This window comes from Streptomyces sp. M-16, assembly GCF_052114405.1.
In the GTDB taxonomy this organism is placed as follows: Bacteria; Actinomycetota; Actinomycetes; order Streptomycetales; family Streptomycetaceae; genus Streptomyces.
Genome location: NZ_JBFRER010000039.1, coordinates 1 through 57,671, shown reverse-complemented (window position 1 = coordinate 57,671; position 57,671 = coordinate 1). Strand labels below are relative to the sequence as shown.

Sequence of the window (57,671 nt, the reverse complement as noted above, 5' to 3'; positions counted from 1 at the left end):
CCCGGTGGAGGCCGGACCGGGCGGGGCGCCCGTACCGCCGCAGTTCGTGAATTCGAGCCTGCCGCAGTTCGCGCGTTCGCTGGCGATGCTGGGTCACATGTGGCGCCTGAGGCAGCATCTGACGCCGGAACAGGCGGGTCGCTGGACCGTCGATTTCCAGGCGAATCTGGCGGGTCTCGACAGTGCGGCGCTGGCCTCTCCGGAGAGCTGGTGGTCGGTGCTGCTGGAGCAGATGTGGGACGGGCTCCTCTGATCGGGTGATCGGATGTATGGCCGGGCCGGGCCCCCTGACGGGGGTCGCGGCCCGGCCATTCCGGCTTCTGACACCAAATGACGCATCCTTGTCAGCAATCCCCGCGAGAGAGGCGCTTCCAGGATGAGTGCACCCATGTCACCTCACGGACCCCAGGGTTTCTCGACCGTGCGAGGTCGCGGCTACCGGACCGACGAGGTCGACCGGTACCTGGCCAGGCTGTCCGGGAGCCGGGACGAGGCGTGGGAACGGGTGGCGCGGCTGACCGTCCTGGCCAAGCGGATGGAGGCGGAGGCGGAGCGGCTGGGCGTCGTCGTCGCCTCGCTGGCCCCGCAGACGTACGACGAGCTGAGCGAGCGCGCCCGGCGGATCCTGTCGCTCGCCCAGGAGGAGGCGGAGGTCCTGCGGAGCGACGCGCGGGCCGACGCGGTGGAGGCGAAGGGCGCGGCCGAGGCGCACGCCGACCGGGTGGCGGAACTGGCGCGGCACGACGCGGAGGCCGTGCGCGAGCAGACCGAGGTCCGGGCGCGGCAGGGGCTGGCGAGGGCCCAGCGGGAGGCCGACGCGATGCGGGCGGAGGCGCGGGAGGACGCGGCGGGCTGGCGGGCGGAGGCGGTGGCCGCGCTCGGGGAGATGCGGCGGCGTACGGAGGCGCTGCTCGCGGAGCGGGAGCAGGAGCACGCGGAGCGGTGGGACGCGGCCGGGCGGGAGCTGGCTGCGCGCCAGGCGGAGCTGGAGGCTCGCTACGCGGAGCAGGAGCGGCAGGCGGAGGCGCGGCTGGCGGATGCGCGGCGGGGGTTCGCGGAGGCGGAGGAGACGGCGCGGCACGGGCAGGAGGACGCGGAGGCGCGGGCCGCGGAGCTGATCGCCGAGGCGCGGGTGCGGGAGGAGCGGGTGGGGCGGGAGACGGAGCGGGTCCTGCGGGAGCACGCGGAGGCGCAGGAGGAGATGCGGGCCCACATGAACCACGTGCGCTCCAGCCTGGCGGCGCTCACGGGGCGGGCGCCGGCGGAGGGGTAGGGGGTTGCCGGTGCCCTGGCCGGGCGGTTGTCCGGGGTGGGTGCGGGTGCGGGTGCGGGTGCGGGGTCGGGGGTGGCCGTTGCCCTGGCCGGGGGCTGCGGGGTGGCCGGGGTCGGGGCCGGGGCGGGGTGGCGTCCGGGACTGCATGATTTATGGCGCCCTGTCCGCAGCTGCGTTGGTGCCAGGTACCTCGCGCCGACACATCACGTTTTACGTCCCGGCCGACACCCCACCCCGTCCCCGCCCCCGGCCGGGTGGGATCCCCCGTGAAGCCCGGCCCCCGTGGCCGTCGGCGTCAGAGGTGCTTCGTCAGGAACGTGGCGATCAGGGGCGCGATCGTCGGGAGGTGGGTTTCCAGGGCGAAGTGGCCCGCGCCTTCGAGGACGTGGATCTCGGCGTCCGGTACGTCGCGGCGGTACGCCTCCGCTCCGGCGGGGGTGAAGAAGGGGTCGCCCGCGCCCCAGACGACCAGCAGCGGCGGGCGGGTCGTGCGCAGCCAGGTCTGCCAGTCGGGGTAGTGCGCGAAGTTGCCGGAGTAGTCGAAGGCCAGGTCGGCCTGGGCGTCGGCGCGGCCCGGCAGGCCGAGGTAGTGGAGGTCCAGGGTCCAGTTGTCCGGGGAGAGGAGGGAGGGGTCCGCGACCCCGGTCTCGTACTGGAAGCGGGTGCCCTCCTCGGTGAAGAGGCGGCGGACGCGCTCCTCGTTGCCGGGGACGTCGCGGCTGAGCCCGGCGAATCCGCGGGCCGCGTCCGAGAGTCCCTCGTCGTACGCGTTGCCGTTCTGGACGATCAGGCCCGTGACCCGTTCCGGCCGACGGGCGGCCAGGCGCAGGCCCACGGGTGCGCCGAAGTCGAAGACGTAGAGCGCGTAGCGGTCCAGGCCGAGGGCGTCGGTGAAGCCCTCCACGATCTCCGCGAGCCGGTCGAAGGTGTACATGAACCCTTCCGGCGCCTCGGTCCGGCCGAAGCCCGGGTAGTCGGGGGCGATCAGCCGGTACGGCGTGTCGCCGAGCGCGTCCATCAGGCGTGCGAACTGGTGGGAGGCGGTGGGGAAGCCGTGCAGGAGCAGCAGGACGGGGGCGTCCGCGGGGCCGCTCTCGCGGTAGGCGACGGACACGCCGTCGACGTCGACGGTGCGGTGGATCGGCATCACATGCCTCCTCGTGGCTTGGTGGCATTAGTCTTGCGGAGGCTTGGCTAATGGGTCAAGAGGGATTGGTAGAGTTAGTTCATGGTTTCGTTTCCGCTTGTGGGTGAGCCCCTCGCCCTCGACCTGCTGAACGCGGGGGAACTGCTCGACGCCCCTGGGGGCCTCGCGGCCTGGATCGGGGAGCAGGCCGGGCGGCTGGAGCCGGTCGGCGACGTGGGGGAGGCCGAGGTGTCCGCCGTGCGGGCCGTCCGGGAGGCGGCCGGGCCGGTGCTGGACGCCGTCCGGCGGGGCGGGCCGCCGCCGGACGGGGCGCTGCGCGCGCTGAACGGCTTCCTGGCCGCGGCCCCCTCGCACACCGAGCTGGCCTGGACGGACGGGGCCGGGCTGACGGCCGCCCCGCGCCGGACGGCCGGCCCGGCGCGGCGGCTGGCCGCGGAGCTGGCGCAGGCGGTGGCGGAGCTGGCGACGGACCCGCGGGTGACGTCGGTCCGCCGGTGCGAGGCGGAGGGCTGCGTGCTGCTGTTCCTCCCCGCGCACCCGCGGCGCCGCTGGTGCGTGGCGTCGGTCTGCGGCAACCGGGCGCGGGTGGYCCGCTACTACGCCCGTCACAAGGAGGCCGGGGCGTGAGCGACGAGTGGGAGGCGCTCGACGAGAGCCGGCGGGCTTTCATGATCAACGCGTTCGAGACCGACATCCTGCCCGGGGTCTGGGGTGACCTGGCGGAGGAGGACAAGGAGCTGCCGGTCTCCGCGCTGGCCGCGATGCTGCTCGACCTCGTCGACCGGGGCTGGGTGGAGGTGCGCCGGGTCGCGCCGTGGACCGCGCCCGACGGCAGACCCGGCTACCGGCCGGGCGAGCGGGTCCCGCGTGCGGAGCTGCCCGCGGTGCTGGCGGACCCCGACGAGTGGGAGTACCCGGCGGACGGGGCGGAGTGGATCGGGGCGCTGACCCTGACGGAGACCCCGCAGGGGTGGCGCGTCAACCGCATCGGGCCGGAGGGGGCGGGCTATCCGGCCGGTTCGTAGCGGTACGGGTCGCTGCGCAGCCCGCGGGAGGTGACCACCACCGTGAACGGGGGCCGCGCCGTGGCCGGGAGCGGGGCCGTCAGGGCGCCCGTCGCGGGGTCCGGGGTGGTCGGGAGCGCGGTGTCGTCCACCGTGAGGCGGGGTTCGGTGAAGCCGCCGCCCTCCACCGTGAGCAGGCCGTCGGCGGCCTCGACGTGGGTGATGACCGGGTTGGCGCGGGTGGCCATCTTGTTCACCAGGTAGGCCCCCGCCGGAGCGCCGGTCAGGGCCCAGATCTCGGACGGCAGCCGCGGGAGTCCCGCGCGCACGTCGGAGAGGAAGAACAGGACGACGTAGAGCATCGTGACGGCGCTCAGGGCCACGTACTGGAGGTCCACGAGGTCGGTGCGGCCGCTGTCGTTCGCGATCAGTTCGCGCAGCGGGCGCCGGCCGGTGGCGGTGGGCCTGGGGGCCGGCTTGGCCAGGGTGCCGCTCTCCACCCGTATCCCGACGACCGTCTTCGCCGCGATCAGGGCCACGTAGGGGCCTCCGAGCAGCGGCAGGTAGACGGAGGTCAGGGAGGACAGGGGGCCGTCCGGGCCGCGGAAGTACGCGATGCCGCCGCCCGCCGTCAGCCCGTACCCGAGGATCGTGAGCAGCAGCCAGACCAGGATCACGGTCCAGGCCAGCGCGAGGGCGGTGGAGGTGGAGAGCCGGCCGTCGCGGCCGGTCACCGTGCCGGGACGGTGGTACAGGCGCAGGCCGACGGGGCCGGCCAGCGCGGCCAGTAACGCCAGCGCGCAGAGTGCGGATGCCATGTCGTCCCCCCGGGTGCGGTCCTGGGGAAGAGGGTCGCCCAATGGGTCCGGGCATGACAAGTCTGCCGGGGTGGTGGCTACTCCTGTTCCGGCAGCACCGGGAACCGTCGTGGCGCCACGAGCAGCAGCACCAGCAGGGCGGCCGCGGCCGCGGCCGTCGCGCCCAGGAAGATGTGGTCCACGGCCGCCGCCACCGCCGAGCGCAGGTGGTCCGAGGCGGCCGGGGTCAGGGAGCCCGGCTCGGCCAGCGCCCGCGACACGTCGTCGAGCCGCTGCGGGGACCCCGCGGCCGGGGAGTCGGCCAGCCGGGCGGCGACGGTCGCGTTGGCCACCGCCCCCAGCAGCGCGGCACCCACGCTCTGCCCGACGGTGCGGCAGAAGAGCACGGAGGCCGTCGTGGTGCCCCGCTCGGCCCAGCCCACCGTGGACTGCACCCCGACGATCAGCGGCAGCTGGAACAGCCCGAGGGCGGCGCCCAGCAGCAGCATGACGAGCGCGGGCTGCCACGGCCGGGCGGGATGCGGGAGCAGGGTGAAGGCGAACAGGACGACCGTCGCGAGGGACATGCCGAGGACGGCGGTGTCGCGGAAGCCGATGCGCCGGTAGACGTGCTGGCACAGGGCGGCCGACAGGGGCCAGCTCAGGGTCATCAGGGCCATCACGAAGCCGGCCCCCACCGGCCCGAGGCCGAGCACGGACTGCGCGTAGGTCGGCATGAACACCATCGGGGCGACCATCAGCAGCCCCAGGGCGCCGAGCGCCAGGTTGACGGCGGCGATGGTGCGCCGGCGCCACACCCAGCCCGGCAGGATCGGCAGGGCCGCCCGCCGCTCGATCCGGACCACCACGGCCGCCAGGACCGCGCTCGCGCCGAGCAGCCCCAGCGAGGGCGCCGACAGCCAGGGCCAGGCGACCCCGCCCTGGACCAGCGCGAAGAGCAGCAGCCCGCCGCAGGCGAAGACGCCGAGGGCCCCGGCCCAGTCGACCGGGCCCCGGCGGCCGGGGGAGCGTACGGGCTCCACGAGGTGGCGGGCGGTCAGCCACAGGGCCAGCCCGGCGAGCGGCACGTTGATCAGGAAGGTCCAGCGCCAGCCCGCGTAGGCGGCGAGCAGACCGCCGAGGGCCGGGCCGATCAGGGAGGAACTCGCCCACACGGTGGTCATCCGGGCCTGTATGCGCGGGCGGTCGCGGAGCGGGTAGAGGTCGGCGGCCAGGGTCTGCACGGTGCTCTGCAGGGCTCCGCCGCCCAGCCCCTGGACGATCCGGAAGGCGATCAGCGCGGCCATGTTCCAGGCGGACGCGCACAGTACGGAGCCGAGGAGGAAGAGGGCCGTGCCGAAGAGGAGGACGGGCTTGCGGCCGAGGGTGTCGCTCAGCCTGCCGTAGACGGGGAGGGTGACGGTGACCGCGAGGAGGTAGCCGGAGAAGAGCCAGGTGAAGACCGAGAAGCCGCCGAGGTCCCCGACGATCTGGGGGACGGCGGTGGAGACGATCGTGCTGTCGAGGGCGACCAGGGCCATGTTCAGCATCAGCGCGACCACGACGGCGGTGGGCGGGCGTCTTCGCACGCCGCCCGCCGCGGGAGCGGCCGTCGTATTGGCCGGAACTTTGCCTGCCGGCGGATCCCCGGCCGCTGCCGGCGTCCCCCGCCCGGGGGCGTCCGCCCCGCCCGTCCCCGACCCCACCCTGTCCCCCTCGTCCGCGGACGAACACCATCTCACCGGGGGTGCGGCAGGCGGTATCCCCTACCCCGGATCGCCCGAAGGGTGGACATCCCCTAGGGGTGACTCCCCACAAGGGCGCAGGGGACTTTCGTCCCGGCGGATGAGGCCGAAGGTCCTCCGGCGTCCTTAACTGGTTCCTACGGACGGGGACGTGGGGGTGGGGTTAACCCCCCGGTGGATACGGCGAAGGGCACCAGGGCGCCGGACACCCCCCGCACCGCAGACTTCACGGCGGCGACGTATTCACGCACGCAGACGGACCACAACGGGGGAGAACACCGTGACAACGGCGATGACCGAAACCAGGCACGGAGGGACCGGCGGGCAGAGCCCCGTCGCGGCCCGGGCGCGCGAGGTCGTCAAGGCCTACGGCTCCGGCGAGACCCGCGTCGTCGCCCTGAACGCCGTCGACGTGGACGTCCACCGCGGCCAGTTCACCGCGATCATGGGCCCCTCGGGCTCGGGCAAGTCCACGCTGATGCACTGCCTGGCCGGGCTGGACACGGTCACGAGCGGACGGATCGAGCTCGACGGCACCGAGATCACCGGCCTGAAGGACAAGAAGCTCACCCAGCTCYGCCGCGACAAGATCGGGTTCATCTTCCAGGCCTTCAACCTGCTCCCGACGCTGAACGCCCTGGAGAACATCACCCTCCCCATGGACATCGCGGGCCGCAAGCCCGAGCCGCAGTGGCTGGAGCGGGTCGTCGAGACCGTCGGACTCGCCGGCCGCCTCAAGCACCGCCCGACCGAGCTCTCCGGCGGCCAGCAGCAGCGCGTGGCGGTCGCCCGCGCCCTGGCCGCCCGTCCCGCGATCATCTTCGGCGACGAGCCCACCGGAAACCTGGACTCCAGGGCCGGCGCCGAGGTCCTCGGCTTCCTGCGCCGGTCGGTGGACGAGCTGGGCCAGACCATCGTGATGGTCACCCACGACCCCGTCGCCGCCTCCTACGCGGACCGCGTCATCTTCCTGGCGGACGGCAGCATCGTCGACGAGATGTACGCCCCCACCGCCGAGCAGGTCCTCGACCGCATGAAGGACTTCGACGCGCGCGGGCGGACCTCGTGACCGTCATGAAGACCGCGCGCCGCAACTTCTTCGCGCACAAGGGGCGGATGGCGCTCTCCGCCATCGCCGTACTGCTCTCCGTCGCCTTCGTCTGCGGCACGCTGGTGTTCACGGACACCATGAACACCACCTTCGACAAGCTGTTCGCGGTCACCAGTTCCAACGTCACCGTCAGCCCCAAGCCGCCGGCCGAGGGCGAGGGCGAGGAGAACCAGAACCGCGGCAAGCCGCGGGTGCTGCCCGCCTCGGCCCTGGAGAGCGTCCGTACGGCCGCGGGCGTCAAGTCCGCGGAGGGCGGCGTCCTCTCGACCGCCGTCACGGTCGTCAACTCCAAGAACGAGAACATGGGGTCGAGCACCGGCGCCCCGACCATCGCGGGCAACTGGACCGAGAACGAACTCAAGTCCATGAAGATCACCTCCGGCCGGGCCCCGCGCGGCCCCACCGAGATGATGATCGACGCCGACACCGCCGAGAAGCACCACCTGGCACTCGGGGACGAGCTGCGCACCATCGCCGTCACCGGTGACATCCGTACGAAGATCAGCGGCATCGCCTCCTTCACCGTCACCAACCCGGGCGCCGCCATCGTCTACTTCGACACCGCCACCGCGCAGGAAAAGCTCCTCGGCGCGCCCGGCGTGTTCACGCACGTCAACGTCACCGCCAAGGACGGCGTCAGCGACGAGCAGCTCAAGAAGGACGTGGCGGCCGCGGTCGGCGCGGACACGTACAAGCTGCAGACCGCCAAGGAGGCCGCGGCCGACAACAAGAAGGACATGGGCTTCCTCGACGTCATGAAGTACGTGATGCTCGGCTTCGCCGGCATCGCCTTCCTCGTCGGCATCTTCCTGATCTTCAACACCTTCTCGATGCTGGTCGCCCAGCGGACCCGCGAGATCGGCCTGATGCGTGCCATCGGCTCCGACCGCGGCCAGATCAACCGGTCCGTCCTCGTCGAGGCCTTCCTGCTCGGTGTGGTCGGCTCCCTCGCCGGAGTCGCGGCGGGCGTGGGCCTGGCCGTCGGCCTGATGAAGCTCATGGGCCAGATGGGCATGCACCTGTCCACCGACGACCTGACCGTCAAGTGGACGACCCCGGTCGTCGGCCTGCTCCTCGGCATCATCGTCACCGTGGTCGCCGCCTACATCCCGGCCCGCCGGGCCGGCAAGGTCTCCCCGATGGCCGCCCTGCGCGACGCCGGCACCCCCGGCGACCGCAAGGCCGGTACCGTCCGCGCGGTCCTCGGACTGGTCCTCACCGGGATCGGCGGCGCGGCCCTGTTCCTCGCCGGAGCCGCCGAGAAGGCCTCGGCCGGATCGCTGTGGCTGGCCCTGGGCGTGCTCTTCACCCTCATCGGTTTCATCGTGATCGGCCCGCTGCTGGCGGGCGTGGTGGTCCGGGTGCTCGCCGCCCCCGTGCTGCGGCCCTTCGGCTCCGTCGGCCGGCTCGCCGAACGCAACGCGCTGCGCAACCCGCGCCGTACGGGCGCCACGGCCGCCGCGCTGATGATCGGACTGGCGCTGGTCGCCTGCCTGTCGGTGGTCGGCTCCTCGATGGTGGCCTCGGCCACCGACGAGCTCGACCGGACGGTGGGCGCGGACTACATCGTCAGCTCCCAGACCGGACAGCCGGTCATGCCGCAGGCCGAGGAGGCCATGCGCGCCGCCAAGGGCCTGGACCACGTCACCGCCTACCGCGAGGTGGACGCCAAGGTCACCGCGCCCGACGGCAGCAGCCTGCAGACCGGCCTGAGCGTCACCGACCCGACGTACGCCCAGGACGTGCGCCGCAAGATGACCGCCGGAGCGCACAAGGACGCGTACGCGCCCGGCTCCATGTCGGTCGGCTCGATCTACGCCGACCAGCACCACGTCAAGGTCGGCGACGAGATGACGGTCGCCTTCACCGGGGGCAGGACGGCCAGGCTGAAGGTCGCCGCGATCACCTCGGACGAGGGCAACCTCGACAAGGGCGTGAAGTACATCAGCACCGCGACCGCCGAGGCCAACCTCCCGGCCGACCAGCTGGCCCGCCCCTTCATGCTGCTGGCCAAGGCCAAGCCGGGACAGGCCGACGACGCCTACCCGGCCCTCAAGGCTGCCATGGCCGGGTATCCGCAGTACAAGGTGCTCAACCAGACCGACTACAAGCAGAACCTCAAGGACCAGGTCGGGCAGCTGCTCAACATGGTCTACGGCCTCCTCGCGCTCGCGATCATCGTCGCGGTGCTGGGCGTCGTGAACACCCTGGCCCTCTCGGTGGTGGAGCGGACCCGCGAGATCGGCCTGATGCGCGCCATCGGCCTCTCCCGCCGCCAGCTGCGCCGGATGATCCGTCTGGAGTCGGTGGTCATCGCCCTCTTCGGCGCCCTGCTGGGCCTCGGTCTCGGCATGGGCTGGGGCGCCACCGCGCAGCAGCTCCTCGCCCTCCAGGGCCTGAAGGTGCTGGAGATCCCGTGGCCGACGATCATCGGGGTCTTCGCCGGCTCGGCCCTGGTGGGCCTGTTCGCCGCACTGGTCCCGGCCTTCCGGGCGGGGCGGATGAACGTACTGAACGCGATCGCGAGCGAGTAGTCGGCGCGGACCGGTCGTACGGGGGAAACACGGGGGAGGGAACGGGGGAACCACGGGGGAAACGCGCCGGCCCCGGCACGTCCGAGAGGACGGGCCGGGGCCGGCGCCGCCCGTTTCCGGCTCAGGCCACCCGCTGGAGCAGGACGACCCCGCCCGCCTCGCCCACCAGGACGAACCGCGACCCCGGATGCAGCCGGGCGGCGTAGTCGACCGGGTTCTGCCCGGCCCAGCCGGTGGAGTTGTCGAGGGTCAGGTAGGCGGGGAGCACGCCCCGGGTGTTGCCGATCCAGAAGACCCGGCAGCGCGAGGTCAGCCGGGTCAGCACACCGATGTCGGCCTCCACCCCCACCCCGTCCGGGATCCGCGCGAGCAGCTTCTCCACGGCGGCCACCCGGGCGGGCTTGCGGTAGGTCTCCCGCTCCCCGAGCCGGGCCAGCGGCAGGCTGGTCGCGCTCAGCGCGAGGGCCGCGGCGAGCACGGCGGCGGGCAGCTGGTGGGCGTAGGAGCGCAGCCACGGCCGCCGGTCGCGCCGTACGGTGTCGAGCGCGTCGACCAGGGCGAGGAAGACGACCGGCATCAGGACGGCGCTGTAGTGGAAGTCGGTGGACCAGAAGTACGGGTCGCTCGACAGGAACCGCCAGCCGAGGGTGGGCGCGGCCACCAGCAGCAGCGGGGAGCGCAGCGCCAGCAGACCGGTGGTGGGCGCCAGCAGCCAGGCGAGGGTGGCGAGCTTCGTGCCGTACCCGTGGAAGGGGCCGCCGCCCTTGCCCATCTTCTCCCAGTAGGTGTAGCCGTCCAGGGCGAAGCCGGGTATCACCACGGTGAAGAGCAGTACGGCGGTCACCACCCCGGCCAGCGCGGCGGCGAGCGCGAGCCGGGCGGCCCGCCGGTCCGTGCTCCGGGCCCGCCGGGCGATCACCAGGGCCAGCACCGCCACGGTGGCCCCGAGGTCCTCCTTGACCAGCAGCAGCGGCAGCGCCCAGAGGAGCGCGGCCCGCCACCGGCGCGCGAGCAGCGCCTCCAGCGAGAAGGCCAGCAGCGGCACCGCGAAGCAGATCTCGTGGAAGTCGAAGTCGACGGCCCGCTGGATCCCCCAGGACAGTCCGTACGCCGCTCCGACCGCGAGCCCGCGGCCCTGCCCCAGGAGGCGGACCGCGGCCCGGGTGACGGGCAGCGCGGACAGCGCGAGCAGCGCCGCCTGCACCACCAGCAGCGTGACCGGGCCCGGGAAGACCCGGTAGAGCGGGGCGATCAGGGCGATGACGGGACTGAAGTGGTCGCCGAGGACGAGGGCCCCGGGGCCCTTCAGGTCCACCACCGGGGCCTGGAGGTGGGCGTAGGCCCTGACCGCCTGCTCGAAGATCCCCAGGTCCCAGGAGGACTCCTCCATCCGCCGGTGGCGGCAGACGGAGAGCGTCGCGTACGCCAGGAACAGCACGCCGACGAGGGCGTACGGGGCCCGTCGCACGGCCGCGGCCGCCAGGCGGGCCCGCCCGGCGGCGGGCGGGCGGGCGTACGTCGGCGGGGAGGGCGCGGCGGGTCCGCCCGCGGGCTCCTCGGCGGTCTGGGGGCTCCCGGACGTGGACATAAGGACAGATTGTCATCCCGGAGTGGAGCGGGACGCTCCGGCCCCTCACCCGTGCGGAGGCCTCAATCCCCCGCGCGGGCGTCACACCCGCGTCGTAGGGTGGGAACCCCCGGCCCGTTCACGTGTCGGGTCCTTCGCGTTGCCCCTCCACGCCCCTCCCCAGGATGGAAATCCGCCTTCATGAGCCTGCACGGACTGCTCGATGCCGTCACCCGGGACCCCGCCCTCGCCGAGGCGGTCACGGCGGCCGGGGACGGCAACCGCATGCACGTGGACCTCGTCGGTCCGGCCGCCGCGCGGCCCTTCGCGATCGCCGCGCTGGCCGCCCGTACGGAGCGGACCGTCCTCGCGGTCACCGCCACCGGGCGCGAGGCCGAGGACCTGGCCGCCGCGCTGCGCTCGCTGCTGCCGGCCGACGGGGTGGTGGACTACCCCTCCTGGGAGACGCTGCCGCACGAGCGCCTCAGCCCGCGCAGCGACACCGTCGGCCGCCGCATCGCGGTGCTGCGCCGCCTCGCGCACCCGAGCAAGGACGACCCGGCCGCCGGGCCCGTCTCGGTGGTCGTGGCCCCCATCCGTTCCGTGCTCCAGCCGCAGGTCAAGGGGCTCGGGGACCTGGTGCCCGTCAGTCTGCGCCAGGGGCAGAGCACCGACCTCGGCGAGGTCACCGGGGCGCTGGCCGCGGCCGCGTACGCGCGCGTCGAGCTGGTCGAGAAGCGCGGCGAGTTCGCCGTGCGCGGCGGCATCCTCGACGTGTTCCCGCCCACCGAGGAGCATCCGCTGCGCGTGGAGTTCTGGGGCGACGAGGTCGAGGAGATCCGCTACTTCAAGGTCGCCGACCAGCGTTCCCTGGAGATCGCCGAGCACGGCCTGTGGGCCCCGCCCTGCCGGGAGCTGCTGCTCACCGACGAGGTGCGCGAACGGGCGGCGGCCCTGGCCGAGGCCCACCCGGAGCTGGGCGAACTTCTGCACAAGATCGCCGAGGGGATCGCGGTCGAGGGCATGGAGTCCCTCGCGCCGGTCCTCGTCGACGACATGGAACTGCTGATCGACGTACTGCCCGCCGGGTCCATGGCCGTGGTGTGCGACCCGGAGCGGGTGCGGACCCGGGCCGCCGACCTGGTGGCGACCTCGCAGGAGTTCCTGATGGCCTCCTGGGCGGCCACCGCCGGCGGCGGCGAGGCCCCCATCGACGTCGGCGCGGCCTCGCTGCGCGGCATCGCCGACGTCCGCGACCACGCCCGCGAGCTCGGCATGATGTGGTGGTCGGTCTCCCCCTTCGCCGCCGAGGACGCGGACCTGGCCGGCGGGGACACCCTGCGGCTGGGCATGCGCGCCCCCGAGGCCTACCGCGGCGACACCGCCCGGGCGCTCGCCGACACCAAGGGCTGGATCGCCGACGGCTGGCACACCGTCTACCTCACCGAGGGCCACGGCCCGGCGGCCCGCACCGTGGAGGTCCTGGGCGGCGAGGGCATCGCGGCCCGGCTGGAGGCAGACCTGCCGGCCCTGGAGCCGGGCGTCGTGCACGTGTCCTGCGGCTCCCTCGACAACGGCTTCGTCGACCCGGCCCTGCGGCTGGCCGTGCTGACCGAGACCGACCTGACCGGGCAGCGCACCGCCACCAAGGACCTCGGCCGGATGCCGACCCGGCGCCGCAAGTCCGTGGACCCCCTCACCCTGGAGGTCGGCGACTACATCGTCCACGAGCAGCACGGCGTCGGCCGCTACATCGAGATGGTCCAGCGCACGGTGCAGGGCGCCACCCGCGAGTACCTCCTCGTCGAGTACGCGCCCGCCAAGCGGGGCCAGCCCGGCGACCGCCTCTACATCCCCACCGACCAGCTGGAGCAGGTCACCAAGTACGTCGGCGGCGAGGCCCCGACCCTCCACCGGCTCGGCGGCGCCGACTGGACCAAGACCAAGGCGCGCGCGAAGAAGGCGGTCAAGGAGATCGCCGCCGACCTCATCAAGCTCTACAGCGCCCGCATGGCGGCCCCCGGCCACACCTTCGGCCCGGACACCCCCTGGCAGCGCGAGCTGGAGGACGCCTTCCCGTACGCGGAGACCCCCGACCAGCTCACCACCATCGCCGAGGTCAAGGAGGACATGGAGAAGTCCGTCCCCATGGACCGGCTGATCTGCGGCGACGTCGGCTACGGCAAGACGGAGATCGCCGTCCGCGCGGCCTTCAAGGCGGTGCAGGACGGCAAGCAGGTCGCCGTCCTCGTGCCCACCACCCTGCTGGTGCAGCAGCACTTCGGGACGTTCTCCGAGCGGTACGCGCAGTTCCCGGTGAACGTGAAGGCGCTGTCGCGCTTCCAGAGCGACACCGAGTCCAAGGCCACCCTGGAGGGGCTGAAGGAGGGGTCGGTCGACATCGTCATCGGCACCCACCGGCTGTTCTCGCAGGAGACGAAGTTCAAGGACCTCGGCCTGGTCATCGTCGACGAGGAGCAGCGGTTCGGCGTCGAGCACAAGGAGCAGCTGAAGAAGCTGCGCGCCAACGTGGACGTGCTGACCATGTCCGCGACCCCGATCCCGCGCACCCTGGAGATGGCGGTGACCGGCATCCGCGAGATGTCGACGATCACCACCCCGCCCGAGGAGCGCCACCCGGTCCTGACCTTCGTCGGCCCGTACGAGGAGAAGCAGATCGGCGCGGCCGTCCGCCGCGAACTGCTGCGCGAGGGGCAGTGCTTCTACATCCACAACCGGGTCGAGTCCATCGACCGGGCCGCCGCCAGGCTCCGCGAGATCGTGCCCGAGGCACGCATCGCGACCGCGCACGGGCAGATGTCGGAACAGGCCCTGGAGCAGGTGGTCGTCGACTTCTGGGAGAAGAAGTTCGACGTGCTCGTCTCGACGACGATCGTCGAGTCCGGCATCGACATCTCCAACGCCAACACCCTGATCGTGGAGCGCGGCGACAACTTCGGCCTCTCCCAGCTGCACCAGCTGCGCGGCCGCGTCGGACGCGGGCGCGAGCGCGGGTACGCGTACTTCCTGTACCCGCCGGAGAAGCCGCTGACCGAGACCGCGCACGAGCGGCTCGCGACGATCGCCCAGCACACCGAGATGGGCGCCGGCATGTACGTGGCGATGAAGGACCTGGAGATCCGCGGCGCGGGCAACCTGCTCGGCGGCGAGCAGTCCGGACACATCGCGGGCGTCGGCTTCGACCTGTACATCCGGATGGTCGGCGAGGCCGTGGCCGACTACCGGGCCGCGATCGAGGGCGGGGCGGAGGAGGAGCCGCCGCTGGAGGTCAAGATCGAGCTGCCGGTCGACGCGCACGTCCCGCACGACTACGCGCCCGGGGAGCGGCTGCGCCTGCAGGCGTACCGGTCCATCGCGTCGGCGAACTCGGAGGCCGACGTCAAGGCGGTGCGCGAGGAGCTCACCGACCGCTACGGCAAGCTGCCCGAGCCGGTGGAGAACCTGCTGCTGGTGGCGGGACTGCGGATGCTCGCGCGGGCCTGCGGGGTCGGCGACATCACCCTCCAGGGGCCCAACATCCGCTTCGGGCCGGTGGAGTTGCGCGAGTCCCAGGAGCTGCGGCTGAAGCGGCTCTACCCGGGGACGGTGCTCAAGCCCGCGACCTCGCAGGTACTGGTGCCGCGTCCGAAGACGGCCCGGGTCGGCGGGAAGCCCCTGGTCGGGCGGGAACTCCTGGCCTGGACGGGGGAGTTCCTCACCACCATCCTCGGCTCGTAGCCGGCCCGGCTGCCTATCATCGGATGATGATCCCTTCCGTCGCCCTCCGCTGCCCGGCGCAGCAGGACCGTCCGGCCCTGCTGCTGCGCCCCTGGGAGGAGGCGGACGTGCCCGCGCTCAGGGGGGCGTACCGGGACCCGCTGATGCGCCGCCGGACCCGGTACCCGGTCGACAGCGAACGCGACGGGCTGATGTTCGTGGAGGACGGCCGGCGGGACTGGGCCGAGGGCCGGCGGTTCGGCTTCGCCGTGGTGGAGGAGGACTCGGGGCTGCTGGTGGCCGGCACCGCCCTCAAGCGGGCGGGGGCGGACGGTCCGTCCGCCGAGGTGGGCTACTGGACGGCGGCGCCCGCGCGGGGCCGCGGCGTCGCCCCGCGCGCCCTGGAAGCCCTCACCGCCTGGGCGTTCGCCACCTTCGCCGGCGCCGGGCTGGAACGCCTGGACCTCCTGCACCAGGAGGACAACGAGGCCTCCTGCCGCGTCGCCGCCAAGAGCGGGTACGCCTTCGAGACGACCCTGCCCGCCGCGCCGCCCGAGTTCCCCCTCAGCGGCCACCTGCACGTGCGGCGGGCCCGCGCCTGACGGGGCGGGCGGGCCGGGCGGGCCTGACGGGTCGGACGCGGCGGGAGGGCCGGACGGCCGTCAGACGGCCTCGCCCGCCGGGCCGCCGATCTTCGACAGGTCCAGGACGTCGGAGTCCTGCGGGGAGGCCGTGTCGACCGGGACGTCGAACGCCGAGAACAGCGCCTCGCCGGGGGTGTCCCCGCTGACCGCCGACTTCAGCACGTACGGCTTGCCCTCCGTGGCGACGTAGTCGGTCTGGGTGCCCTGCCGGGACGGGGAGGTGACCGCCAGCGCCGGCTTGCCTTCGACGGTGGTGGTCTGGCCCTTGCGGGCGAGCGGGCTGCCCTTGCCGAAGTCGCCCGTCAGCTTGTCGAGGTCGCAGCTGCCCGTCATCGACGCGGCCCGCGGATCGGAGACGGGGACCTTCACCCACCGGTCGGCGAGCGCGGCCACCATCTGGTCCGTCTGCTTCTGCGGGGTGTGCCGCTCCCGGGCCGCGCCCCGCCAGTAGGCGGCGTCGCCCCGGAAGTGCACCAGTTCGCTGGACTTGATGATGTCGAGGCGGCCCATGCCCTCCAGGCGCACGGCGCCGTTGCAGTTGCCCTTCTTGTCGAGCGACAGGTCGATCTGCATCGGCTTGCCCTGGTAGTCGACCTTCGCGGTGACGTGCGCCGACTCCGCCTTGCGGGTGGCCTCGTAGGCCTCCGTCAGGATCTCCTGCCCGGAGCGTTCGGTGAGCGGGCCGCCGCTGCGGGCGGGCGCCGGGGCCCCGCCCGGGGCCGAGGGCGCAGGGGCCTGCGCCGCACGGGCCTCGCGCCCCACGGACGCGGCCCTGCCCGGAGCGCCCCCGCAGGCCGTCAGGCCCGTGCCGATCAGGGCCGTGGCGGCGAGGGCCGCCGCGCTGGTCTTCGTACGGCTGCGCATTTCGGATCCCCCCGTGGAAAGTCGAACAGGCTCAGCCGTCGAGCCTAGAGGGTGCCTGCGACACCGGGCGGGCGGCCCCGGCCCGGGACGCGCCCCGGCGGGGGCGCCGGCGGCCGGCAGGGCCGCGCAGGCGAGTGCGGCCATGGACGCGGGTACGGGTCCGGGCGGTGTGGTGCGCACGACGGGTCCCCCTGGGATCGGTCAGGAATCCAGAGGGCAACCGCGGCCACCCGGAGGGCGGCTGGAGGGGAGGGAGGGGAAGGACGGGAAGGACGGGCGGCCGGGGCGGTCGGGGAGCGGGTCGTCCAGCGGGCGCGCCGCGGCCGGTCCGCGGATGCGGCGCCCCGGACCGACCGGGCTGCGACCCTGCAACGGTTGGGGCCTTCCCCTCACGGACGGCCGGAAAGGCTGTATACGCTCAGACCAGCACCCTTCCGTACGCCTCGTCAGGAGCAGCGATGCACGGCCCCGGCCTCCCGCCGCAGCACGGCCCCCAAGGCCACCGTTCCCTCTCCGGGAGCGAGATGACGCTGCGCGTGCTGTTCACGGCGCTGCCGCTGCTCAGCTGCGGGTTCTTCGCCTGGGGGTCGGTGCTGCGGCTCGCGATCCTCACCCGCAAGGGGCGGGACTGGGCGCTGCTGGTCATCAGCGGGGTGCTGTCGATCGTCTGGCTCACCCTCATCGAGATGGACCCCACGGCCGAGGTCAACGGCTGGCAGAGCAACCTCGGCACCGGTGGCTCGATCTTCACGGGTTTCGCGATCTGCGTGTACCACCTGGTCGCGGACATCCGCCACCACGAGAACAAGCGCCCCGCCCCGGCCGTCGGGGCCGCGCCCTGGTACCCGGCGGGCCCGCAGGCCCCGTACGGCGGGCAGCAGACCACCCCCTCCTACGGCTACCCGCCCGTGCCGAACCCGGCCCCCGCGCCGGCGCCCCCGCAGGTCCCCCCGCAGACGCCGCCGCGCCTGGGGCAGGTGCGCGCCGAACTCGACGAACTCAGCGAGCTCCTGCGCCGCCAGGGACCCGGTCAGGGCCAGGGTCAGGGCCCGGCCCGCCCGCCGCGGCCCCCGCAGCCCGGCGGCCCCTACCAGGACCCGAACAGCACGGCGTTCCAGGACCCGAACCGGTGACCGACGGCGAACGCCTGATCGGCGAGCGCTACCAGCTCGCCACCATCCTCGGCCAGGGCGGCATGGGCCAGGTGTGGACGGCCTACGACCGCCGCCTGGACCGGCGCGTCGCCGTCAAACTGCTGCGCCCCGACCGGGTGGCCGGCCCCGGCACCGTCGCCGAGGAGCTGCGCCGCCGCTTCGTGCGCGAATGCCGCGTCACCGCCCAGGTGGACCACCCCGGGCTGGTCACCGTCCACGACGCCGGCAACGACGGCGACGAGCTCTACCTCGTCATGGGCTACGTCGAGGGCTCCGACCTCGCCGACCACCTCGCCGGACACGACCCGTACCCGTGGCCCTGGGCGGTCGCGGTGGCCGCGCAGCTGTGCGCCGTGCTCTCCGCCGTGCACGCGGTGCCGATCGTCCACCGCGACCTCAAGCCCCGCAACGTGATGATCCGGCCCGACGGGACCGTGCTCGTCCTGGACCTCGGCGTCGCCTCCGTGATGGACACCGACACCACCCGCCTCACCAGCACCGGTTCCCCGATCGGCAGTCCCGCCTACATGGCGCCCGAACAGGCGATGGGCGGCGCGGTCGGCCCCTACACCGACCTCTACGCCCTCGGCGTGCTGCTCTACGAACTCCTCTCCGGCAACGTCCCCTTCGCCGGATCCACCGCCCTCGGCGTCCTGCACCGCCACCTCTACGAGCCCCCGGCCCCGGTGCGTCCGCTGCGCCCCGAGATCCCGCCGGAGCTGGAGGCGCTGATGCTGCGCCTCCTCGCCAAGGACCCGCAGGACCGGCCCGGTTCCGCGCAGGAGGTCTACGAGGCCCTCGAACCCCTGCTCCCGGCCCGCGGCAGCCGCGCCCCGGCGGGCCCCCTCGACCCCACCCGCCCCTTCCTGCGCCCCCAGGCGCCCTGGCCGGACCGGGCCGCCGTCGTCCCGCCCCGGCCGGCCGACCCGCCCGCGCCGCCCCGGCCGGACATCCCCGGCGCGGTGGACGAGGCCCGCCAGCTGCTCGACCAGGGGCAGCTCACCCGGGCCGTGGACATCCTCGGCGGGATCCTCCCGGCGGCGGCCGCCGAGCACGGCGAGCACTCCCCGGTGGTCCGCTCGCTGCGCAAGCAGTACGCCGCCACCCTGATGGACGACGGCCAGTTCCGCCGCGCCCTGCCCGAACTGCGGCGCCTCGCGGACGAGTTCCCGGCCGGGGACCCGCAGGCGCTGCGCTTCCGCTACGACGCCGCGCAGTGCCTGGAGCAGCTCGGCGAGCCGGCGGCGGCCCTGGCCGAGTACCGGTCGCTGCTGCCCCTGTTCGAGAACCACTACGCCAATCCGGACCCGGGGCTCCCGCTGGAGGTCCGCCGCCGGATAGCGCACCTGCTGCTGTCGCTGGGCGACCGTCCCGCGGCCCACGACACCCTGGTCCGCCTCCTGTACGACACGGACCGCGTCCACGGGCCGGGCCACCCCCTCGCGGTGGACGTCCGCCGCACCCTGCAGTGGCTGGGCCAGGTGCGCTGACCTCCCGGCCGGGACCGGGCGCCCGGTCCCGGGACCGGGCGCCGCGGCGCCGGTGACCCCGCGTCACCGCGCCCGCTGCCGGCGCCTGAGCGCCAGGCCGAGCACCACCAGCGCCGACAGGCCGGCCGCCGCCGTGCCCGGGACGAGGCCCGGGGGGCGGAAGGAGCAGGTCAGGGTGGTGGTCCGGCCGTCCAGGGGGACGGCCAGCAGRCCGAGCCGGGATCGGGCCGGGCGGCCGTCGCAGGTCCAGCCCGCGATCGCCGGGACCGCGACCACGGCCGTGCCCCGGCTGCCCGGCGGCAGGGTGGCGCGCAGGCCCGAGGCGGTGACCCGTACGGAGGTGGCGGCCGTGGCGCGCAGGGCCGACACCGCCGCCGTCAGGCGGGGCCGGTCCAGGCAGGACAGCGCCCACTGCGCCGGGGCGGGCCGGTCGAAGATCAGCCTGGAGGCGGGCCCGCGCGAGAGACCGAGGGGCTGGAGCGCCGCCCGGTTGCGGGGGGCGCTGCCGTTCAGCCGGAACGGGCGGCCACCGGCGAGGCGGGCCGTGGCGTTGTACTCCGGGGCCCACAGGTAGGCCTCCGTCCCCGCCCGGCAGACGCCGGGCGCGACGGGGTCCTCGTACACCTTCGCGCCCAGCAGCAGCTCCTGGTTGGCGAAGGGGGATTCCCCGTAAGCCGGTTCGGGGCCCGCCGGGTGGACGGTGACCAGCGGCGGGACCTCGGCGCGGGCGATCGTGCCGTCGGGCTTCAGGCGCGCGCCGACCGCGAACACCGCGTCCGTCACCGGGTTGTCGATGCTCTGCACGTTGCGGCCCCGCGAGGTCCAGCCCGCGCCCAGCGCCTGCATCGTGCGGGTGAACACGTCCGGGGTGTGGCTGCTGTAGTACGAGCCGCCCTCGCCCCCCAGCAGCATCGGGTCGTTGCCGGACAGCGCCGGCCGGCCCGCGTCGGTCCGGTACGCGGGCCAGCCCTCGGCGCCCGCGAGGGCCTCGGCGCGCCGGGTGTGCGCCGCGTTCCAGGACGGGTAGTCGTCCAGCCCGGCGAGTTTGCCCTTGTGGCCGTACGCCGTCGTCGCCGCGGCCTGCGCCACCAGCACCACCGCCAGCAGACCGGCGGCGGGCAGCAGCAGCCGCGGCCGGCGCAGCGCCCACCAGGCCCCGGCCGTCAGCGCCAGCCCGCCGACGGACAGGGCGTACCCCCAGGTCGTGGTCAGGGCGCTGCCGCTCGCCCACAGCCCGGCCGCCGCCAGCACCGCGGCCCCCGCGGCCAGTGCCCGGCCGGAGGGCAGTCCGGCCGCCAGCCCCGTCCAGGCGGCGATCACCACGATCCCGGCCAGCACGAAGGTCTGCCGGTACGCGCTCCCGTTCGGGGTGGCGAACAGGTGCCAGGCCAGGTGGGTCGGCTCCCACTGCAGCGACAGCAGCACCGCCGTGACCAGCCCCGCCCACCACCACCGGGTCCGGGCGGGCAGGGCCCGGTGGAAGGGGAGCGCCGCGACCAGCAGCAGGGTCCCGGTGCCCACGAACACCGCGGGGGAGTTGAAGGAGTACGTCGCCGGCATCAGCCGCGCGAACAGGTCGGACCACGGCACCGGACCGAACGGGCGGGACCACCCCGGATAGGCCTGCTTCGAGCTCAGGAACAGCGGCGCCAGCACCGGCGCGGCCAGCCCGATCCCCAGCAGCACGGTCCCCGCCGCCCGCCCGGCCACCCGGGCCCGCTCCCTCACGCCCTCCCGGGTGAGCGCCACCCGTACCAACAGCACCAGGGCCGCACCCAGGGTGGCCATGTACGCGGTGTAGAAGTTCGCCGTCCAGCCCACCGCCACCACCAGCACCCCGAGCACGGGCCGCCGCCCGCGCAGTGCCCATTCGCCGGTGAGGCACAGCAGGGGGAAGGCGATCAGCCCGTCCAGCCACATCGGGTTGTAGGAGGCCTCGATCACCGACCAGCCGCACAGCGCGTACGAGGCCCCCAGCAGTCCCGCGGCCCACCACGGCCCCGGCCGCTGGGTGCGCAGCAGCCAGGCCATGGCCGCCGCCGCGGCGGCCGTCTTCAGCACGGTGACCACGTACACCGCGAGGTCGATGTCCTGGCGCGGGAAGAGCGCCACCAGCACGGCGAAGGGGCTCGTCAGATAGGTCCCCAGATCGGGCAGGAAGCTGGTCCCGTAGCCGGACTGCCAGTTGAAGAGGAGACCGCCCTGCGCCCGCCCGTGCAGCAGGTCCCACAGGTGCGCGTGGAACGGCACGAACTGGTTGCCGAGGTCGTTGACGCTGCGGTGGCGGGGCCCGTACGGGAAGACGCGCGCGGTGGCGTCCCCGCCGCACACGGCCACGACGGTGACCAGCGCCGCGAACGCCGCCCCCACCAGGCCGGCCCGCCGCGCGGAGCGGCGCGGGAGAGCGGGGACGGGACGGTCGGGGACGCGGTGCGGGGCGAGCTGCTGTGTCGACATGGTGGAGCGACCATCCCAGGAACGGTGGGCAGGGCGGTGGCCGGGGGGTGAACTCGCACCCCAACACCCCCCGAATCGTTGGTCGAAGCGGTGGCCCGTACCACCCTGACTGCATACCATCGATCACCGCACGGCCCTTGTGCACCGACGCACAATCTCCCGGCCCTGGAGGCTCCTTTGCACCGTCGCACAGCGCTCTCCGTCTCCGCCGCCCTCCTCGCGGCGGCCCCCCTGCTGGCCGCCTGTTCGGGCGGGACGCGCCCCGGCACGGCCGCCGTCGTCGGCGGGGAACGCATCACCACCTCCGCGCTCCAGGCCCAGGTCAACGACGTCCGCACGGCGCAGAACCGTTCCGGGCAGGGTGCGCAGCTCATCGAGGCGACCGCAGGACTGGAGCGCCTCAAACTCAACAAGATGATCCAGACCGCCGTCCTGGAGCGGGCCGCCGACGACGCGGGCCTGAGCGTGAACACCCGGGAGATCGAAGAGGTCCGCAAGGCGCAGCTGCAGCAGGCGGGCGGGGAGAAGGAGCTCGCGGCGGCCGCGCTGCAGCAGGCGCAGCTGGCGCCGGACCAGCTGGAGGCGGACACCCGCTTCAAGCTGCTGCGCGACAAGCTCTTCGAGCACTACGGCAGCCAGGACAAGGCCCTGGCCAAGCTCGGGCAGGCGGCGAAGGACCTGCACATCGAGGTCAACCCGCGCTACGGCCACTGGGACGCGCAGCAGATCATCCTCGGTGACCAGCAGACCCCGTGGATCACCCAGCGGACCCGCCCCGAGCAGGCGGGCCCCGCCGGAGCCTGACGCGCGCGGGCGGAGGTAGGTTCGGAGGGTGACCGACCACACCGCCGAACCCGCCCCCGCCCCCGCCGCCTCCGCCGATGCCCGCGCCGGTGCCCCCGCCGAAGCCGGTGCCGAAGCCGGTGCCGGCCCCGGCCGGATCGTCCTGCTGACCGCCAGCCACCGGGTCGCCCCCGGCCTGCTCTCCTGGTCGGCCTGGCGGACCCTGCGCGCCGCGGACCTGGTGCTGTGCGCCGATCCGGCCCACCCGCAGCTGCCGTACCTGCGCGAGGCGGGGGTGGAGGTGGCGCGGGAGGTGCCCGACGCGCACGGGCTCGTCGACGCGTGCGCGGGCGGCCGTACGGTCGTGGTGATCCCCGGCGGCGAGGGTGACCAGCGGCTCACGGACGGACTGGCCCGTCTCGCCGGGTCCGGCCGCGTCAGCATGCCCGACCTGGAACTGCTGCCGGGCTCCTACGACCTGCCCGGAGCGCGCCTGCTCGACCTGGTGCAGGTGATGGACCGGGTCCGGCGCGAATGCCCGTGGACCTCCCGGCAGACCCACGAGGGGCTGGTGAAGTACGCCATCGAGGAGGCGTACGAGCTGGTCGAGGCGATCGAGGACGGCGACCGCGCGGCGCTGCGCGAGGAGCTCGGCGACGTGCTGCTCCAGGTGTTCTTCCACGCCCGCATCGCCGAGGAGGCGGGCCGGGCGGAGGAACGGGCGGAGGAAGAGGGAGAAGAAGGGGAAGAAGGAGAAGGACGGGAGGCGGCCTTCTCCATCGACGATGTCGCGGGAGACCTGGTGGACAAGCTGGTCCGCCGCCACCCGCACGTCTTCGGGGACGCCCGGGCCGACTCCCCGGAGGACGTCAAAGCGCACTGGCAGGCCACCAAGGCGGTCGAGAAGCAGCGGGAGTCGGTCACCGACGGGATCCCGCTGGGCCAGCCGGGGCTCGCGCTCGCGGCCAAGCTCGCCGGCCGGGTCCGGGCGGGCGGCATCGACGTGGAACTGCCCCGTGGCGAGGGCGTCGGCTACGAACTGCTCGCGCTGGCGGCGCGCGCCGAGGCGGCGGGGACCGACCCCGAGACGGCGCTGCGCGCGGCGGCCCGCGCGTACCGGGACGCGATCAGGGTGGCCGAGGGCCTCGGCTGAGCCGGCGGCCCGGGTGCGTGGGCGGTAGGCCGGTAGGGGGCGGGCGGTGGGCGGGCAGGCGGTGGGCGGGCGGCGGCGCCCGGCTCAGCGGGTGTCGCGCGGGGTGCGTCCCGCCGGGTTGTGCCAGTGCGGGTCGGGGCGGCCCAGGAACCACTCGCCGAAGCCCAGCGGCCGGGTCCGCGCGGCACCGGAGGCGGGGACGGCGTCGTGGAAGAGCCGGTCGGGGCGGGCGCCCAGTTCCTCCAGGAGGCCCGCGGTCTCCTCCACGAACTGCGCGGGGCCGCTGAGGTGGACGTCCTGCTCCCGCCACAGGGCCCGGTGGCCGAGGGCGGTGGCCAGCCGGCCGGTGGCCTGGTTGCGGTGCCGCCCGGGCGCGGGGGTGATGTAGGTGACGGAGAGCCACCGGCAGGAGGCGGCGTACCCGTCGATGAGCGGGCGGTCGTAGAGGTGGGCGCCGTCCCGGGCGACCACGAAGAGGCGCACGTCCTGATCGGGAGGGTGCGCCACGAGGTCCTCCAGCATGGCCCGGACCGGCGCCCACCCGGTGCCGGCGGCGATGAGGGTGACGGGCCGGTCCTCGCGGCGCAGCCCCAGGGCGCCGCCCGGGGCGCCGAGCCGCAGCAGCTCGCCGGGCCGGACGTCGCGGACCAGCGCGGTGCTGAGCCGGCCGCCCTCGATGCGGCTCACGTGCAGGTCGACGGTGGTGTCGGGGCGGGGCGCGTTGCCGAGGGAGTACGTGCGCCAGGTCCTCGGGACGCGTTCGCTGCTCACGCTGACGTACTGGCCCGGCCGGTAGGGGAGCGGGACGTGCGGGCGCAGGGTGAGCACGCCGATGTCCTCTCCGTACCGCAGGTGGCGCACCACCTCGGCGTCCCACCAGGGGGGCTCCGGGCTCGCGGCGGCGCCGGCCGTCATCGCGTCGGCGATGACCTGGTAGGCCTCGGTCCAGGCCTTCTCGACGACGGGGGTCCAGGCGTCGCCGGAGGTCTGGGCGAGGGCGGCGAGGAGGCTGGCGCCGACGGCCGCGTAGTGCTCGGGGCCGACGAGGAATTTGCGGTGGTCGCGTCCGAGGTCGCGTAGATAGGGGAGGAGGGTCTCGCTCTCCAGCTGCGCGACGACGTGGGTGAGCGCGGCGAAGAGGCGGTCGCGCTGGCGCTCCATGTCCTCGGGGGAGGCCGGGAAGAGGGTGCGGAGTCCGGGGTGGTGCCAGAAGAGGTGGGAGTAGAAGAACTTGACCGCGTGCTCGGCCCGTCTCTCCACCACCGCGAAACTGCTCTTCAAGATCCTCACGTCCACAAATCCGAAAGTAGGAATGTCGTGGAAGCCGAGGTCAAGCGACGGCCCATCTACGGACAGCCGCGGCTAACCGCCCATATGGGATGGCGGCTTCCGGCCGGGATAACGTCGTCAGGTGCATGAGCAGACCTCCACTCCCGCGGCCGACGGCTCCCCCTCCCAGGGGCCGACCCTCTTCGACTGGGAGTTCGCGACCGACCCCTACCCGGCCTACGCCTGGCTGCGCGAGCACTCCCCGGTGCACCGCACGAAGCTCCCCAGCGGGGTCGAGGCCTGGCTCGTGACCCGCTACGCCGACGCCCGCCAGGCCCTCGCCGACCAGCGGCTGAGCAAGAACCCGGCGCACCACGCGGAACCCGCGCACGCCAAGGGCAAGACCGGGATCCCGGGGGAGCGCAAGGCGGAGCTGATGACGCACCTGCTGAACATCGACCCGCCGGACCACACCCGGCTGCGGCGGCTGGTGTCGAAGGCGTTCACCCCGCGCAGGGTCGCCGAGTTCACCCCGCGCGTGCAGGAGCTCACCGACCACCTGATCGACAGGATCGTCGAGAAGGCGGGCGACGCGGAGCGGGGGGAGGCCGATCTCATCCATGAGTTCGCCTTCCCGCTCCCCATCTACGCCATCTGCGAGATGCTCGGCGTACCGCGCGAGGACCAGGACGACTTCCGCGACTGGGCCGGGATGATGATCCGGCACGGCGGGGGACCGCGCGGCGGGGTGGCTCGCTCCGTGAAGCAGATCCGCACCTATCTCGGGGAACTGATCCACCGCAAGCGGGACGATCTGGGCAATGACCTCATCTCGGACCTGATCCGGGCGAGCGACCACGGGGACCACCTGACGGAGGCGGAGGCCACGGCGATGGCCTTCATCCTCCTGTTCGCCGGCTTCGAAACCACGGTCAACCTGATCGGGAACGGCCTGCACGCCCTCTTCGTGAACCCGGACCAGCGCGCGCGCCTCCAGGACTCCCTCGCGGCCGGGGAGCGCGCCCTCCTGGAGACCGGCGTCGAGGAACTGCTGCGCTACGACGGGCCGGTGGAGCTGGCCACCTGGCGCTTCGCGACCGAGCCGCTGACCCTCGGCGGGCAGGACGTCGCCGTGGGGGACCCCGTCCTGGTGGTCCTCGCGGCGGCCGACCGCGACCCCGCCCGGTTCGCCGACCCGGACACCCTCGACCTCTCCCGGAGTGACAATCAGCACCTCGGGTACGGCCACGGGATCCACTACTGCCTCGGCGCCCCGCTCGCCCGTCTCGAAGGCCAGACGGCGCTCGCGACTTTGCTGACGCGTCTGCCGGATCTGGAACTTGCCGTTCCCCCCACGGACCTGCGCTGGCGCGGCGGGCTCATCATGCGGGGCCTTCGCACCCTCCCCGTCCGCTTCACACCTTGAAACACCGGGGTCCGGCAACCCGGCGGCGGGAACCGATCGGCTGACCGGAAGTCAGCCCCGGCCCGAACTTGTGACATCCGTTCGAAGGCGGCTAGGTTCTGCCGTTACCCCGCCGTTATGCGAAAGGTGCAGCCACATGCTTCCCGGGAACGGCCGCCACAGACGCCCCCGCCAGGTACCAGCCCTGGTCGTCACCGCCGGAGTCACCGGCTCCGCGTTGGCCCTGCCGCTGCTCGCCGCCACGAACGCGAGCGCAGCCGACACCGCCACGTGGGACAAGGTCGCCGACTGCGAAAGCGGCGGCACCTGGAGCGCCAACTCCGGCAGCGGGGCCTACGGCGGCCTCCAGTTCAGCCTGGAGCAGTGGAAGAACGCGGGCGGACTCGCCTACGCGGAGCGCCCCGACCTCGCCAGCCGCTCCCAGCAGATCGCGGTCGCCGAGACCGTGCTGGCCTCCCAGGGCCCCCAGGCGTGGCCGCTGTGCTCCGCCTCGGCCGGACTGACCCAGCAGGGGCCGGCGCCGCAGGTGGACCCCGGCAACCGCCGCGGGCCCGTCGCCCCCACCCCGACCCGGCCGGACAACACCGTGCCCGACAAGAGTTCGAGCGGGCGCGCCACGGACTTCGGGGCCCCGACCCCGCAGCCGGGGACGCCGGGCGCCTCCCCCTCCACGAGCCCGAGCGGGCTGCCGGACTACCCGCTGGGCCCGAACACCGGACTGCCCGTCATGCCGGACCCGGACCCGACCGCGCCGACCACCGCGCCCCCGGTCACCCCCACCACCCCGGTGGACCCGACCGCCCCGGTCTCCCCGACGGCCCCGGTCAGCCCGACCGCCCCGGTGGACCCGACGGCCTCCCCGGCCTCCCCGGCCCCGACGACCCCCGGCGCCAACCCCGTCTCTCCGGCCGCGGAGAAGGGCGAGGGCGCGGGCAAGCACCGCGGCCCGGCGGCCGTCGAGGTGGCGGGCGCGCCCGGCACGGCGTCGGGCACCCCGGACCCCACGTACACGGTGAAGCCGGGCGACAGCCTCACCGACATCGCGAACGCCAAGGGCCTCAAGGGGGGCTGGACCGCCCTCTACCAGGCCAACGAGCAGGTCATCGGCGGGGACGCGGACCTCATCAAGCCGGGCCAGAACCTGGATCTAACCAAGAAATAGGGGCAGTTCGGGCACCCAGAAAGACTTGAATGTCCGTTATCGGTAAATGAGACATGCGTCTCTTCCGGTCAACTGGCGTGTCTCGTTCCGGAACTTCCGCAAACCCCGCCCTCACCTGCGAAAACGCCCATTTGAGGAATGCAAGTAGGCCGGTTTCTCCCTGATGTCGCGCGTTGAACATCGGGGAGAGACCTGTCTACCTTCTGAATCGCTCGCCACCGCGGGCTCCTTCGACCGCATCGCCGAATCCTGCCGGCGGACGGAGGGAACAGTCGTCGCGTCAAGCGCCGAAGGCAGGAGCGGGGGAACCAAGGTAGGCGCCGGGAAAGGCCGTTGAGAGACGGTCACGAACGGCTAGGGGTTAAGCCACGTGCTCGACACGTGACCGGGCAACTCATCCGCCCGAACCCGACAGCTCACCTCGAAGGCGTCGGTGAGGAGAACTCCATGCTGCTTTCCGGCAAGGGCAAGCACCGTCGCGGCTCCAAGGCCGTCCGCATCGTCACGCTCGCCGGTGTCGCCGGTGTCGCCGTCGCCGCCCCGCTGATGGCCGCGGGCTCCGCGAGCGCCGCCACCGTCAGCGAGTGGGACAAGGTCGCCTCCTGCGAGTCCGGCGGCAACTGGTCCATCAACACGGGCAACGGCTACTACGGCGGCCTGCAGTTCTCGTCCTCCACCTGGGCCGCGTACGGCGGCAAGGCGTACGCCGCGCAGGCCAACCAGGCCTCCAAGAGCCAGCAGATAGCCATCGCCGAGAAGGTCCTCAAGGGTCAGGGCAAGGGCGCCTGGCCGTCCTGCGGCGTCGGCCTGTCCAACTCCGCGTACAACGGCGGCGGCTCGACCACCACCCCGTCGAAGCCGAAGCCGGACACCAAGCCGGCCCCGGCCAAGCCCGCCCCGGCGAAGCCCTCCACCCCGAAGGCCGACACCGAGACCAAGGCCGGCGGCTCCGGTTCCGGCAACTGGACCCCGTCCAAGCCCGCCCCGGCCAAGCCGTCCGCCCCGAAGACCGAGGCCCCGTCGACCGGCACCGTGAAGACCGGCAACGGCTCGTACGAGGTCAAGGAGGGCGACACCCTCGGGACCATCGCCCAGGCCAACGGCGTCAAGGGCGGCTGGGAGAAGCTCTTCGAGCTCAACAAGGACATCGTCGACGACGCCGACATGATCTTCCCGGGGCAGAAGCTGAAGCTCAGCTGAACTCCCTCGTAACACCGCATCACCGGGCCCGGCCCGTAGTGCTTCCCGCCGCCCGGCGCGTGTCCCACGCGCCGGGCGGCGGTGTGTTGTGCGCCGCCGCCGGGCTGCGGCGGATACCGCCGAGGGCGAACAGGTGAGGGTCTTATGTCAGGGAAGAGGGGTATTCGGGCCCTTTTTCGTCCCAGGACCCGGGCGGCGACAGGCCCAGTGCCCGGAGCCGGTTAGGCTCTAGTCGGCAAGGCCGTCCCACGGCCGTCCGCCACCGCACACCCAGCGTCACATCCCAGAAGGAGATGCTCGTGCCGTCCATCGACGTCGTCGTAGCCCGGGAAATCCTGGACTCCCGAGGCAACCCCACGGTCGAGGTCGAGGTGGGCCTCGACGACGGCAGCACCGGCCGTGCTGCCGTTCCGTCCGGCGCCTCCACCGGAGCGTTCGAGGCCATCGAGCTCCGTGACGGTGACCCCAACCGTTACATGGGCAAGGGTGTCGAGAAGGCCGTCCTCGCCGTCATCGAGCAGATCGGCCCGGAGCTCGTCGGCTACGACGCCACCGAGCAGCGCCTGATCGACCAGGCCATGTTCGACCTGGACGCCACCGACAACAAGGGCTCCCTCGGCGCCAACGCCATCCTCGGCGTGTCCCTCGCCGTCGCGCACGCCGCGTCCGAGGCCTCGGACCTGCCGCTCTTCCGCTACCTCGGCGGCCCGAACGCGCACCTGCTGCCCGTTCCGATGATGAACATCCTCAACGGTGGGTCGCACGCAGACTCCAACGTCGACATCCAGGAGTTCATGATCGCCCCGATCGGCGCGGAGTCCTTCTCCGAGGCGCTGCGCTGGGGTGCCGAGGTCTACCACACCCTCAAGAAGGTCCTGCACACCAAGGGTCTGTCCACCGGCCTGGGCGACGAGGGCGGCTTCGCCCCGAACCTGGAGTCCAACCGCGCCGCGCTCGACCTCATCATCGAGGCCATCAAGCAGGCCGGCTACACCCCGGGCAAGGACATCGCGCTCGCGCTCGACGTCGCCGCGTCCGAGTTCTACAAGGACGGCAAGTACGAGTTCGAGGGTCAGTCCCGCTCGGCCGCCGAGATGACCGACTACTACGCCGAGCTCGTCGAGGCGTACCCGCTGGTCTCCATCGAGGACCCGCTGTTCGAGGACGACTGGGCCGGCTGGAAGACCATCACCGACCGCCTGGGCGCCAAGGTCCAGATCGTCGGCGACGACCTCTTCGTCACCAACCCGGAGCGCCTGGCCCGCGGCATCGAGGAGGGCTCCGCGAACGCCCTGCTCGTGAAGGTGAACCAGATCGGTTCGCTGACCGAGACCCTCGACGCCGTCGAGATGGCCCAGCGCAACGGCTTCAAGTGCATGATGTCGCACCGCTCCGGCGAGACCGAGGACGTCACCATCGCCGACCTCGCCGTCGCCGTGAACTGCGGTCAGATCAAGACCGGCGCCCCGGCCCGCTCGGACCGCGTCGCCAAGTACAACCAGCTGCTGCGCATCGAGGAGATCCTCGACGACGCCGCGGTGTACGCGGGCCGCTCGGCGTTCCCGCGCTTCAAGGGCTAATCACCGCCTCTCGGCGCTGGCCTCCGTACGTCCCCGCACTCGGTCCCGTACCGTGTGCGGGGACGTATTGCGTAGTACGCACCAGGGGAGGCGGGACCATGGCCGGGAACCGGGATCGGTTCTCCACCTTCTCGACGGCGACCAGGCTCAAGGAGCTCGGCGAGCGCACCGCGGCCCACGTCTACCGCTCGCAGTCCCGCCGGCACATCCGGCGCAGCCGGCTCACGGGCCGGGCGGCCCTGCTGGTGCTCGTCCTCTGTACCCTGGTCGTCGCCCTCGCGTATCCGATGCGCCAATACGTCTCCCAGCGCTCGGAGATCGCGGACCAGCAGCGGGCCGCCGACGACGCGCGCAAGCGCCTCGACCAGCTCCGGGACGAGAAGGCCCGCTGGCAGGACCCCGCCTACGCGGAGCAGCAGGCGCGCAGGCACCTGCACTTCCTGCGCCCGGGGGAGGTCGGCTACATCATGACCGACCCCGGCTCCGGAGCCGCGGAACACCGCCGCGGCGGGCAGTCGGGATCCGACCGCCCCTGGTACTCCAACGTCTGGGACGGCGTCGACAAGGCCGACCGCCCCGGCGACTGAGACCGGCCGCCCCGTCCCCGCACCCACCCACGAGAACGAAGAGACTCCCTCCAGGCATGCAGACGCCCCCGCCCCAGACCGACCGGACCGAGCCGACCGACGCGGACATCGACGCGTTCCAGCAGCAGCTCGGCCGCCCCCCGCGCGGGCTGCGCGCGATCGCGCACCGCTGCCCCTGCGGCCAGCCGGACGTCGTGGAGACCGCCCCGCGCCTCCCCGACGGCACCCCCTTCCCCACGCTCTACTACCTCACCTGCCCGCGCGCGGCCTCCGCGATCGGCACGCTGGAGGCCAACGGTGTGATGAAGGAGATGCAGGCCCGGCTCGCCGAGGACCCGGAGCTCGCCGCCGCCTACCAGGCCGCGCACGAGGACTACATCCGGCGGCGCGACGCCATCGAGGTGCTCCAGGGCTTCCCCAGCGCCGGCGGCATGCCGGACCGGGTGAAGTGCCTGCACGTGCTCGTCGGCCACTCGCTGGCCGCGGGCCCCGGCGTGAACCCCTTCGGCGACGAGGCCCTGGCGATGCTGCCCGAGTGGTGGGCCAAGGGCGCCTGCGTCACCCCGTGCGGGGAGAAGAAGGCGGAGGCCGACGCGTGACCCGGGTCGCGGCCGTCGACTGCGGTACGAACTCCATCCGCCTCCTCGTCGCGGACTGCGACCCGGCCACCGGCGATCTGGTCGAGCTGGACCGCCGGATGACGGTCGTCCGGCTCGGCCAGGGCGTGGACCGGACCGGCCGACTGGCCCCGGAGGCGCTGGAACGCACCTTCGCGGCCTGCCGCGAGTACGCCACGGTGATCAAGGAGCTGGGTGCCGAGCGGGTCCGCTTCGTGGCCACCTCGGCCTCGCGGGACGCCGAGAACCGGGACGACTTCGTCCGGGGCGTCCTGGACATCCTGGGCGTGGAGCCCGAGGTGATCTCCGGGGACCAGGAGGCCGAGTTCTCCTTCACCGGCGCCACCCGGGAGCTCACCGGCCATACCCACCTGGAGCGGCCCTTCCTGGTCGTGGACATCGGCGGCGGATCGACGGAGTTCGTGGTCGGCGAGGAGCACGTACGGGCGGCCCGCTCGGTGGACGTGGGCTGCGTCCGCATGACCGAGCGCCACCTGGTCGTGGACGGGCAGGTCACCGACCCGCCGGCCGCCGGGCAGGTCGCCGCCATGCGCGCCGACATCGAGGCGGCCCTGGACCTGGCCGCGCAGACGGTCCCGCTGGCGGAGGCCCGCACCCTGGTGGGCCTGGCGGGCTCGGTGACCACGGTCGCCGCGATCGCCCTGGACCTGGCGGAGTACGACTCGTCGGCGATCCACCACTCCCGGATCCCCTACGAGCGGGTCCGCGAGATCAGCGAGCGCATGCTCGCCTCGACGCACGCCGAACGCGCCGCGATCCCGGTGATGCACCCGGGCCGGGTCGACGTGATCGGCGCCGGCGCCCTGGTCCTGCTCGCGATCATGGAGCGGACGGGAGCGTCCGAGGTCGTGGTCTCGGAACACGACATCCTCGACGGCATCGCCTGGTCCGCGGCCTGAACCCGCCGTGGGCCGTACGCCTCGCACGGGCCGCCCGGAGTCCCGAACTCCGGGCGGCCTTCGGGCGCCCCGGGGCTGAACATCGTGTTCCGCCCGATGGGGTGGTCGTGATCGGGGCGAGCGAGGACCGAGCGGAGGCCGGGCGGGGGGCTCGCGGAGGGCTCGCGGAGGCTGAAAGTCCCCTCCTCCGCCTGAACTTCGTGAAGTTCTTCACAAGGAAAAGAGGACTGCTGGGCCGCGGGAAGGGCCCTTCGAGGGGTTCTCGGGGGTCGCGAGGCCGTTTCTCCGTGTGTTTGTGCGAAGAAGTAGGGCTGCGGGTTTCGTATCAGAGGTATGGACGAAGACCAGTGGTCCAGTCCGGTCCAGGCCCTGGAGGCCAGTTCAGGACGGGTGAACAACGATTTCTGATCCACTCCGGTTCCCGTTGCGCGCCATGATCTGGGTCACGTGGGCCGCGCAGTGTATCAGAGGGTGTACAGCACCTTGTGAAGGGGCTCACGAGCGTCACCCCTCGGGGTGCTGGATACTCATTCCATGAGCACCACGGAGCGTCCCAGGATCCTCGTTGTAGGAGGTGGGTACGTAGGCCTGTACGCAGCCAAGCGCATCATGAAGAAGATGCGCTACGGCGAGGCGACCGTCACGGTCGTCGACCCGCGGTCGTACATGACCTACCAGCCCTTCCTCCCCGAAGTGGCCGCAGGCAGCATCTCGCCTCGGCACGTCGTCGTCCCGCTGCGACGCGTGCTGCCCAAGGCTGAGGTTCTCACCGGCCGGGTCACCACCATCGACCAGGACCGCAAGGTCGCCGTCGTCACGCCGCTGGTCGGCGAGGCGTACGAGCTGCCCTTCGACTACCTGGTGATCGCGCTCGGCGCCGTCTCCCGCACCTTCCCGATCCCCGGCCTCGCCGAACAGGGCATCGGCATGAAGGGCGTCGAAGAGGGCATCGGCCTGCGCAACCACGTCCTTGAGCAGCTCGACAAGGCCGAGTCCACGACGGACGAGAACGTCCGCCGCAAGGCACTCACCTTCGTCTTCGTCGGCGGCGGCTTCGCCGGCGCCGAGACGATCGGCGAGGTCGAGGACATGGCCCGCGACGCCGCGAAGTACTACTCCACGATCAAGCGCGAGGACATGCGCTTCATCCTGGTCGACGCGGCCGACAAGATCCTTCCCGAGGTCGGGCCCAAGCTCGGCACCTGGGGCAAGGAGCACCTTGAGTCGCGCGGCATCGAGATCTACCTCAACACCTCCATGGACTCCTGCGTGGACGGCCACGTGGTGCTGAAGAACGGCCTTGAGGTCGACTCCAACACCCTGGTGTGGACCGCGGGCGTCAAGCCCAACCCGGTCCTGGCCCGCTACGGCCTGCCGCTCGGCCCCCGCGGCCACGTGGACGCCGAGCCGACCCTCCAGGTCAAGGGCACGGACTACATCTGGACCGCCGGCGACAACGCCCAGGTTCCCGACATGGCCGCCCGCAAGGCCGGCGTCGAGAACGCCTGGTGCCCGCCGAACGCCCAGCACGCGCTGCGCCAGGCCAAGGTCCTCGGCGACAACGTGATCTCCGGCATGCGGGGCTTCCCGCAGAAGGAGTACGCGCACTCCAACAAGGGTGCGGTGGCGGGCCTCGGCCTCCACAAGGGCGTCGCGATGATCGTCATGGGCAAGATGAAGATCAAGCTCAAGGGCCGGCTCGCCTGGTACATGCACCGTGGCTACCACGGCATGGCCATGCCGACCTGGAACCGCAAGATCCGCGTCTTCGCCGACTGGACCCTCGGCATGTTCCTCAAGCGCGAGGTCGTCTCCCTCGGAGCGCTGGAGACCCCGCGCGAGGAGTTCTACGAGGCCGCCAAGCCGGCTCCGGCCCCCGCCGCCGCCGCGGCTCCGGCCCAGAAGGCCAAGGCTTCCTGACCCCGGCACCCGCCGGCAGGACCCCGAGCAGTACCCGTACGTCCCCGAAGGGGCCGCCCGCCATCCGTGGTGCGGGCGGCCCCTTCGGCGTACCCGGTGCCGGTTCTGATTGACGCGTGCCCGAAACGGGTAGGCCGTTCGGTCGGAACTTATGGAGGTGCCTACGATGACCGACGCCGCGCCGCGGCTGGCCGCTCTTGCCGAAACCCTGCTGGGCGCCCCCCTGCCCATCCGGATACGGGCCTGGGACGGCAGCGAAGCCGGTCCCGCCACCGGCCCCACCCTGGTGATCGAAAACCGGCGCGCACTGCGCCGCGTCCTGTGGATGCCCGGGGAACTCGGGCTGGCCCGCGCCTGGGTCGCCGGGGACCTGACCGTCGACGGCGACCTGTTCGAGGTCCTGGACCGGGTGGCCGGACTGCTCTGGGAGCGGGAGCCCGCCGAGGCACCCGCCACGCCCGCGCCCCGCACGGGCCTGGGCAAGCTCACCGCCCTGCGCCCCCACCTGCCCGCGCTGCCCGCCGGCGCCGCCGGGACGGCCGCGTTACTCCGCGATCCGGCGAGCCGGGCCGCCGTACGGGACCTCGTGGCCCTGGCCCGGCCCTGGGCGGCGCCCGCGCCGCCCGCCGAGGAGGCGGTCCGCAGGGGCGGGCCGGCCCACTCCAAGGGCCGCGACCGCCATGCCATCAGCCACCACTACGACGTGGGCAACGCCTTCTACGAGCACGTGCTCGGGCCCTCGATGGTCTACTCGTGCGCCTACTGGAGCCCCGGCGGGACGCTGGAGGAGGCCCAGCGCGACAAGCTGGACCTGGTCTGCCGGAAGCTGGGCCTCAAGGAGGGCGACCGGCTCCTCGACGTCGGCTGCGGCTGGGGCTCCATGGCCCTGCACGCGGCCCGGGAGTACGGGGTCCGGGTCACCGGGGTCACCCTCTCCCGCGAACAGGCCGCCTACGCCCGCAAGCGGATCGCCGAGGAGGGCCTGACCGACCGGATCGAGATCCGGATTCAGGACTACCGGGACGTCAAGGACGGCCCGTACGACGCCATTTCCTCCATCGGGATGGCCGAACACGTCGGCGCCGAGCGCTATCGCGAGTACGCCCGCACCCTCCACGCGCTGCTCGCCCCCGGCGGCCGGCTGCTGAACCACCAGATCGCGCGTCCGCCGGAGGCCGACGAAGAGGCCTACCGGGTCGACGAGTTCATCGACGCCTACGTCTTCCCCGACGGGGAGCTGTCCCCCGTCGGCACGACCGTCGGCGAACTGGAGCGGGCCGGCTTCGAGGTCCGCGACGTGGAGGCGCTGCGCGAGCACTACGCGCTCACCCTGCGGGCCTGGGTGGCCCGGCTGGAGGAGCACTGGGAGGAGGCCGTACGCCTCACCTCGCCCGGCCGCGCACGCGTCTGGCTGCTCTACATGGCGGCCTCCGCGCTCGGCTTCGAGCACGGCCGGCTCGGGGTCAACCAGATCCTGGCGGTACGGCCCGGGGGCGCGGCGGCCTCGGGGCTGCCGCTGAGGACCCGTACGTGGGGCGCGTGACGGCGTAGCGGCGCGACCGGGAGGACCGGACGCCGAAGGGCCCCGGGGGCGTGCCCCGGGGCCCTTCGCGCGCGTGAGCCGCCTCCGCTACTCGGTCTTGATGGCGGTCAGCATGTTCAGCCGGGCGGCGCTGCGGGCCGGCCACATGGCGGCCAGGACGCCGACCAGTCCGGCGAGGAGGAAGAAGATCCCGATCCGGTCGAAGGGGATCACCAGCTCGTAGCCCGGGACGGAGCCCGCGATGGTCCGGCCGCCGGCCCAGGCGAGGAAGACGCCGACGCCGATGCCGAGGACCGCGCCGAAGAGCGAGATGACCACGGCCTCCAGGCGGATCATGTTCTTGACCCGGCCGCGGTCGAGGCCGACCGCCCGCAGCATGCCGATCTCCTGCTGGCGCTCGTAGACCGACATCGCGAGGGTGTTGATCACGCCGAGGACCGCGATGATCAGCGCCATGCCGAGCAGGCCGTACATGATGTTCAGGGACGTGTTGATCATGCCGGCCATCTCGTTGCGCATGGCGGCCTTGTCGGAGACCTTGATGGCCGGGTTCTTGCCGAGGGCGTCGACGACGGCCTGCTGGCCCGCGGCGGAGGTGCCGCCGGAGACCTTGACGAGCACCTCGGGCAGGTACTGGGATTCGTTGTGTGCGGCGAGGATCTTGTTGTCGAGGACGTAGTCCTCCAGCTGGTCCTTGCCGTCGAAGAGGGCGCCGACCTGGAGCCGGCCCTTCTGCCCGTCTTCGTACTGGGCGTCGACGGTGGAGCCGACCGACAGGCCCCTCTTGCGGGCCTCCTCGGCGGAGACCATCAGCTTGCCCTGGCCCAGGGAGGCGAGGTCGCCGGCGGTGGTCTTCACGTTCAGCACCGCGTCGAGGGCGGCCGGGTTGACGCCGCTCACCGTCCGGTGGCCGTCGCCGATCTTGACCATCTCCATCGTCTTCGGGGAGACGGCGGTGACGCCCTTGCCCTTCTCCAGGGCGGGGAGCACGGACTTGTCGAGGTTCATGCCCTCGCCGGCCATCGTGACCCGGTAGTCGGCCTTGATGTTCTGGGTGCTGAGCCGGTCGATGGCCTGGCCGACGGTGATGCCGATGACCGACATCGCGGTGACCAGGGTGAGGCCGATGGTCAGCGAGGCGGCGGTGACGGCGGTGCGGCGCGGGTTGCGGACCGCGTTCTGGGCGGCCAGCTTGCCGGAGACCCCGAACACCTTCTCCAGCAGCGGGCGGACCGCGGCGATGACCGGGCGAGACAGCATCGGCAGCAGTACGAACAGGCCGACGACCAGGAAGAACGCGCCGCCGGCGATGGTGGTGCGGCCCTCGCTCTTCTGACTGGCGCCGAGCAGGACCACGCCGACGCCGATGACGGCCAGGACGCTGCCGATGATGTTGCGCAGCACCAGGGACTTCATGGTGGCGGGCAGGTGGACGCTGCCCATGGCGGCGACCGGGGCGATCTTGGCGGTCCGGCGGGCGGGCAGCCAGGCGGCCAGCATCGTCACGAGGACGCCGATGACCAGGGCGACGACGACGGTCATCGGGGCGATGATCAGCGAACCGGCCGGGATCTTGGCGTCGAAGAGTTCCATCGCGGAGCGCATGGCGACCGCGAGGCCGATGCCGCAGGCCAGGCCGATGACCGAGGAGACGAGGCCGACCACTCCGGCCTCGGCGAGGACCGAGCGCTTGACCTGGCCGCGGTTGGCGCCGACGGCGCGCAGCAGCGCCAGCTCCTTGGTGCGCTGGGCGACCAGCATGGTGAAGGTGTTGTAGATCAGGAAGATGCCGACGAAGAGGGAGACCCCGGCGAAGATCAGCAGGCCGGTGGTCATGCCGGACATGGCCTTTTCGATGTCCTTGGCCTGCTCGGCCGCCAGCGCGGCGCCGGTCTTGGCCTGGGCGCTCTTGGACAGCAGCGGCTTGACGTCGGCGAGCAGCTGGTCGGCGGTGGTGCCGGCCGTGGCGGCGATGGAGAGCTCGCGGTAGAAGCCGGGCTGGAGGTAGAGCTCCTGCGCGATCTTGGTGTCGAAGAGGACGAGGCTGCCGCCCGCGTTGACGGCGCCGTCCTCGGTGGTGAAGACGCCGGTGAGGGTGAACTCCCGGACCGGGCCGTTGGTGGCGACGCGGACCTTGTCGCCGACCTGGTACTTGCCCTTGGCGGCGCTGTCCTTGTCGAGGGCGATCTGGTCGTCCTTGACCGGTCCGGTGCCTTCGGTGAAGGCGTAGCGCGGGTCCTTGCCGTCCTTGACGGGGGCGAAGTTGGCACCGGCGTTGGCCCAGCCGCTGCCGATCAGCTTGCCGTTCTGGTCGCCGACGCCGGCGAAGCCCTGGACGCGGCCGGAGACCGAGTCGACGCCCTTGACGGCCTTGATCCTGTCGAGGGTCTGCTGGCCGATGCCGGGGTCGCCCTGCTTCTGGCCGTCCTCGCCGCGGCCGCGGCCGTAGTCGGTGACGGAGACCGCGACGCCCTCGTAGGACTTCGCGGACTGGCTGGACATGGCCTTGCTGAGCGTGTCGGTGAACACGAGGGTGCCGGAGACGAACGCGACGCCGAGGGTGACGGCGAGCACCGTCATCAGCAGCCGGGCCTTGTGCGCGAGGACGTTGCGCAGGGCGGTACGGAACATGGGGATCTCAGTCCTGGGGCTGGAAGTCTGTGCGGAGGGCTGCGGGGGGCCGCCGGGCGGCGCCGCTTCAGCTGGTACGGCCCTTGGCGTCGAAGGCCTTCATCCGGTCGAGCACGCCGTCGGCGGTGGGCTCGCGCATCTCGTCGACGATGGCGCCGTCGGCGAGGAAGATGACGCGGTCCGCGTAGGAGGCGGCGACCGGGTCGTGGGTGACCATCACGACGGTCTGGCCCAGCTCGCGGACCGAGTTGCGCAGGAAGCCGAGGACCTCGGCGCCGGAGCGGGAGTCGAGGTTTCCGGTGGGCTCGTCGCCGAAGATGATCTCGGGACGGGAGGCCAGGGCGCGGGCGACCGCCACGCGCTGCTGCTGGCCGCCGGAGAGCTGCGTGGGACGGTGGGAGAGGCGGTCGGAGAGGCCGACCATGGCGATCACGGTGTCCAGCCACTGGCGGTCGGGCTTGCGGCCGGCGATGTCCATGGGGAGCGTGATGTTCTCCAGGGCGGTCAGGGTCGGCAGCAGGTTGAACGCCTGGAAGATGAAGCCGATCTTGTCCCGGCGCAGCTGGGTCAGCTGCTTGTCCTTGAGGGAGCCGAGCTCGGTGTCGCCGATGCGGACCGAGCCGCCGGAGAAGGTGTCCAGGCCGGCGACGCAGTGCATCAGGGTGGACTTGCCGGAGCCGGACGGGCCCATGATCGCGGTGAACTGGCCCTGCGCGAAGTCGACGGAGACGTTGTTCAGCGCGACCACCTGGGTCTCGCCCTGGCCGTACACCTTCGAGAGCTGCGTGGCGCGGGCCGCCACGGCCTGGGAGGTGTGGTGCGGGGCGTAGTTCATGGCGGTCACGGAGGACTCCTGTCGAGCGGCTGCTGCGGTGGGGCTGGGACCCTTCCATCCTCACCGCGCCAACGGGGCCGGGGATCAGCCCCGGTGCCCGTTCTCCGGCCCACTGGAGTCTGATCGCGAGCGCGTCCGCCTCCTCCTTTGGTATGACAGGTGCCCTGAGGGCCGGCCGTCGCGGCCGGCCGCGGAGGAGGTCGGCGCGGGCGGCCCGGGGCGCGACCGGGGGCGTGGCCGGGGGCGTGCTCAGGGGGTGGCCCGGGGTGGCGGACGGGGTGGCGCGGGGCAGCGAAATTACGTCATTCCCGGGGTGGGGGAGAGCCTTGCCCGGAACGGTGCCGACCGTGACTTATCGACCCTGACGCTCCCTCAATCACCAATAAAATCAGACAACATCGGATAGAAGGCCGTCTGGGCGGCAGGGGGATCCGGATAGGCTCGCCACAGCGTTCAAGGCTTTTCCACGGGGGCCCGCTGCGCCTTGCCCGGATGGTGGAATGCAGACACGGCGAGCTTAAACCTCGCTGGCCCTCGGGCCGTGCCGGTTCAAGTCCGGCTCCGGGCACTTCCGCAGCCGTCCCCGTTATTCACGGCGCTTCGACGCGTCTTCTCCTAAGATCCTCCTCCAGCAGTAGGGTGCTTTCTTTGCGAGCACATTACTCTTGTGGCAAGGCTGCGCACGGTGGCCATGGAGGAGTGAGATGAGGAGCAGTAACCCGGTCTTCTCGCGACGGGGGTTCAGCCGCGACAACGGCGGCTACGCGGGCTTCGAGGCGCAGCACGCGCAGGCCGGGACCGCGACCAACCCGTACGCGACGAATCCGTACGCCACCGACCCCACCACCGGCATGCCGGCGGCGCCGGTCCGCGGCAACGCCATGACGATCGACGACGTCGTGAGCCGTACGGCCATGACGCTCGGCACCCTGATCGTGACGGCCACGCTGGCCTGGATCACGCTTCCCGTCGACCCGGCGAACGTCAACAAGTCGTACGGCTTCGCCGTCGGCGCGGCGCTCGTCGCGTTCGTCCTCGCGATGATCCAGAGCTTCAAGCGCAAGCCGTCCCCCGCGCTGATCCTGGGCTACGCGGCCTTCGAGGGCGTCTTCCTCGGCGTCATCAGCATGGTGACCAGCACCTACATCAGCCCGGGCGTGGTCGTCCAGGCCGTGCTCGGCACGATGTGCGTCTTCGCCGCCGTGCTCTTCGCGTACAAGATGCGCTGGATCCGCGTCACCCGCCGCTTCACCGGCTTCGTGATGGCCGCGGCCCTCGGCTTCGTCCTGCTGATGCTGGCGAACTCGCTGTTCGCCCTGTTCGGCGGCGGCGACGGCCTCGGCTTCCGCAGCGGCGGCCTGGGCATCGTCTTCGGTCTCCTCGGCGTCGTCCTCGGCGCCTGCTTCCTCGCCATGGACTTCAAGCAGGTCGAGGACGGCGTGACCTACGGCGCCCCGCGCGAGGAGTCCTGGCTGGCGGCCTTCGGCCTCACCCTGACCCTGGTGTGGATCTACCTGGAGCTGCTGCGCCTCTTCCAGATCCTCTCCGGCGACGACTAGCCGGACCGCCTGGAGGCACCACAGGCACACCACGGCACGGGGAGGGCCCCGCGAGCGACCGCTCGCGGGGCCTTCCCGCGTCGTGGAGCGCGTGGAATCGGAGGGGGGAGGCGGGCGGCCTCAGCCGAACCGGCGCGCGGCTCTGCGCAGGTCGTACTCGTGGATGATCGCCTTGGCCTGACCGTACGAGAGCTCGTGCGCGCCGCGGAGCCAGCTGACCTTCTCCTCGAACCGGTGGAGGGAGGGCCCCTCGTCGACGGTGCGGAGCCAGTCGGAGATCTCACGACCGGTGGTCCGGTGGATTCTGTCGATCATGTTGCGGTGGGTCTGCTCGGAGAACTCTACGGACATGGGCGCCTCCGGGGGTGTCGCCGTGCTGTTCCCTTCACGTCACCGTGCCGGAGAGTTCGCCCGTTGGCAATGGTGCGGTGGCGGCGCGTAGGGTCGGCCGCGTGCTCGATACATCGCCCTTGACGGACGCCGTGGAACGTTTCGCCGACCGGCTGCGGGCCGCCCCGCAGAGCCGCCTCCAGCGCGGGGCCGCCGCCGAGGCGCTCGACCTGGCCCGGGAGCTCGCCCTGCGGGCGCAGAGGCTGGAGGACCCCTCGGGGCGGACTCCGGAACGGGTCGTGCCGGACGCGGGGATCTTCGTCGTGGGGGACCAGGTGTCGGTGGCCGGCCTGGACCTCGCCGAGGCGCTGGGCGCGCTGCGGGACGGGGAGAACGCGAAGGCCCCGTCCGAGCTGCTGGACGAGGCCGTGGCGCTGGTGGAGCGGGCGGAAGTCAGAGCGATGCGATGACGCGGTCCGCGAGGATGTAGACGTTGCTGTCGGGGTCCTCGGAGTCACCGCAGGAGAAGGTCAGGGCGTAGGCGCCGGAAATGCCCGAGCCGCCCAGCAGGACGGGCGCCGTGCCCGATCGCAGGGCCTCCGCGAGGCGCTCCGCCGTCTCCCGGTGGCCCGGGGTCATGCACAGCGTGGTGCCGTCCGTGAAGACGTACACGTCCAGGGTGCCCAGGGGGCCCGGACGGACGTCCGCGAGGGCCGTACGGGCCTCCGCGAGCTCCTCCAGGCGGTTGACCGTGCGCTCGTGGTCGGCGCCCGGGTGCGACTGGACCGGGACGAAGTCGGGGTGCGAGGGGTGGCGCCGGCGGGCCGCGGCCAGTTCGGCCGAATCCTCCGGGTACTCGTCGGCGAGGTCGTCGCCCAGGACCGGCTCCAGGCCGGCCATGTCCGCCTGCCGGGGCAGGAAGACCGGGCCGTCCTCACCGAGGCCGGGCAGGCCGCCCAGCAGCGAGGGGGCGTCGGCGGCGTCGCGGGCCTCCTGCGCGGCCCAGAAGGCCCGCGCCTCGGCCAGCTCGCGCTCGCGCTCCTCGGCGAGGGCCTCGGCCACGGCGGCTCGTATCTCCGCGGCGGGGGAGGTCCCGGCGCTGCGGGCGTGGGGGACGGTCGCGGCACGCGGGTGTGCCGACACCGTCAGCTCACCGCGCAGGGCCGTGACCTGCTTGCGCAGTCCGTGGACGGCGTGCAGCGCAGCAGCGCCCACGGCCGTGGCAGCGGCCGTGGTCAGCAGCAGGGCAAGAGACATGGCGCTCACTGACTAACTCCTGATTGATTCGATCCCCCGACTTCCTACATCAGCTTGTCCTCTGCTGGGAATGGCGTGCAGTGCATTACGTCATGAATTGGACAGGTCTTTCGGCCTGGCGGGCGCAGGGGGATAGCGTCTGACCTGGGCAAATGCCGATCCCCCAGGACAAAGGTCACATCCTGGGGGAGATTCGGTCACAGGTCGGCCGCGACCGGATTAGATTCGACGTCAGTACAGCGCATGGATCTAGAGGATCCCTTGCGGGGCTTGGGGGCCCGCGCTGGGGCCGTACGGAGCCCTCACCCTCCGCTACGGCTACGGCCGGCGGCGGGCCGGGGGCGGTCCGCCGCCGGCCCGGCCGGCATCAGCTCAGGCGCTCGATGACCATGGCCATGCCCTGGCCGCCGCCCACGCACATCGTCTCCAGACCGAACTGCTTGTCGTGGAACTGCAGGCTGTTGATCAGCGTGCCGGTGATGCGGGCACCGGTCATCCCGAACGGGTGACCGACGGCGATGGCGCCGCCGTTGACGTTCAGCTTCTCCAGGGGGATCTCCAGATCCCGGTAGGAGGGGATGACCTGGGCGGCGAAGGCCTCGTTGATCTCGAACAGGTCGATGTCGCCGACGGTCAGCCCGGCCCGCTTCAGGGCCTGCTTGGACGCCTCGACCGGGCCGAGGCCCATGATCTCCGGGGAGAGGCCGGTGACACCGGTGGACACGATCCGCGCCAGCGGGGTCAGGCCCAGCTCCCGCGCCTTGGTGTCGCTCATGATGACCAGCGCCGCGGCGCCGTCGTTCAGCGGGCAGCAGTTGGCGGCCGTGATCAGACCGTCGGGGCGGAAGACGGGCTTCAGGCCCGAGACGCCCTCCATGGTCACGCCGGCGCGCGGGCCGTCGTCGGTCGAGACGACCGTGCCGTCCGGCGTGGTGACCGGGGTGATCTCGCGCGCCCAGAAGCCGTTCTTGATGGCCTCCTCGGCCAGGTTCTGGGAGCGGACGCCGAACTCGTCCATGTCCTGACGGGTCACGCCCTTGAGGCGGGCCAGGTTCTCGGCGGTCTGCCCCATCGCGATGTACGCGTCCGGGATCAGGCCGTCCTCGCGCGGGTCGTGCCAGGAGGAGCCCTCGCTCTGCGCGACGGCGGCCGTACGGGCCTCGGCGTCGGCGAACAGCGGGTTGTGGGTGCCCGGCAGACCGTCCGAGGAGCCCTTCCCGAAGCGGGAGACCATCTCGACGCCCGCGGAGATGAAGACGTCGCCCTCGCCCGCCTTGATGGCGTGCAGCGCCATGCGGGAGGTCTGGAGCGAGGAGGAGCAGTAACGGGTGATCGTGGTGCCCGGCAGGAAGTCCATGCCCATCTGCACCGCCACGATGCGGCCCAGGTTGTGGCCCTGCTCGCCGCCGGGGAGACCACAGCCGAGCATCAGGTCGTCGATCTCGCGCGGGTCCAGCTCGGGGACCTTGGCGAGGGCGGCCTGGATGATCGTCGCGGTCAGGTCGTCCGGCCGCACGTCCTTGAGGGACCCCTTGCCGGCGCGCCCGATGGGAGAGCGGGCGGTGGAAACGATGACGGCTTCGGGCATCGGGACTCCAAGGGGTGCGTCGTTGCGGGACCGCAAGCGAAGTTACCGCCCCGTACGGTCGAGGTCACCGGCCAGGACGTGTGACGCCCGCCTCCCTTTTCCGGGGCGGCGTCGCCTCCGGGGCGCTGATGCCGTGCTCTCAGGGGCGCCCCTTCGGCTCAGGCGCCCCCGTGCGGGCTGCGGAGTCGGGGGCCGGGGACGGTTCGCGCGGCTCCTTCCAGTGTCCCGCCGGACCGCCCGGACCCGGCCCGGGGCGCGGCTTCAGCGGCCCGGAGGCGAAGGCGCCCCCGACAGGGGCGCCGGGAAGTCTTCCGCCGGGACCCGACGGCGCCTGCGGTGTTTGAGCAGGGCCCACGGGCCCCGGGCCGCGGTGACCTCCGTGCCCGCCTCGCCGGCCGCCGCCGACGCCGCCTTGGCCACCGGCAGCATGTCCTCGTCCCGCGAGAGGTCCAGCCGGTCCGACCCCGGCCACAGGCCCAGCGCCGCGCACAGCGTCGGCAGTATCGCCATCGCCGCGGTCGCGTACCCCTCCGCCGAAGGGTGGTACGAGTCCGGGCCGAACATCTCGCGCGGGTTCGCCGCGAACTCCGGCCCCAGCAGGTCCCCCATCGAGATCGTGCGGGCGCCCAGCGCCACCACGCCGATGGTCTGCGCGGCGGCCAGCTGGCGCGAGACCCGCCGGGCCATCCACCGCAGCGGCTGGTACACCGGCTCGATCGTGCCCAGGTCCGGGCAGGTGCCGACCACGACCTCGGAGCCCGCGAGCCGCAGCCTGCGCACCGCCCCGGTCAGGAACCGGACCGACTGCGTCAGCGGCATCCGCCGCGTCACGTCGTTCGCCCCGATCATGATCACGCACACGTCCGGCGGCGGGGCGTCCCCGTCCAGCAGCAGGCCCACCTGGCGGTCGAGGTCGTCCGACCTGGCCCCGGACAGCGCGACGTTGCGGAGCTCCACCGGTCGCTCCGCCACCGCCGCCAGCCCGGAGGCCAGCAGCGCCCCCGGAGTCTGGCGGGCCCGGCGCACGCCCAGCCCGGCCGCCGTCGAGTCGCCCAGCATGCCCATCCGCAGCGGACCGGGGCTCAGCTCGGGCCCGGAGAACTCGCTCCCGTACAGCCCGTCGGCGCGCGGCGGATCCGGCAGCCCGGTGCCCACCGTCCGCTTCGCGAACTGCACCTCGGCCAGTACGAGTCCCACTGCGGCGACCCCCACCAGTCCGAGTCCGCCCCCGCCGTACGCTGCCCCCGCCGCGATCCGGCGGGCCGTTCTCGCCCTGGACACCCTTCAGGCCCTCGCTTCCTGTCCTGCCTCGTTGACCTTCCTGCCCCGTACGGCCGGTCGGCCAATCCCTTTCCGCATACTCTGGCCAAACCTCCCGGAGAACCCGTGGAGTCCCCTCCCTGGAGAACATGGTGCAATTCCACGACTCGATGATCAGCCTCGTCGGCAACACCCCGCTGGTGAAGCTCAACCGTGTGACCGAAGGCCTGCAGGCCACCGTCCTTGCGAAGGTCGAGTACTTCAATCCCGGTGGATCCGTGAAGGACCGGATCGCCGTCCGGATGATCGAGGCCGCCGAGCAGAGCGGTGCCCTCAAGCCCGGTGGCACCATCGTGGAGCCGACCAGCGGCAACACCGGCGTCGGACTCGCCATCGTGGCCCAGCAGAAGGGCTACAAGTGCATCTTCGTCTGCCCTGACAAGGTGTCCATGGACAAGATCAACGTGATGCGCGCGTACGGCGCGGAGGTCGTGGTCTGCCCGACCGCCGTCGACCCCGAGCACCCGGACTCGTACTACAACGTGTCCGACCGCCTCGCGCGCGAGCCCGGCGCCTGGAAGCCCGACCAGTACAGCAACCCGAACAACCCCCGTTCGCACTACGAGACCACCGGCCCCGAGCTGTGGGACCAGACGGACGGGAAGATCACCCACTTCGTCGCGGGCGTCGGCACCGGCGGCACGATCTCCGGCACCGGCAACTACCTGAAGGAGGTGTCCGGGGGCAAGGTCAAGGTCATCGGCGCCGACCCCGAGGGTTCCGTCTACTCCGGCGGCTCCGGCCGCCCGTACCTCGTCGAGGGCGTCGGCGAGGACTTCTGGCCGACCGCCTACGACCAGAACGTCACCGACGAGATCATCGCGGTGTCCGACAAGGACTCCTTCCAGATGACCCGCCGGCTGGCGAAGGAGGAGGGCCTGCTCGTCGGCGGCTCCTGCGGCATGGCCGTCGTCGCCGCGCTGCGCGCCGCCGAGGGCCTCGGCCCCGACGACGTCGTCGTCGTCCTGCTGCCCGACAGCGGCCGCGGCTACCTCAGCAAGATCTTCAGCGACGAGTGGATGGCCGGTCACGGCTTCCTGGAGGAAGCGGGCCCGGCGGCGCGCATCGGCGACGTCCTCGCCGACAAGGAGGGCGGCATCCCCTCCCTCGTGCACATGCACCCGGAGGAGACCGTCGGCCAGGCCATCGACGTCCTGCGCGAGTACGGCGTCTCGCAGATGCCGATCGTCAAGCCCGGCGCCGGCCACCCCGACGTGATGGCCGCCGAGGTCATCGGCTCCGTCGTCGAGAAGGAACTCCTCGCCGCGCTGTTCGCGCAGCGGGCCTCCCTCGGGGACCCGCTGGAGAAGCACATGAGCACGCCGCTGCCGCAGGTCGGCTCCGGCGAGCCCGTGTCCGAGCTGATGGCGGTGCTCGGCGAGGCCGACGCGGCGATCGTGCTCGTCGAGGGCAAGCCCACCGGCGTCGTCAGCCGCCAGGACCTCCTGGCATTCCTCGCCAAGGGCGCGAAGTAGTCACCTGTCGCACGAACGGTACGGGCCCGACACGTGACGGCAGCACCGGCTTAACACGGCACCGGCACAGTGGTGGTCGTCGGCAGGGAACCCCGGACACCCGGGAACCCCGCCGGCACCACGAACGGCGTCGGCGCACCTCCGGAGCGGCTCCCGGACCACGCGGACGCCAAGGACGCGGACGGCCCTGACCCGTCCCGTGTCCCTCGCGGGGACCGCCGTCGTCCCGCCCCCCGGGCAACCGGGGGTGCGGCGGTTCCCGCGCATCCTCTTTCGGGGGCGCCTTCGCCTCCGGGGCGCTGATGCCGTGCTCTCAGGGGCGTCCGTCCTCGGAAACCGCTCGTTCCTCCCTTTTCCGGGGCGCCTTCGTGGGGGCTGCGACCGGTCAGGTCAGGGGGCCGCGGTGGTCCGGCGGAGTCCTCGGGCGTGGGCGAAGTTGACCCCGCAGATGCCGGCCCAGGCCACCAGCAGCCCGCCGATGCCCGCCTGGGCCGCGCCGATCGCGGAGAGCGGGATCGCGAGGACCAGGGTCACCACGGCGAAGCCGAACCGTTCCCCGAAGGCGGCCACCGCCGATTCCGCGCCCCCGGGACCGCCGCGCGCGGCCCGCAGCCGCTCCTCGGCGAGGCGGCGCCGCACCTGGGTGTCGACCTTCTCGACGAAGGAGTCCACCAGGGCGGCCTCGTATTCCGGCCCCAGCTCCCGCCGGGCGTCGAGGGTCGCGGCGAGCTCCTTCTTGAGCTCCTGGGCCTGCGGAGAGTGGGCTGAAGCGGTCATGCGCCCACCGTAGGAACCGGCGGAGCCCCCGGCACTGGGGGTAGCCCCCGTATCCCGGATCGCGGGCGCGGCTTGCCGAGCTGCATAACCCGATGCAGAGTGCACCGTGACTGAATATCTGCCCGGGGACGGGACGGAGGGGACGGCAATGAGCGACAGCCCGGCCGCACGGCTGCAGAAGCTGTTCGAGGGGCACCGGCTGACGCCGACCCAGCGGCGGATCGCGCACTGCATGGTGCGCGGCGCCGCCGAGGTGCCCTTCCTGTCGAGCGTGGAGCTCGCCGAGCTGGCCGGGGTGAGCCAGCCGTCGGTGACCCGCTTCGCGGTGGCGCTGGGCTTCGACGGGTACCCGGCGCTCCGTCGCCACCTGCGCGAGGTGGCGCCCGCCGGCAGGCCGGAGCCCGTGCGGGAGGACTCGTACAACGAGTACCAGCAGGCCGTCCAGGGCGAGATCGAGAACCTGCGGCGGCTCTCCGCGATGCTCGCCGATCCGGCGCCGGTGCAGGAGGCGGGCCGGCTCCTGGCCGGCTCGGCGCCGCTGCCGGTGCTGGGGCTGCGCGCGGCGTCCTCGCAGGCGCGCGGGTTCGCGTACTTCGCGGCGAAGGTGCACCCCGACGTACGGCTCCTCGACGAGGGCGGCTCCATGCTCGCCGACCGGATCGACGCGGCCGCCGCCGCCGGGGCCTCGGCGCTGCTGTGCTTCGCGCTGCCCCGCCACCCCCGGGAGGTGGTGGAGGCGCTGGAGCACGCGCGGGCGTCCGGGCTGACGACGGTGACGGTCGCCGACTCGGCGTTCGCGCCCGTCGCCCGCCAATCCGACCTGCTGATCCCGGCTCCGGTCGGTACCGGGCTGGCCTTCGACACGGCGTGCGCGCCGATGCTGCTGGGCCGGGTGCTGCTGGAGGCCATGGCGGACGCCCTGCCCGACGCGCAGGCGCGGCTGGAGTCCTTCGACGCGCGGGCCGTGGCGCGCGGGCTGTTCGTGGAGTGATCCCGGCGGGTCCGGTCAGCTCGCGGCTGCCAGGGACGCGGTGCGGCGCAGCCAGGTGAGGGAGGCGTCGGCGACTTCGGGCCAGCCGCGGTCGACGATCAGGGAGTGGCCCCGGTCGTCGAAGCGCCGGTACTCGGTGATCGCGGCGGAGTGCCGGTACCGCTTGAACGTGGAGCGGGTCAGGATGTCGGGGACGGTGTGGTCGAGCTTGCCGGAGAGCAGCAGCAGCGGCCCCCGGGTCCGGTTGGCGGTGTCGACGCGGGCCGGCGAGTGCGGGGTGAAGTTGCCGAGGGCCAGCTGGAACAGCGGCCGGGCGGGGCTGGGGATCGTCCACTTCTCGTACAGCTCGTCCGCCTCGTGTTCCGGTACGGCGTTGGCGAAGGCGTGGCGGAACTGCTCGCGGCTGAGGGAGACGGCCCGCCGGGTGTTGGCGGGGTTGCTCAGGAACGCGAACGTCGACCTGGCCTGGGCGGGGCCGATGGCCTTGACGCCCCGGATCTGGCCGGGGCAGATCGCCACGGCCGCCGCGCCCAGGCCCTCGCCGAGCAGGTGCTGGGCGATGAAACCGCCGACCGAGTGCCCCACGAGGACGGGCGGGACGTCGAGCGAGCGGATGACCCGGGCGTGGGCGTCGGCGATCTCCGTGAGGCCGACGCCGGCCTGATCGTCCCCGCGTAGGCGGGCCTCGGCGACCGTCGGCGGGACGCCGGGCCACTCGGGCAGGACCGGTTCGTAACCCGCGTCGCGGAAGACGTCGGCCCAGCCTTCCCAGCTGGTGGAGTGGAGCCACAGGCCGTGGATGAAGACCACGGGGGTGGGTCGGGCGGCCATGGCGGCCTCCTCGGGGGCGGCGGCCCCGGCGGCCCGGGGCCGCGGRGACCGCGAGGGCGGGCCGTCCGGTATCGGCGTGCGGCGGCGCGCGTCGGCGTACGCGGGTGCGCGCGGGCCGCGGAGTCCGCCCCGATCTTGTGCGGACTCCCCCATTCCACCCCATCGGGGCCGCCACCGCCCGTTCGCGGCGCAGTGCGCCCCCGCACCGGCGGCCCGGGGGCGGCTCAGAGCAGCGCGTCGCGGAAGGCGCCCCCCGCCTCTGTGACGAGGTCCGCGAGGGGCTGCGCCGGGCGGGCCGGGGCGAAGCGGATCCCGTCGCCGGGGGTGGCCGTGAAACCGTGGACGGACGGGCGCGGGAGGCTGTTGTAGCCGTAGTGGGCGGTGAAGAAGTACGCGCCGGTGTCCGGGACGGCGATCACGTCGCCCGGCCGGAGCCCGGGCAGCTCCCGGGCGGTGGCGAGCAGGTCCCCCGCGAAACAGGCCGGGCCCGCGATGTCCTGGGCCACCGGCGGGCCGGTGCGCGGCTCGCCCTTGGCGTCGTAGGCGAGGATCCGCAGCGGCCAGGACGCGGGGGCGTACACCGTGCGGGTCGCCAGCTGCACCCCGGCGTGGGTCACGGCGATGGGCCGGCCCCCGGTCTCCTTCGTGTACTCGACCCGGGCCAGGATCAGGCCCTGCTTGGCCAGCAGTGACCGGCCGAACTCGGTGACCAGCCCGTACGAGCCGTCGAAGAGCGCGGGGACGGCCGCGCGCAGGGCCTCGACGTACGCGGCGTACGTGGGGGCGTGCTCGTCGGAGGTGAAGTTGACCGGCAGGCCGCCGCCGATGTCGAGGGTGTCGATCCGGCGCCGCCCGGCCGCCGCGTTGACCTCCTCGGCCAGCGCGTGGACCTCGCGGACGCCCTGCGCGATCAGGGCCAGCGGCACCCCCTGCGAGCCGGAGTGGGTGTGCAGGCGGGTCAGCCAGGGCCGGTCGAGGAAGGCGCGCACGAGCCGCTCCCGGGCGCCCGGGTCGCGCAGCGCGAAGCCGAACTTCGAGGTGGCGGTGGCCGTGGACAGGGCGTCGATGGTGCCGGCGCCGGTCTGCGGGTTGATCCGCAGCCCGATCGGGGACCGGGTGGGCGGGCCGGCCGCCATCAGCGCGTCGAGCCGTTCCAGTTCCTGGGCGTTGTCGGCGTTGACGGCGATGCCCAGGGCCAGCGCCTCGCGCAGCTCGGCCTCCGTCTTGGCGGGGGAGTCCAGCACCGTCCGCTCCGCCGGGACCCCGGCCGCCCGGGCCAGCGCGAGCTCGCCGGGGCTGGCCACCTCGCAGCCGATGCCGGCGTCCGCGAGCAGCCGCAGGACCGGGACCAGGGGGGCGGCCTTCACCGCGAAGGTGTGCAGGACGGGTGTCCCGGGCGCCGCCGCGGCGTCGAAGGCGGCGGTCAGGGACGCGGCGCGGGCGCGGATCCCGGCCACGTCGAGGAGGCAGGTCACGGGCTCGCGGTCGAGCAGTCCCTGTCCGACCGCGGCCCGTACGGCCAGGTCACGCAGGGTGGCGGGGTCCGGGAGGGGCGTCCGTGCGGGCGTTTGGGAGGCCATGTCCGCCATCCCATCATCCGGCCGACCTCGCCGCAGCTGTTGACTGGATCTATTCATCCGGAGAGGATGTGAATAGATTGACCAACATCGGAGGAGGCACCGCCATGTCAGGACCCCGCCCCGTACGGGCCGCGCGAGGCACCGAGCTCAGCACCCTGGGATGGCAGCAGGAGGCCGCCCTGCGCATGCTGCAGAACAACCTCGACCCCGAGGTCGCGGAGCACCCCGACAAGCTGGTCGTCTACGGCGGCACCGGCAAGGCCGCGCGCGACTGGCGCTCGTACGACGCCATGGTGCGCACCCTGCGGACCCTCAAGCAGGACGAGACCATGCTGGTCCAGTCCGGCCGCCCGGTCGGCGTGATGCAGACCCACGAGTGGGCGCCGCGCGTCCTGCTCGCCAACTCCAACCTGGTCGGCGACTGGGCCAACTGGGAGGAGTTCCGCCGCCTGGAGCACCTGGGCCTGACCATGTACGGCCAGATGACGGCCGGTTCCTGGATCTACATCGGCACCCAGGGCATCCTCCAGGGCACCTACGAGACCTTCGCGGCCGTCGCGGCCAAGAAGTTCAACGGGACCCTCGCCGGCACCATCACCCTCACCGCCGGCCTCGGCGGCATGGGCGGCGCCCAGCCGCTGGCCGTGACGATGAACGACGGCGTCGCCATCTGCATCGACGTCGACCCGCGCGCCATCGAGCGCCGCATCGAGCACCGCTACCTGGACGTCAAGGCCGACAACCTCCGCCACGCCCTCCAGCTGGCCGTCGAGGCCCGCGACGCCCGCAAGCCGCTCTCCATCGGCCTCCTCGGCAACGCCGCCGAGCTGCTGCCGCAGATGCTGGCCGAGGGCGCCCCGATCGACATCGTGACGGACCAGACCTCCGCCCACGACCCGCTCGCCTACCTCCCCGTCGGCGTCGACTTCGACGACATGGCCGCCTACGCCGCCAAGGACCCGGCGGGCTTCACCACCCGCGCCCGCGAGTCCATGGCCCGCCACGTCGAGGCCATGGTCGGCTTCATGGACGCCGGCTCCGAGGTCTTCGACTACGGCAACTCCATCCGCGGCGAGGCCCAGCTGGCCGGCTACGACCGCGCGTTCGCCTTCCCCGGCTTCGTCCCCGCCTACATCCGGCCGCTGTTCTGCGAGGGCAAGGGCCCCTTCCGCTGGGCGGCGCTGTCCGGCGAGGCCTCGGACATCCACAAGACCGACAAGGCGATGCTGGAGCTCTTCCCGGAGAACGAGTCCCTGCACCGCTGGATCAAGATGGCCGGTGAGCGCGTCCACTTCCAGGGCCTGCCCGCGCGCATCTGCTGGCTCGGCTACGGCGAGCGCGACAAGGCCGGTGAGCGCTTCAACGAGATGGTGGCCGACGGCACCCTCGCCGCCCCGCTGGCCATCGGCCGCGACCACCTCGACTGCGGCTCGGTCGCCTCCCCGTACCGCGAGACGGAGGCCATGCTCGACGGCTCCGACGCGATCGCCGACTGGCCGCTGCTCAACGCCATGGTCAACGTCGCCTCCGGCGCCTCCTGGGTCTCCATCCACCACGGCGGCGGCGTCGGCATGGGCCGCTCCATCCACGCCGGCCAGGTCACCGTCGCCGACGGCACCAAGCTCGCGGGCGAGAAGATCCGCCGCGTGCTCACCAACGACCCCGGCATGGGCGTCATCCGCCACGTCGACGCCGGCTACGACATCGCCGAGTCGGTCGCCGACGAGCGGGGCGTGCGCGTCCCGATGCGCGAGGGCGACGCGTGAGCCCCACCCCCGAGGCATCCGCCCCCCGTGCCGCCGCCGCAACCGCGGCGGCGGCCGGGGGCGGCGCCGGCTCGTTCCACACCCTGTGGAACGAGCTCGCGCCCATCGGCCGCCACGCGGACAGCGGGGGGTACCGCCGCTACGCCTGGACCGGAGCCGACGCCGACTGCCGTGCCTGGTTCCGGGCGCAGGCCGAGTCCCGCGGCCTCGCCTACGAGGTGGACCGCAACGGCAACCAGTGGGCCTGGCTCGGCGACCCCCTCGCGGGCGACGCCGTCGTCACCGGCTCCCACCTGGACTCCGTCCCGGACGGCGGCGCCTTCGACGGCCCCCTCGGGGTGGTGTCCTCCTTCGCGGCCCTGGACGAACTCCGCTCCCGCGGCGCCTCGTTCTCCCGCCCGCTGGCCATCACCAACTTCGGCGACGAGGAAGGCGCCCGCTTCGGCCTGGCCTGCGTCGGCTCCCGGCTCGCCGCCGGACAGCTGACCAAGGAGAAGGCGTACGAGCTCCGCGACGGCGACGGCGTCAGCCTGCCCGATGCGATGGAGCGGGCCGGCTACGACCCGCAGACCATCGGAGCCGACCCCGAACGCCTCGCCCGCATCGGCGCCTTCGTCGAACTGCACGTCGAACAGGGCCGCGCCCTCGACCTGTCCGGGGACCGCGTCGGCATCGCCTCCGCGATCTGGCCGCACGGCCGCTGGCGGTTCGACTTCCACGGCGAGGCCAACCACGCGGGCACCACCCGCCTCGTGGACCGCCGCGACCCGATGCTGACGTACGCGCAGACCGTGCTCGCCGCCCGCCAGGAAGCGGCCCTTGCCGGGGCCGTCGCCACCTTCGGGAAGATCTCGGTCGAACCCAACGGGGTCAACGCCATCCCCTCCCTCGTACGCGGCTGGCTCGACTCCCGGGCCGCCGACCAGGCCACCCTCGACACGGTCGTCACCGCCGTCGAGAAGGCCGCCCGCGAGCACGCCGACCGGGACGGCATCGACCTCGCCGTCGTCCGGGAGTCCTTCACCCCGGTCGTCGAGTTCGAGCACGTCCTGCGCGACGAGCTGAACCGGATCCTCGGCGGCAGCGTCCCCGTCCTCGGCACCGGGGCGGGACACGACGCCGGAATCCTCTCCGCCGCCGTCCCGACCGCGATGCTGTTCGTGCGCAACCCCACCGGGGTCTCCCACTCCCCGCGGGAGTTCGCCGCCGAGGACGACTGCGTGGCCGGCGTCCTCGCCCTCGCAGACGTACTGGAAGGCCTGGCATGCCGCTGAAGACGTACTGGCTGGAGCACGCCTGGCTCGGCACCCACGTCGAGCCGGGCGTGGCCCTCGACGTGGCGGCCGACGGCCGCATCGCCGGGCTGCGCACCGGGGTGGACGCCCCGCCCCCCGGGGCGGAGGTGCTGCGCGGGCTCACCGTCCCCGGCCTGGCCAACGCGCACTCCCACGCCTTCCACCGGGCGCTGCGCTCCGTCGTCCAGGTCGGTTCGGGCACCTTCTGGACCTGGCGCGAGGTCATGTACGGCGTCGCCCAGAACCTCAACCCCGAGAACTACTTCGCCCTCGCCCGCGCGGTGTACGCGGAGATGGCGCTGGCCGGCATCACCGACGTCGGCGAGTTCCACTACGTCCACCACGCCCCCGGCGGCACCCCGTACGCCGACCCCAACGCGATGGGCGAGGCGCTGATCGAGGCGGCCGCGGCGGCCGGCATCCGCATCACCCTCCTCGACACCGCGTACCTGGCGGCCGGCTTCGGCGAGGCGCCCAACCCGCACCAGCTGCGCTTCTCCGACGGCACCGCGGAGGCCTGGGCCGAGCGGGTCGGCGCACTCAAGCCACGCGAGCACGCGCTGATCGGCGCGGCGATCCACTCCGTGCGCGCCGTCCCGGCCGACCAGCTGGCCACCGTCGCGGCCTGGGCGCAGGAGCGGCAGGCCCCGCTGCACGTCCACCTGTCCGAGCAGACGGCGGAGAACGACGCCTGCCAGGCCGCCCACGGCCGCACCCCGACGCAGCTCCTCGCCGACCACGGCGTCCTGGGCCCGCGCACCACCGGGGTCCACAACACGCACCTCACCGACGCCGACATCGCCCTGCTCGGCGGCACCACCACCGGCACCTGCATGTGCCCGACCACCGAACGCGACCTCGCCGACGGCATCGGCCCGGCCGGCCGGCTCCAGCGCGCGGGCAGCCCGCTGTCCCTGGGCAGCGACAGTCACGCGGTGATCGACCTGCTGGAGGAGGCGCGGGCGATGGAGCTGAACGAGCGCCTGCGCAGCCGGACCCGGGGGCACTGGACGGCGAACGCCCTCCTGACGGCCGCCACCGCCGACGGCCACGCCTCCCTGGGCCGCCCGGACGCGGGACGCCTGGAGTCCGGGGCCCTCGCGGACTTCACGACCATCGCCCTGGACACCGTCCGCACGGCGGGCCCGCTGCCGCGGCTCGGCGCCGAGACGGCGGTCTTCGCGGCCTCGGCCGCCGACGTCCGCCACACGGTGGTGGGCGGCCGGCACGTGGTCCGCGACGGAGTCCATACCCTGGTCGGGGACGTCCCGACGGCCCTGTCCGAAGCCATCGCGGCCGTTCGCGGCTGACGCCGGCATTCCCCCACCCCGCCCTTCCGCCCTTCCTCCGTTTCCCGGGGCCCGCCCCGGACCCCGTTCCGGGTGCCGCGCGCCCGTCGCGCCCCCTCGCCGCGCGGGCCGGATCGCCCGCAGGGCGATTCCGGCCCCGCCGGCGTCCGAGGCGCGGGGGCCCGGGGACGGGGCCCCAGAGGCGGAGCCCCCAGGAGCGGGGCCGGGATCGCAGGCCCCGGTTCCGGGAAGGGGCGGGGTGGGGGAAACGAACCTCCCGAGAGGAACCCATGACCACCACCGTCATCACCAACATCGGCAGCCTCGTCACCAACGACCCCGCCCTCGGCGACGGCACCCCCCTCGGCCTGATCGAGAACGCCGCCGTCGTCATCGACGGCGAGGCCATCGCCTGGGTGGGCCCMGCCGACACGGCCCCCGCCGCCGACGCCGCCTTCGACGCGAACGGCCGCGCCGTCATCCCCGGCTTCGTCGACTCGCACTCCCACCTCGTCTTCGCCGGCGACCGCACCGCCGAGTTCAACGCCCGCATGTCCGGCCGCAGCTATTCCGCCGGAGGCATCCGCACCACCGTCGCCGCCACCCGCGCCGCCAGCGACGACGCGCTGGAGGCCAACCTGCTGCGCCACCTCGACGAGGCCCGCCGCCAGGGCACCACCACCTTCGAGACCAAGTCCGGCTACGGCCTCACCGTCGCCGACGAGGCCCGCGCCCTGCGCATCGCCGCCGCGCACACCGAGGAGGTCACCTACCTCGGCGCGCACATCGTCTCCCCCGACTACGCCGACGACCCGGCGGGCTACGTCGACCTCGTCACCGGCGAGATGCTGGCCGCCTGCGCCCCGTACGCCCGCTGGGTGGACGTCTTCTGCGAGAAGGGCGCCTTCGACGGCGACCAGGCCCGCGCCATCCTCACCGCCGGCGCCGCCGCCGGGCTGATCCCGCGCGTCCACGCCAACCAGCTCTCCCACGGCCCCGGCGTGCAGCTCGCCGTGGAGCTGGAGGCCGCCTCCGCCGACCACTGCACCCACCTCACCGACGCCGACGTGGACGCCCTCGCCCAGGCGGCCGCAACCACCGTCGCGACCCTCCTGCCCGGCGCCGAGTTCTCCACCCGCGCCCAGTGGCCCGACGCCCGCCGCCTCCTCGGCGCGGGCGCCACCGTCGCCCTGTCCACGGACTGCAACCCCGGCTCCTCCTACACCAGTTCCATGCCGTTCTGCATCGCGCTCGCCGTCCGCGACATGGGCATGACCCCCGACGAGGCCCTGTGGTCGGCCACCGCCGGCGGCGCCGCCGCGCTGCGCCGCACCGACATCGGCCGGATCCGCCCCGGGGCCCGCGCCGACCTCGCGCTCCTCGACGCGCCCAGTCACGTCCACCTCGCCTACCGGCCGGGCGTCCCGCTCGTCTCCGCCGTCTGGCAGCGGGGAGTGCGCGCCGCCTGACGCCCCTGCCTGACGCCCCACCCGACGCCCCGCGCGCCCCGGGAACGGCCGGAAACGGCACGTCCGGGAGGCCGTGGAACCGGGCCGTCCTTTGTCTTCCCTCCGCAAGGTCCCGGGCGTACCTTGAGCCACCAATCTGATGTGTCGTCAGTAACTTGTGGCCCGAGGGGAAGACGAAGGTGTCCGACCGGAAACGTTCCACCGCGCTCGCGCTGGCCTCCGCGCTGGCCGGATCGGCGGTGCTGCTCGCCGCCCCCGCGGCCCACGCCGATGTCGTCGACGTCCAGTACGACTGCAAGACCCCCATCGGGGACAAGTCGGCGGTCTCGCCCATCGACATCAAGGCCGTCAAGGAGGGCGACGGCTACAAGCTGACGATGTCCTTCCAGAAGGGCGTCTCCTCCAGCCCCATCGAACTGGGCAAGGGCGCCATGACCCCCAGCGCCGTCATCCAGACCGACGGCGCCGAGAAGGCCGCCGTCCAGGTCTCCGGGCCGCCCAACTCCGAGGCCGTGCCCGCCAACACCCCCATCAAGATCAGCGACCTCTCGGGGACCTACACCCCCCGGCAGAGCGGCAAGGTCACCTTCACCGCGGGGGTCCTCACCATCAAGGCCATGGGGACCACCACCACCTGCACCCCCGGGAACAGCCCCAAGCCCTCCCTGGAACTCCAGGTGACGGGCGCGGGCGGCGCCCAGGACCCCGCCCCGCCCACCGGCGACACCCTCCCGCAGACCGGACCCGCCGACTCCGCCCTCGCCCTCGGCACCCTCGGCGCCACCGTGCTCCTCACCGGCGCCGCCGGAACGCTCTGGCTGACCCGGCGCGGCCGCCGGGCCGGCGGGACCCGGCCCTGAACGGAGCGGCCCCGGCCATGCGCGTGCTCCACACCCTCACCCGGCTCGGCGCCGCGCTGCTCGCCGCCGCCGCCCTCCACGGCGCCCCGGCCGCGGCTGCCGACGAGCCCGGCTGGACCGCGGAGCCGGCCACCGGGCGGCCCGGCACCCACCC

At 73.1% G+C, this 57,671-nt stretch carries 46 protein-coding genes, 1 tRNA gene and 1 riboswitch (1 of these 48 running past the window's edge); of the genes, 31 read left to right on the top strand and 16 right to left on the bottom strand.

Annotation, left to right across the window (positions count from 1 at the left end; translation table 11 throughout):
* The coding region annotated (locus AB4039_RS19765) for an SUKH-4 family immunity protein (RefSeq protein WP_442271358.1) crosses the window boundary (this coding region is incomplete at its 5' end): on the top strand, positions 1-253 show 253 of its 1,384 nt. Its footprint begins 1,131 nt before the window's first position.
* A gap of 135 nt (positions 254-388) precedes the next feature.
* On the top strand, positions 389-1,273 hold the full coding sequence (locus AB4039_RS19760; RefSeq protein WP_442271357.1) for a DivIVA domain-containing protein: 885 nt from the start codon (positions 389-391) through the stop codon (positions 1,271-1,273).
* Between the two features lie 295 nt (positions 1,274-1,568).
* Here AB4039_RS19760 and AB4039_RS19755 read toward each other — a convergent pair whose 3' ends face one another.
* On the bottom strand, positions 1,569-2,420 hold the full coding sequence (locus AB4039_RS19755; protein ID WP_442271356.1) for an alpha/beta fold hydrolase: 852 nt from the start codon (positions 2,418-2,420) through the stop codon (positions 1,569-1,571).
* 81 nt (positions 2,421-2,501) lie between these two features.
* Here AB4039_RS19755 and AB4039_RS19750 point away from each other — a divergent pair, with 81 nt between their 5' ends.
* Entirely contained in the window at positions 2,502-3,047 is a 546-nt protein-coding gene (locus tag AB4039_RS19750; protein WP_442271355.1) for a CGNR zinc finger domain-containing protein, read from the top strand.
* Positions 3,044-3,445 (top strand): hypothetical protein, encoded by a 402-nt coding sequence (locus AB4039_RS19745; protein ID WP_266839487.1) that lies wholly within the window; start codon positions 3,044-3,046, stop codon positions 3,443-3,445. The genes AB4039_RS19750 and AB4039_RS19745 overlap by 4 nt, the downstream gene beginning before the upstream one ends.
* Here the strand turns inward: AB4039_RS19745 and AB4039_RS19740 are convergent.
* Together AB4039_RS19740 and AB4039_RS19735 are read right to left on the bottom strand one after the other, a co-directional pair.
* Positions 3,427-4,242, bottom strand: coding sequence for a hypothetical protein (locus tag AB4039_RS19740; protein WP_442271354.1), 816 nt, complete (start codon positions 4,240-4,242; stop codon positions 3,427-3,429). The two genes, AB4039_RS19745 and AB4039_RS19740, sit on opposite strands and share 19 nt — an antisense overlap.
* Positions 4,243-4,319: 77 nt before the next feature.
* Entirely contained in the window at positions 4,320-5,963 is a 1,644-nt protein-coding gene (locus tag AB4039_RS19735; RefSeq protein WP_442271353.1) for an MDR family MFS transporter, read from the bottom strand.
* A 295-nt stretch (positions 5,964-6,258) separates the two neighbouring features.
* On the opposite strand from AB4039_RS19735, the gene AB4039_RS19730 reads away from it, so the two are divergent.
* Both AB4039_RS19730 and AB4039_RS19725 read left to right on the top strand, forming a co-directional pair.
* Positions 6,259-7,035 (top strand): ABC transporter ATP-binding protein, encoded by a 777-nt coding sequence (locus AB4039_RS19730; protein ID WP_442271359.1) that lies wholly within the window; start codon positions 6,259-6,261, stop codon positions 7,033-7,035.
* On the top strand, positions 7,032-9,611 hold the full coding sequence (locus AB4039_RS19725) for an FtsX-like permease family protein (protein ID WP_266839484.1): 2,580 nt from the start codon (positions 7,032-7,034) through the stop codon (positions 9,609-9,611). Before AB4039_RS19730 ends, AB4039_RS19725 begins: the two co-directional genes overlap by 4 nt.
* Positions 9,612-9,732: 121 nt before the next feature.
* On the opposite strand, the gene AB4039_RS19720 is transcribed toward AB4039_RS19725, so the two are convergent.
* Entirely contained in the window at positions 9,733-11,199 is a 1,467-nt protein-coding gene (locus AB4039_RS19720) for a DUF2079 domain-containing protein (protein ID WP_442271352.1), read from the bottom strand.
* 180 nt (positions 11,200-11,379) lie between these two features.
* On the opposite strand from AB4039_RS19720, the gene mfd reads away from it, so the two are divergent.
* Positions 11,380-14,916 (top strand): transcription-repair coupling factor, encoded by a 3,537-nt coding sequence (mfd, locus tag AB4039_RS19715; RefSeq protein WP_266839481.1) that lies wholly within the window; start codon positions 11,380-11,382, stop codon positions 14,914-14,916.
* Positions 14,917-14,942: 26 nt separating this feature from the next.
* The gene (locus AB4039_RS19710; protein ID WP_442271351.1) at positions 14,943-15,497 is read left to right on the top strand and encodes a GNAT family N-acetyltransferase; all 555 of its coding nucleotides are present in this window, start codon (positions 14,943-14,945) and stop codon (positions 15,495-15,497) included.
* Positions 15,498-15,557: 60 nt separating this feature from the next.
* On the opposite strand, the gene AB4039_RS19705 is transcribed toward AB4039_RS19710, so the two are convergent.
* Entirely contained in the window at positions 15,558-16,403 is an 846-nt protein-coding gene (locus AB4039_RS19705) for a hypothetical protein (protein ID WP_266839480.1), read from the bottom strand.
* A gap of 458 nt (positions 16,404-16,861) precedes the next feature.
* On the opposite strand from AB4039_RS19705, the gene AB4039_RS19700 reads away from it, so the two are divergent.
* Both AB4039_RS19700 and AB4039_RS19695 read left to right on the top strand, forming a co-directional pair.
* Complete coding sequence (locus tag AB4039_RS19700; protein ID WP_266839478.1) at positions 16,862-17,536, top strand: hypothetical protein; 675 nt, start codon at positions 16,862-16,864, stop codon at positions 17,534-17,536.
* Positions 17,533-19,047 (top strand): protein kinase domain-containing protein, encoded by a 1,515-nt coding sequence (locus tag AB4039_RS19695; RefSeq protein WP_442271350.1) that lies wholly within the window; start codon positions 17,533-17,535, stop codon positions 19,045-19,047. The genes AB4039_RS19700 and AB4039_RS19695 overlap by 4 nt, the downstream gene beginning before the upstream one ends.
* Before the next feature lie 63 nt (positions 19,048-19,110).
* Here AB4039_RS19695 and AB4039_RS19690 read toward each other — a convergent pair whose 3' ends face one another.
* Positions 19,111-21,504: a YfhO family protein gene (locus AB4039_RS19690; RefSeq protein WP_266839476.1), complete on the bottom strand. Its 2,394-nt coding sequence runs from the start codon at positions 21,502-21,504 to the stop codon at positions 19,111-19,113.
* A 177-nt stretch (positions 21,505-21,681) separates the two neighbouring features.
* On the opposite strand from AB4039_RS19690, the gene AB4039_RS19685 reads away from it, so the two are divergent.
* On the top strand, positions 21,682-22,308 hold the full coding sequence (locus AB4039_RS19685; protein ID WP_442271349.1) for a SurA N-terminal domain-containing protein: 627 nt from the start codon (positions 21,682-21,684) through the stop codon (positions 22,306-22,308).
* A gap of 28 nt (positions 22,309-22,336) precedes the next feature.
* Positions 22,337-23,440 (top strand): nucleoside triphosphate pyrophosphohydrolase, encoded by a 1,104-nt coding sequence (locus AB4039_RS19680; RefSeq protein WP_442271348.1) that lies wholly within the window; start codon positions 22,337-22,339, stop codon positions 23,438-23,440.
* Positions 23,441-23,524: 84 nt separating this feature from the next.
* On the opposite strand, the gene AB4039_RS19675 is transcribed toward AB4039_RS19680, so the two are convergent.
* A complete protein-coding gene (locus tag AB4039_RS19675) occupies positions 23,525-24,730 on the bottom strand; it encodes a globin domain-containing protein (protein ID WP_266839470.1) in 1,206 nt (401 codons plus the stop codon).
* Positions 24,731-24,851: 121 nt separating this feature from the next.
* Here AB4039_RS19675 and AB4039_RS19670 point away from each other — a divergent pair, with 121 nt between their 5' ends.
* The 9 genes from AB4039_RS19670 (at position 24,852) to AB4039_RS19630 (ending at position 35,664) form a co-directional block, all read left to right on the top strand.
* Complete coding sequence (locus AB4039_RS19670; protein WP_266839468.1) at positions 24,852-26,135, top strand: cytochrome P450 family protein; 1,284 nt, start codon at positions 24,852-24,854, stop codon at positions 26,133-26,135.
* A gap of 136 nt (positions 26,136-26,271) precedes the next feature.
* Positions 26,272-27,297: a transglycosylase family protein gene (locus tag AB4039_RS19665; RefSeq protein ID WP_266839466.1), complete on the top strand. Its 1,026-nt coding sequence runs from the start codon at positions 26,272-26,274 to the stop codon at positions 27,295-27,297.
* A gap of 275 nt (positions 27,298-27,572) precedes the next feature.
* Positions 27,573-27,742, top strand: a riboswitch (cyclic di-AMP (ydaO/yuaA leader).
* A 2-nt stretch (positions 27,743-27,744) separates the two neighbouring features.
* Positions 27,745-28,497, top strand: a complete 753-nt coding sequence (locus AB4039_RS19660; RefSeq protein WP_266839464.1) for a LysM peptidoglycan-binding domain-containing protein — start codon at positions 27,745-27,747, stop codon at positions 28,495-28,497.
* A 293-nt stretch (positions 28,498-28,790) separates the two neighbouring features.
* On the top strand, positions 28,791-30,077 hold the full coding sequence (gene eno, locus AB4039_RS19655) for a phosphopyruvate hydratase (RefSeq protein ID WP_030028493.1): 1,287 nt from the start codon (positions 28,791-28,793) through the stop codon (positions 30,075-30,077).
* 98 nt (positions 30,078-30,175) lie between these two features.
* A complete protein-coding gene (locus AB4039_RS19650; RefSeq protein ID WP_266839461.1) occupies positions 30,176-30,664 on the top strand; it encodes a septum formation initiator family protein in 489 nt (162 codons plus the stop codon).
* Between the two features lie 56 nt (positions 30,665-30,720).
* Positions 30,721-31,263 carry a DUF501 domain-containing protein gene (locus AB4039_RS19645; RefSeq protein ID WP_266839458.1) on the top strand — a complete coding sequence of 181 codons (543 nt, stop codon included), beginning with the start codon at positions 30,721-30,723 and terminating at the stop codon, positions 31,261-31,263.
* Positions 31,260-32,201, top strand: a complete 942-nt coding sequence (locus tag AB4039_RS19640; RefSeq protein ID WP_266839456.1) for a Ppx/GppA phosphatase family protein — start codon at positions 31,260-31,262, stop codon at positions 32,199-32,201. Before AB4039_RS19645 ends, AB4039_RS19640 begins: the two co-directional genes overlap by 4 nt.
* A gap of 534 nt (positions 32,202-32,735) precedes the next feature.
* Positions 32,736-34,121, top strand: a complete 1,386-nt coding sequence (locus AB4039_RS19635; protein WP_266839454.1) for an NAD(P)/FAD-dependent oxidoreductase — start codon at positions 32,736-32,738, stop codon at positions 34,119-34,121.
* A gap of 166 nt (positions 34,122-34,287) precedes the next feature.
* Positions 34,288-35,664: a class I SAM-dependent methyltransferase gene (locus tag AB4039_RS19630; protein ID WP_442271347.1), complete on the top strand. Its 1,377-nt coding sequence runs from the start codon at positions 34,288-34,290 to the stop codon at positions 35,662-35,664.
* A gap of 87 nt (positions 35,665-35,751) precedes the next feature.
* Here AB4039_RS19630 and AB4039_RS19625 read toward each other — a convergent pair whose 3' ends face one another.
* Together AB4039_RS19625 and AB4039_RS19620 are read right to left on the bottom strand one after the other, a co-directional pair.
* Positions 35,752-38,295: an ABC transporter permease gene (locus AB4039_RS19625; protein ID WP_442271346.1), complete on the bottom strand. Its 2,544-nt coding sequence runs from the start codon at positions 38,293-38,295 to the stop codon at positions 35,752-35,754.
* 67 nt (positions 38,296-38,362) lie between these two features.
* The gene (locus AB4039_RS19620; RefSeq protein ID WP_266841689.1) at positions 38,363-39,130 is read right to left on the bottom strand and encodes an ABC transporter ATP-binding protein; all 768 of its coding nucleotides are present in this window, start codon (positions 39,128-39,130) and stop codon (positions 38,363-38,365) included.
* A 486-nt stretch (positions 39,131-39,616) separates the two neighbouring features.
* Here AB4039_RS19620 and AB4039_RS19615 point away from each other — a divergent pair.
* Positions 39,617-39,698: transfer RNA gene (locus tag AB4039_RS19615), tRNA-Leu, on the top strand.
* A gap of 136 nt (positions 39,699-39,834) precedes the next feature.
* Positions 39,835-40,689, top strand: coding sequence for a Bax inhibitor-1/YccA family protein (locus AB4039_RS19610; protein ID WP_266839449.1), 855 nt, complete (start codon positions 39,835-39,837; stop codon positions 40,687-40,689).
* A gap of 120 nt (positions 40,690-40,809) precedes the next feature.
* Here the strand turns inward: AB4039_RS19610 and AB4039_RS19605 are convergent, their stop codons facing one another.
* Positions 40,810-41,040 (bottom strand): DUF4287 domain-containing protein, encoded by a 231-nt coding sequence (locus tag AB4039_RS19605; RefSeq protein ID WP_030231822.1) that lies wholly within the window; start codon positions 41,038-41,040, stop codon positions 40,810-40,812.
* 101 nt (positions 41,041-41,141) lie between these two features.
* On the opposite strand from AB4039_RS19605, the gene AB4039_RS19600 reads away from it, so the two are divergent.
* Positions 41,142-41,489, top strand: coding sequence for a hypothetical protein (locus AB4039_RS19600; RefSeq protein WP_266839447.1), 348 nt, complete (start codon positions 41,142-41,144; stop codon positions 41,487-41,489).
* On the opposite strand, the gene AB4039_RS19595 is transcribed toward AB4039_RS19600, so the two are convergent.
* The 3 genes from AB4039_RS19595 to AB4039_RS19585 all read right to left on the bottom strand — a co-directional run bounded on the left by AB4039_RS19595 (position 41,473) and on the right by AB4039_RS19585 (position 45,145).
* Entirely contained in the window at positions 41,473-42,276 is an 804-nt protein-coding gene (locus tag AB4039_RS19595; protein ID WP_266841688.1) for a hypothetical protein, read from the bottom strand. The genes AB4039_RS19600 and AB4039_RS19595 overlap by 17 nt on opposite strands.
* Positions 42,277-42,643: 367 nt before the next feature.
* Positions 42,644-43,864: an acetyl-CoA C-acetyltransferase gene (locus tag AB4039_RS19590; protein ID WP_266839446.1), complete on the bottom strand. Its 1,221-nt coding sequence runs from the start codon at positions 43,862-43,864 to the stop codon at positions 42,644-42,646.
* Positions 43,865-44,125: 261 nt separating this feature from the next.
* Positions 44,126-45,145: an SGNH/GDSL hydrolase family protein gene (locus AB4039_RS19585; RefSeq protein ID WP_266839444.1), complete on the bottom strand. Its 1,020-nt coding sequence runs from the start codon at positions 45,143-45,145 to the stop codon at positions 44,126-44,128.
* Between the two features lie 131 nt (positions 45,146-45,276).
* On the opposite strand from AB4039_RS19585, the gene AB4039_RS19580 reads away from it, so the two are divergent.
* Positions 45,277-46,659 carry a cystathionine beta-synthase gene (locus AB4039_RS19580; protein WP_266841687.1) on the top strand — a complete coding sequence of 461 codons (1,383 nt, stop codon included), beginning with the start codon at positions 45,277-45,279 and terminating at the stop codon, positions 46,657-46,659.
* 390 nt (positions 46,660-47,049) lie between these two features.
* Here the strand turns inward: AB4039_RS19580 and AB4039_RS19575 are convergent, their stop codons facing one another.
* Positions 47,050-47,436 carry a hypothetical protein gene (locus AB4039_RS19575; RefSeq protein WP_266839443.1) on the bottom strand — a complete coding sequence of 129 codons (387 nt, stop codon included), beginning with the start codon at positions 47,434-47,436 and terminating at the stop codon, positions 47,050-47,052.
* 148 nt (positions 47,437-47,584) lie between these two features.
* Between AB4039_RS19575 and AB4039_RS19570 the strand changes: the two genes are divergently transcribed.
* Entirely contained in the window at positions 47,585-48,427 is an 843-nt protein-coding gene (locus tag AB4039_RS19570) for a MurR/RpiR family transcriptional regulator (protein WP_266839441.1), read from the top strand.
* Between the two features lie 15 nt (positions 48,428-48,442).
* Here AB4039_RS19570 and AB4039_RS19565 read toward each other — a convergent pair whose 3' ends face one another.
* Positions 48,443-49,258, bottom strand: coding sequence for an alpha/beta hydrolase (locus AB4039_RS19565; RefSeq protein ID WP_442271345.1), 816 nt, complete (start codon positions 49,256-49,258; stop codon positions 48,443-48,445).
* A 224-nt stretch (positions 49,259-49,482) separates the two neighbouring features.
* Positions 49,483-50,838, bottom strand: coding sequence for a diaminopimelate decarboxylase (locus tag AB4039_RS19560; RefSeq protein ID WP_442271344.1), 1,356 nt, complete (start codon positions 50,836-50,838; stop codon positions 49,483-49,485).
* A gap of 104 nt (positions 50,839-50,942) precedes the next feature.
* On the opposite strand from AB4039_RS19560, the gene hutU reads away from it, so the two are divergent.
* From hutU to AB4039_RS19535, 5 genes are all read left to right on the top strand, one after another.
* Positions 50,943-52,604 (top strand): urocanate hydratase, encoded by a 1,662-nt coding sequence (gene hutU / locus AB4039_RS19555; RefSeq protein ID WP_266839435.1) that lies wholly within the window; start codon positions 50,943-50,945, stop codon positions 52,602-52,604.
* On the top strand, positions 52,601-53,878 hold the full coding sequence (locus AB4039_RS19550) for an allantoate amidohydrolase (RefSeq protein ID WP_442271343.1): 1,278 nt from the start codon (positions 52,601-52,603) through the stop codon (positions 53,876-53,878). The genes hutU and AB4039_RS19550 overlap by 4 nt, the downstream gene beginning before the upstream one ends.
* Positions 53,869-55,209 (top strand): formimidoylglutamate deiminase, encoded by a 1,341-nt coding sequence (locus tag AB4039_RS19545; RefSeq protein ID WP_442271342.1) that lies wholly within the window; start codon positions 53,869-53,871, stop codon positions 55,207-55,209. The genes AB4039_RS19550 and AB4039_RS19545 overlap by 10 nt, the downstream gene beginning before the upstream one ends.
* Positions 55,210-55,478: 269 nt before the next feature.
* Positions 55,479-56,657 carry an imidazolonepropionase gene (gene hutI, locus AB4039_RS19540; protein ID WP_266839432.1) on the top strand — a complete coding sequence of 393 codons (1,179 nt, stop codon included), beginning with the start codon at positions 55,479-55,481 and terminating at the stop codon, positions 56,655-56,657.
* 179 nt (positions 56,658-56,836) lie between these two features.
* Positions 56,837-57,517: an LPXTG cell wall anchor domain-containing protein gene (locus AB4039_RS19535; RefSeq protein WP_266839430.1), complete on the top strand. Its 681-nt coding sequence runs from the start codon at positions 56,837-56,839 to the stop codon at positions 57,515-57,517.
* Positions 57,518-57,671 lie beyond the last annotated feature (154 nt).

What these genes read in the sequence shown, in the direction of transcription:
- AB4039_RS19620 (WP_266841689.1), bottom strand. Translation starts at nt 39,130, where the DNA reads ATGAACTACGCCCCGCACCACACCTCCCAGGCCGTGGCGGCCCGCGCC.
- AB4039_RS19635 (WP_266839454.1), top strand. Translation starts at nt 32,736, where the DNA reads ATGAGCACCACGGAGCGTCCCAGGATCCTCGTTGTAGGAGGTGGGTAC.
- AB4039_RS19605 (WP_030231822.1), bottom strand. Translation starts at nt 41,040, where the DNA reads ATGTCCGTAGAGTTCTCCGAGCAGACCCACCGCAACATGATCGACAGA.
- AB4039_RS19610 (WP_266839449.1), top strand. Translation starts at nt 39,835, where the DNA reads ATGAGGAGCAGTAACCCGGTCTTCTCGCGACGGGGGTTCAGCCGCGAC.
- AB4039_RS19545 (WP_442271342.1), top strand. Translation starts at nt 53,869, where the DNA reads ATGCCGCTGAAGACGTACTGGCTGGAGCACGCCTGGCTCGGCACCCAC.
- mfd (WP_266839481.1), top strand. Translation starts at nt 11,380, where the DNA reads ATGAGCCTGCACGGACTGCTCGATGCCGTCACCCGGGACCCCGCCCTC.
- AB4039_RS19665 (WP_266839466.1), top strand. Translation starts at nt 26,272, where the DNA reads ATGCTTCCCGGGAACGGCCGCCACAGACGCCCCCGCCAGGTACCAGCC.
- AB4039_RS19760 (WP_442271357.1), top strand. Translation starts at nt 389, where the DNA reads ATGTCACCTCACGGACCCCAGGGTTTCTCGACCGTGCGAGGTCGCGGC.
- AB4039_RS19565 (WP_442271345.1), bottom strand. Translation starts at nt 49,258, where the DNA reads ATGGCCGCCCGACCCACCCCCGTGGTCTTCATCCACGGCCTGTGGCTC.
- AB4039_RS19710 (WP_442271351.1), top strand. Translation starts at nt 14,943, where the DNA reads ATGATCCCTTCCGTCGCCCTCCGCTGCCCGGCGCAGCAGGACCGTCCG.
- AB4039_RS19645 (WP_266839458.1), top strand. Translation starts at nt 30,721, where the DNA reads ATGCAGACGCCCCCGCCCCAGACCGACCGGACCGAGCCGACCGACGCG.
- AB4039_RS19625 (WP_442271346.1), bottom strand. Translation starts at nt 38,295, where the DNA reads ATGTTCCGTACCGCCCTGCGCAACGTCCTCGCGCACAAGGCCCGGCTG.
- AB4039_RS19575 (WP_266839443.1), bottom strand. Translation starts at nt 47,436, where the DNA reads ATGACCGCTTCAGCCCACTCTCCGCAGGCCCAGGAGCTCAAGAAGGAG.
- AB4039_RS19720 (WP_442271352.1), bottom strand. Translation starts at nt 11,199, where the DNA reads ATGTCCACGTCCGGGAGCCCCCAGACCGCCGAGGAGCCCGCGGGCGGA.
- AB4039_RS19570 (WP_266839441.1), top strand. Translation starts at nt 47,585, where the DNA reads ATGAGCGACAGCCCGGCCGCACGGCTGCAGAAGCTGTTCGAGGGGCAC.
- AB4039_RS19755 (WP_442271356.1), bottom strand. Translation starts at nt 2,420, where the DNA reads ATGCCGATCCACCGCACCGTCGACGTCGACGGCGTGTCCGTCGCCTAC.
- AB4039_RS19700 (WP_266839478.1), top strand. Translation starts at nt 16,862, where the DNA reads ATGCACGGCCCCGGCCTCCCGCCGCAGCACGGCCCCCAAGGCCACCGT.
- AB4039_RS19660 (WP_266839464.1), top strand. Translation starts at nt 27,745, where the DNA reads ATGCTGCTTTCCGGCAAGGGCAAGCACCGTCGCGGCTCCAAGGCCGTC.
- AB4039_RS19595 (WP_266841688.1), bottom strand. Translation starts at nt 42,276, where the DNA reads ATGTCTCTTGCCCTGCTGCTGACCACGGCCGCTGCCACGGCCGTGGGC.
- AB4039_RS19705 (WP_266839480.1), bottom strand. Translation starts at nt 16,403, where the DNA reads ATGCGCAGCCGTACGAAGACCAGCGCGGCGGCCCTCGCCGCCACGGCC.
- eno (WP_030028493.1), top strand. Translation starts at nt 28,791, where the DNA reads ATGCTCGTGCCGTCCATCGACGTCGTCGTAGCCCGGGAAATCCTGGAC.
- AB4039_RS19590 (WP_266839446.1), bottom strand. Translation starts at nt 43,864, where the DNA reads ATGCCCGAAGCCGTCATCGTTTCCACCGCCCGCTCTCCCATCGGGCGC.
- AB4039_RS19630 (WP_442271347.1), top strand. Translation starts at nt 34,288, where the DNA reads ATGACCGACGCCGCGCCGCGGCTGGCCGCTCTTGCCGAAACCCTGCTG.
- AB4039_RS19560 (WP_442271344.1), bottom strand. Translation starts at nt 50,838, where the DNA reads ATGGCCTCCCAAACGCCCGCACGGACGCCCCTCCCGGACCCCGCCACC.
- AB4039_RS19740 (WP_442271354.1), bottom strand. Translation starts at nt 4,242, where the DNA reads ATGGCATCCGCACTCTGCGCGCTGGCGTTACTGGCCGCGCTGGCCGGC.
- AB4039_RS19650 (WP_266839461.1), top strand. Translation starts at nt 30,176, where the DNA reads ATGGCCGGGAACCGGGATCGGTTCTCCACCTTCTCGACGGCGACCAGG.
- hutU (WP_266839435.1), top strand. Translation starts at nt 50,943, where the DNA reads ATGTCAGGACCCCGCCCCGTACGGGCCGCGCGAGGCACCGAGCTCAGC.